We start from the raw sequence: 56,593 nt of genomic DNA, 5'->3' as shown, positions 1-56,593 counted from the left end.
AGCCCGGCGACGGCGAGGTCTACATCCTGGTCCCGGTCACCGTGACCTACCACGGGGACAGCACGCAGGAGCCGATGCTCCTGCTGTGGGTCGACTACCTCTCCGACGCCGGCGGCTCGTACGAGGACGCCATCGCCGTCACGCCCAACACCGTCTTCGAGAAGGGCACGATGCGCGACGGCGACACCGAGGACTGGGAGTACGGGATCATCGTGCCCGAGGACGAGGTGCAGGCCGGGTCGGTCTCGGTGCGCGCCTTCCTCGACTTCTCGAACAACCCGACCTGGGTGCGCGTCTCCTGAATCGGTCCCGCGCCGTCTGACCTGCTTGCCGCGCCGGCATCCGGCGCGGCTCAGCGCCGCGACGCCGCCCAGGCGTCCAGCTGCTCGAGCGCCCGCTCGATCGTGGGGCGGGATTTGCAGAAGGCCAGCCGCAGGAAGGAGCTCGCCTCCCCGGCCTCGCCGTCGCGGTAGAAGGCCGACAGCGGGATCGCCACCACACCGGCCTCCGAAGGCAGGCGCTCCGCCAGGCCGACGGCGTCGGGCTCACCCAGCGGGCCCGCGTCCGCGACCGTGAAGTACCCGGCCTCGGGCACGCTCACGCGGAAACCGATCTCGCGCAACCCGTCGGTGAGCAGGTCACGCCGGGAGCGGAGATCCGCGGCGAGGTCGTGGAAGACCGAGGTCGGCAAACGCAGCCCCGCTGCCACTGCGGGCTGGAACGGCGCCCCGGAGGAGTAGGTGAGCCACTGCTTCACTCCGGTGATCGCGGTGACCAGCTCCGGACGGGCGGTGATCCAGCCGATCTTCCAGCCCGTGACGGCGAAGGTCTTGCCGGCCGAGGAGATCGAGATGGTGCGGTCCTGCGCGCCGGGCAGAGTCGCGATCGGCAGATGCGCGGGACCGAAGGTGAGGTGCTCGTAGACCTCGTCGGTGACGATCAGCGCGTCGTGCCGTGCCGCCTCGTCGACGATCGCCTGCAGAGCGCCCACCCACAGCATCAGCCCGGTGGGATTGTGCGGGGTGTTCACCAGCACCAGCCGGGTGCGGTCCGAGAACGCCGCACGCAGCGCCTCCTCCTCGACATCGAGCACCAGGTCCCCGGTGGTCTCGTCCTCGCGCGGGACGAGCGGCACCGTGCGGTGCACCCCGCCGGCCAGCGCGATCATCGCCGCGTACTGGTCGTAGAACGGCTCGAGCGTGATCACCTCATCGCCCGGCTCGACCAGGGCGAGGATCGTCGCCGCGAGCGCCTCGGTGGCACCGGTGGTCACCAGCACCTCGCTCGCCGGATCCCAGCGCAGCCCGTACCACTGGGCCTGATGCTCCGCGATCGCCTCGCGCAGCACCGCTTCCCCAGCCCCGGGCGGGTACTGGTTCCGGCCCTGACGGATCGCGTCGACCGCGGCCTCGGCCACCGCGGGCGGCGGCGAATCATCCGGGTAGCCCTGCCCGAGGTTCAGCGCACCGTGCGCGCTGGCGCGCGCCGACATCTGCGCGAACACGGTCGGACGGGCCTCGCCATCCTTCAGCAGGCCGGCAGCGGCGGCAGCGCGGGTCCAGGGGCCGGTGATCTCCATGGTCCGAGTCTGTCAGAGACTGCGCGGTGCGGCACCGGCGCAGGCGTCTCGGACCGGCTGATCACGAATCGGCGCTCCGACATCGCCGCTGATCGATCCCGCTGCACGCAGCAGGGCGGTGAACAGGACCCATCGATTGGTGCCCGGGCTCTGGGTGGCCGACACTCTGAAGACCTGGACCGTGGGCGGCATCGTTCCCGGAATCTGACCCTGCTCGACGAAAACCCTGTTCGACGAAAACCCTGCTCGACGATAGAGGATGACGTGCATTACAGATCAATCAGCGAGATCGCCAGCCTCATCAGCACGCGGCGGATATCGGTCGCCGAACTGCTGGAGCACCAGCTGAGTCGGATCGAGATGCTCGATGGTGAGCTGGGCGCCTTCTCCCATGTGGATGGCGAGGGGAGCCGCCGCAGTGCCGCTCGTCTGGACGCGGAACTGGCCGCGGGGCGATGGCGAGGCCCGCTCCACGGAGTGTCGATCGCGGTCAAGGACATCTATGGCATCGAGGGACAGCCCTTCGAGATCGGGATGCCGCTGCGCAGGGGCATACGCAGCGGATCCACCGCGACGGTGGTCCAGCGCCTCGAAGAGGCCGGCGCCATCATGCTCGGAAGGCTGCACCAGACCGAGGGCGTCTACTCCGAGCACATCCCCCGTTCACTGCGCCGAAGAACCCGTGGGACAGCTCGCGCTGGGTCGGCGCCTCGTCCAGCGGGAGCGGGGTGGCCACCGCCGCGGGCCTCGTACCTGCCGCGCTCGGCTCCGACACCGGCGGCTCCATCCGGATCCCCTGCTCAGCCGCCGGGGTCAGCGGGCTGAAGCCCACGTGGGGGCGGGTGAGCCGTCATGGCATCTTCCCCTTCGCGGCGACCCTGGACCACCCCGGACCGATGGCGCGCACGGTGGCCGACACCGGTCTTCTGCTCCAGGTGATGGCAGGCCACGATCCGCAGGATCCGAGCACGTCGCTCGAGCCGGTGCCGAACCTGTCCCCAGCGCCAGCCTCCGCTGTGAGGGGCGCCGGATCGGAGTGGACTTCGACTATGCGTACGAGGGCGTCACCCCGAGGTCGCGAAAGTGCTGGATGATGCGATCGCGGTGTACGAGGAGCTCGGCGCCGTCATCGTCCCGATGAAGTTCCCGGACAGCGAGCAAGCCATCGAGGACTGGTTCAAGGTGTGCGGGGTGCAGGCGTACCAGGTGCATGCGGCGTGGTTCGCGGAGCGCCGCGACGAGTACGGGCCTGCGCTGCGGGACCTGCTGGAGCTGGGCGGTGCGGTGAGCGGCGCGGAGTACCAGGAGCTGATCCTGCGCAGGATGGACTACTCCGGCCGGGTGTACGAGGCTCTCGAGCCGGTGGACGCGATGCTCATCCCCGGCCTGCCGTTCGAGGCCCCTCCGGCGGCGGACATGATGACCATGGACGAGCAGAAGATCGCTGATGTCCACCGCTTCACCGTGCCCTTCACGATGTCTCAGACGCCCACCGTCACCATGCCCGGAGGGTTCGCCGCCGGCAGCGGCATGCCGCTGTCCGTGCAGCTCGTCGCCGGGTGCTTCGAGGAGAAGGCGCTCGTCGAACTCGGATCCGCGTACCAGTCCGTGACGGAATGGCACGGGCGCCACCCGGACCTCTGAGCCCGGCCCGGGGATGCCCGGGAGCGGCGGACCGCGGCCCGACGGCTCAGCGGTTCGCGGGCCGCCGCACGTTCTCGATGAGGATCGGCATCAGGTTCTGCACCGTCCGGTCCGCCTTGCGCAGCGCATGCCCGTAGGCGCGGGCATGCTTGCGCACCAGGCGGCTGGTGACGATCTGGGCCCCGGCCGCCGCGATCGGCTCGTAGTCGTCGTCGGCGCGCACCATCGCGCGCAGGTAGTCCTCGCTGGCTCCCAGGAGCCGCGCCTCCACCCACTCGCGCACCACCGGGGAGGTGCGGTGCACCGCGAACCAGCGCTCGACGGCCTGCTCGAGATCATCGGCGTCGGCCTGCAGGTTCCACAGCCGGCCCCGGTAGTCGCGCAGCGTCTCGGTGAGCTCCGTGGCCAGCTCCTCGTGCCAGTCATCGAGATCCGACTGCTCGATCAGGGACAGCGCCGCGCGGTGCCTGCGGGGAAGCACGGAGATCTCGCTGAAGCCCTGCGTGTAGGTGGGGCGCTGGAGGGCCAGCAGCAGCGGCTGCACGATCCGCAGCGAGACCCGCCGGGCGACCTTCCGCGAATGGCGCTGGTCAGCCCAGATCTGCAGCAGCCACAGCGCGAGGCCGATGAGCAGGCCGGTGATGCAGCCGATCACCATGTCCGGCCAGAAGGTCGACCAGTCCCCGGGCCAGGTGGGGCCTGTGGCCAGCAGCGGGGCGGGAGCGGTGAGCGTCGTGGTCATGGCTCAGCGCTTCGGGAAGACGAAGCGACCGTAGGTGACGTAGCGGAAGGAGGTCGAGACGATCTGGCCGATGAACGTCCCGGAGACGTTGTCGGCCAGCACCGAGTCCAGCCCGAGCACGTACCGCGAGAACCCCAGGCACGACAGCTGCAGCCCCGCGGCGATGAGGTTGATCAGGATGAACATCATGATCGAGCGGGTGGTGTCCGGCCGCGGCCGGTCGCCGAAGGTCCACAGCCGATTGCCGAGATAGGTGAGGCAGGACGCGATCGCGATGGCGATGATCTTCGCCGTCAGCGGGCTAGCGTGCATCAGGCCCTCGCCCCAGCCGTGCGTGGGATGCCAGAACACCAGCAGGTTGTACATCGCGGCGTCGAGCAGGAACACGATCCCGCCCACCACCAGGAACTTCAGGGTGGGGCGGAGATGCTCGGCGAACAGCGACGCCGCGCCTGAGCGCGCAGGGGTGCTGGGGGAGGGGGCAGGCGGAGCGATCTCCTCCGTCGTCGAATCCGGCGTCAGCACGACCGGCACTGTACCCGAGGGGATACCATCGGACCTCGGCCGCTGCGACGGGCCGGAGCGACCTCACAGCCGCTCCAGGCCCTGGGAGCGCGCGGCCCGACCGTTGCGACGGGCAGGCGGGACCCCTCGGGGACCGGGCCCTGGGAGCGCGCGGTCACCGCCGCTGCGACGGCCCCGTCGGCACCGACGAGAGGCCTGGGAGCGCACGGCACCGGAATCGACACCTCCAAGGAAGGCCCCATGACTCACGTCGCCCTCACCATCGCCGGCTCCGAGACCACCGGAGGCGCCGGGGCGCAGACCGACCTCAAGACGTTCCACCAGCTCGGCACCTTCGGCACCGCTGCCCTGACCTGCATCGTCTCCTTCGATCCGAAGAACAACTGGGGCCACCGCTTCGTGCCCGTGGACCCGCAGGTGATCACGGACCAGATCGAGGCGACGACCGCCGTGCACGAGGTCGACACCGTGAAGATCGGCATGCTCGGAACCCCGTCACGATCGACACCGTCGCCGCCTCGCTCGCCGAGCGCTCCTTCACGAACGTGGTGCTGGACCCGGTGCTGATCTGCAAGGGCCAGGAGCCCGGCGCCGCGCTCGACACGGACAACGCGCTCAAGGAGAAGATCCTGCCGCTGGCCACCTTCGTCACCCCGAACCACTTCGAGGCGCTCACCCTCTCCGGGATGGACAGCATCGAGAGCGTCGAGGACCTCACCGAGGCCGCCCGCCGCATCCATGACACCTACGGCGTGATCGTGCTGGCCAAGGGCGGGGTCGTGCTCGAGGGCGACGACGCCGTGGACGTCTTCTACGACGGTGAGCAGACGGTCGAGCTGCGCAGCCCGAAAATCGGCGAGCACCGGGTCTCCGGTGCCGGCTGCACCCTGGCCGCTGCGGTCACAGCCGAGCTCGCCAAGGGCGCCACCCCGCTCGAGGCCGCCCGCGTCGCGAAGGCCGTGGTCACCAGCTCGATCGAGCACCGCCAGGAGGGCGCGACCCCGTTCGACTCCGTCTACCAGGGCGCCTACCGGGCCTGACCGCGACCACCGGGCGGGGCGCATGCGGCGCGCCCCGCCCGGCAATGTGAACGCCGGTCACGAAAGCGTTCCGACATGCGGTCGCCCGTGCCGTGATGTGGACAGATGCTCCGGGGCAGCATTCTCGGACCATGAACGAGAGCAGCACGCCCCGGGAGGCGCCCCGAGGCAAGACGATCGGCGAGCCCCTCATCTCCGCGCGCGGCGTCGACAAGTTCTTCGGCGACTTCCAGGCGCTGAAGAACATCGACCTGGACATCCACCGCGGCGAGGTGGTGGCGCTGATCGGTGCCTCCGGCTCCGGCAAGTCCACCCTGTGCCGCTGCCTGAACCGGCTGGAGACCATCACCTCCGGCGAGATCACGATCGACGGCGAGCGGCTGCCCGAGGAGGGCAGGGACCTCACCCGTCTGCGCGCCGACGTGGGCATGGTGTTCCAGAGCTTCAATCTCTTCCCGCATCTCAAGGCGATCGACAACGTGACCCTCGGCCCGAGGAAGGTGCGCGGCGTCCCCAGGGCCGAGGCGGATCAGCAGGCGAGGGAGCTGCTCGAACGCGTGGGCCTCTCCGACAAGGAGAACTCCCTTCCCACCGCGCTCTCCGGCGGTCAGCAGCAGCGCGTGGCGATCGCTCGGGCACTCGCGATGAAGCCCAAGGCGATGCTCTTCGACGAGCCCACCTCGGCGCTGGACCCCGAGGTGATCAACGAGGTCCTCGACGTCATGACCGAGCTCGCCGAGCAGGGGATGACGATGCTCGTGGTCACCCACGAGATGGGCTTCGCCCGACACGTCTGCGACCGCGTGGTCTACATGGACGAGGGCGAGATCGTCGAGCAGGGCGAGCCCGAGGAGTTCTTCACCGCCCCGCGCAGCGAACGGGCGAAGGCGTTCCTGTCCAAGATCCTCGCGCACTGACAACCCCACCGACCACCCCGCTCCATCCGGAGCGGTCGAGAGACCGGAGAGATTCATGACCACCACCAGCTTCCGCCCAGGTCGCCGCGCCGTCGTCGCCGCCGCTGCCGCCCTGCCTCTGATCGGCTTCACCGCCTGCTCCTCCGACACCGGCGAGGGCCCCGACCTCGGAGGTGGGGACGAGGGCGGCGAGGAGGGCTCCCCTTCGCCGACGTGATCGCCTCTGGCCCGGTGGCCGCCGAGGACGCCATCGCCGCGAGCCCCTGGGCCACTGCCATCAAGGACAAGGGCCAGCTGATCCGCGGCGGCACCGTCGCCAACCAGGTGTTCTCTCTCGCCTCGACCTCGGGCGGCCAGCCCACCGGCTTCGACGCCGGCCTCACCCAGCTGCTGGCGAAGTACATCCTCGGCGACGGCGGCGAGGAGAAGGTTGAATATATCGACACCACCGTCGAGACCCGCGAGACCATGGTCCAGAACGGCACCGTGGACTGCGTGATCGCGACCTACTCGATCACCCCGGAGCGCCTCGAGGTCATCAGCTTCGCCGGCCCCTACTACCTCTCCGGCACCGCGGTCCAGGTGCGCACCGAGGACGCCGAGACCATCGCCGGCCCCGAGGACCTCACCGGCCTGAACCTGGTCACCCAGGCGAACTCGACCGGTATCCAGGCCATCGAGGAGCACGTCACCGATCCGGGCAAGGTCGAGACCCTCCCGAACAACGAGTCCTGCGTCGCCGCGCTCAAGCAGGGCCGGGTCGACGCCTATGTCCTGGACCAGGGCGTGCTGCTGGGCAACTCCGCCGCCGATCCCGAAGTCACTGTGGTGGGGGACCCCTTCGTGGACGACCCCTACGGTGTGGGCCTCTCGCAGGACAGCGAGGACGCCCTCGAGTTCGTGAACACCTTCCTGCAGGAGCTCATCGACTCCGGCGCCTGGGATGCCCTGTGGACCGCGACCATCGGCGAGGTCATCGACGGCGAGGCACCCGAGCCGCCCGTCCCCGGCGAGCTGCCCGCCTGATCCTCCGGAGGCCGTTCGCGGCCTCCGCCCCGGGGCCGACGGGGCCGCCCGTGCTGAGCGGCGCCCGTCGGCCTTCTCCGACCGCACCGAGAGGACCTCATGGAAACGCTCCACGGGATCATCCAGTACCTGCAGGAGAGCATCGCCCTGCTCGGAGACAACCTCCCGCTGCTGCTGCAGGGGATCGGCTACACCGTGGCGCTCACGCTGCTCGGCTATGGGTTCGCCCTGATCCTGGGAACCGTGCTCGCGGTGTGCCGCGTCAGCCCGATCCCGCCGCTGCGCTGGGCCTCCGCGGTGTACGTCGAGATCTTCCGCAACATCCCGCTGCTGAGCCTGCTGATCCTCATCGCCTTCGGTCTGCCGGACGTCGGCCTGCTCCTGCCCTACTTCTGGTGCGGCGTGCTGGGACTGACCCTGTCCTCGGGCGCGTTCGTCTGCGAGAACGTGCGCTCGGGCATCAACACGGTGCCTGTCGGGCATGCGGAGGCCGCCCGCTCGATCGGGCTGGGATTCTTCGGGACGCTGCGCTTCGTGGTGCTGCCGCAGGCCTTCCGGGCCATGGTCCAGCCGCTGGTGAACGTGTTCATCGGCACCGTGATCGGCTCCGCCCTGTGCTCGGCGATCGCCGTCAGCGAGATCACCTGGGTCACCCAGACCCTCAACATCCAGTCCGGGCGCGCCGTGGTGATGTTCCTGGTCGCCGGCGCCGTGTACCTCGGGATGTCGCTGGGCGGGGCGGCCCTCGGCGGCGTGATCGAACGGGCCGTGGCCCCGGGCGGCACGGGGCGTTGCGCACCCGCACCGCGCTCGACGTGACGGCGGGAGCGCAGGCATGAGCAACTCCGCCACCCAGGTCCTCTTCGACGCTCCCGGCCCCAAGGGCCGCCGCCGCATCCTGCTGCTGTCCATTCTCAGCGTGCTCGCGATCGCCGGCCTGCTCGCGGCAGGGCTCTGGCAGTTCCACGCCAACGGGCAGCTGGACCCGAACAAGTGGGTCGTCTACCTGCGGGCGGACTACCTCGCCTTCCTCGGCCAGGGCCTGTGGGGGACCCTCAAGGTCACCGCAGCCGCGGCCGTGGTCGCCTTCCCCTTCGGCCTGCTGCTGGCGCTCGCACGCCTGTCGCGCTCCTCGCTGCTCCGCGCCATCGCGATCACCTGGATCGAGTTCTTCCGCGGCATCCCGATGCTGCTGGTGGTCTACGCCTTCCTGCTGGCCCTGCCCGCTTTCGGTGTCACCTTCCCGCGGTTCTGGATGCTGGTGATCCCGATGATCCTGGTCTCGAGCGCCGCCACCGCCGAGGTGTTCCGCGCCGGCATCAAGGCGGTGGACCGCGGTCAGCACGAGGCCGCGGCCGCGATCGGGCTGAGCCGACGCGACGCGATGGCCTCGGTGGTGCTGCCCCAGGCGGTGCGCCTGGTGCTGCCCAGCCTGATCCTCGCCCTCGTCACGCTGCTGAAGGACTCGACCCTCGGCTACGTGGTCAGCTACAACGAGCTGCAGTTCCAGGGCAAGACGCTGGTCTCGATCACCCGCTACCTGGTGCAGACCTACCTGGTGGTCTCGGTGATCTACATCGTCATCAACCTGCTGCTGACCCGCATCGCGCTCGCGCTCGACGCGCGGATGAAGGCCCGCGCCGTCGCGTCCTGACGCGCGCAGAAGGAGGAGTCCGTGTGCCGTCTGCTGGGTGTCGTCTCGCGCGGTGAGCGCCCGCTGCCCGACATCGTGCCCGAGGAGCTGCCGCTGTTCACGGCCCTGTCCGAGCGGCACAAGGACGGCTGGGGCGTGGCCTGGTATCCCTCCGGCACGGGGGCGGACGGCGGGGACGACCCCGCACCGCTCCTGCCGCATCTGCGCCGGGGCACCGACACCGCCCGAGTCTCGAACGCGTACGGGGACACGATCGCGGAGGCGCGCGGCGAGGTGATCGTGGCGCATCTGCGCCGCGCGAGCGTGGGCTTGGCGCTGACCCCGGAGAACACCCACCCCTTCGTCGAGGGACCTGTGACCTTCAGCCACAACGGTCAGTTCGACCTCTCCGACGAGCTGCGGGAGCGGATCCTCGCCCGCGGCGGGCGAGCCCCGCTCGGCACCACGGACTCCGAGCTGTTCCTCTCGCTGATCACTGCCTGGGCCGACGAGCTGCCGCCGCGCGACGGCCCGCTGGACTGGGCGCTCGCGGTCCAGCACGCCGCCGCCGAGCTCACCGCGCTGTCCCTGGAGCTCTTCGGCCGTCCGCCGGAGTCGCTGAACTGCCTGCTCAGCATGCCCGGCACGCTCGTCGCCTTCGCCCAGTACGATCCGCCCCAGGCCCCGGACGATCAGCCGGCGGAGGTGTACGACCTGCGCTGGCGCGCCGACCACGACCGGGTGCTCGTCTCCTCGACCGGCTACCCGCAGGCGGGCTTCGCGACCCTCGACCAGGGCGCGGCGCTGACCGTGCACCGCGGCACGCTGCGCGTGCAGGAGCATCCTCCGCTGCCCGCGGCGATCTGAGGGTCAGGACACCGCGGAGAACGGACGACATCGGTGGAGCATGCCGACAGGAGCGAGCGGAGTCGCGACGGACCAGACTGCTGACCGCGATATTTGGGACGAGTGTCCAGCGCCGCTACTCTGGAGCGATGACCGCGCTGCGCCGCCGCACTCTGCTCGCCGTCCTCCTCGCCGGAGGCACAATGACCGCCTGCACGGAGCAGGACGACTCCGCGACGGACGGCACCGGTGGGGCGAGCGACGGCGGCGGCGAGGCGGCCGACCCGGGCGCCGTCGTCGCCGAGAGTTCGTTCTTCCTGCGGCACACCGAGGTCGCCGTCCGTCTCCACCCCATCGTGCGCAGCGGTGAGCACCTGGTGCTCACCGTCGACCTGACAGCCGAGGGCGACGCCGCCGAGTTCGAGGATCAGTACGTCGTCGGTGGGACCCTCACGGGGGAGGCGACCTCTGCCTGGTCCGACGGCTGGGGTTCTGCGAGCGGAGGGGACACGAGGGACTTCCTCGGCGTGCGCCTGGTGGATCTCGCCGGGGATCAGGTCGCCTCTACGGCCGTGGACGCCGAGGGGGAGACGGTCGGTGTCCGGGCCGACAACGGAGAGACCGCCGACTCCGGCACGCAGGCCCTCGCCGGCACCGTACAGATCGCCTTCGCGGATCCCGGCACGGACGCCCTCGCCGTCTACCTCCCGAAGCTCCCTCTGGTCATCGACGTGCCCGTCATCGAGGCCGACGTGCCCGCCGTCGAGGGCGCCGAGGAGCAGCTGGACCTCTCCGCGATCGAGGAGGCGCCGCTCGAGCCGATGCTCCTGATGTCCCAGGACCTCGCCGAGCCGCTCCGGGAGACGCGGGAGCTGGGGGCCACGACCGTCGCGATCAGCTCCGACGTCCTCTTCGACTCGAGCTCGGCCGATCTCGACCGGAAGGCGAAGAGCGCCCTGGACGAGGCCGCGCAGCGGATCGAGTCCCATGAGCCCGGCCCCGTGACGGTCATCGGCCACACCGACTCCGTAGACTCCGACGCCTCGAACCTCACCCTCTCGAAGGAGCGGGCCGCCGCCGTCGCGACGGCGCTCGAGAAGCGGCTGGACACCTCCGACTACGAGCTGTCCACCGACGGGAAGGGCGAGGCCGAGCCCATCGCCTCCAATGACACCGAGGGCGGCAAGGCGCTGAACCGGCGCGTCGAGATCGTGCTCGAGACCCCTGCTGCGCGGAGGAGGGTGACCCGCGAGATGCCCGAGTTCGAGGGGAGGGCCGGCACCGCTGCCGAGGGCGTGCGGTTCGACGGCAGCGAGCAGTGGGTGCTGCGCCCCTTCGACCTCCAGCTTGGCGCCGCCCGGATGCTCGAGGACCACCTCGTCGTCACTCTCGAGGTCACGCCGAGGGATGAGGACCGCAGCGGCGTGACGGGGATCGGGCAGTTCGACGACGGCATCGGAATGCCCACCGAGCCCGACGGCGTCAGCACGTACACCCTGCTCGCCAGCAGCGGCGCGGTCGGGGTGCTCGTGGGCAGTGTGCTCACCTACCCTGCCTTCCATCGGGCCGGCGGGCCCTCGGAGACCACCCGCCCGCTCACCGATCTCTCCCTGAACACGGCGGCCGACGGCGGGGTGCCGCGGATCCTCGAGCTCGTCTTCCCCCGCGACATCGCGGGCGTCGAGGCCGGTGCGGAGGTCGCGCTGCAGTACGGGACAACCGGGCCGCTGGCCTTCGCCAACGAGTCGAACTGGCGGATGACCGAGGTGCCGATCGGGGCGTGAGGCCGCCGCGCCCGGGACGGAGGGGCGCGCCGCTCTTCGCCCGCCGTCACCCAGGGGCGATACTGGGGAAACCCCGGCGCTCTGCGGCACGGACAGGTTGGGTCCCCGACGGACTCCCTGATCGCGGTCGACCCCGCCCCTCACCCCACGACGCCCCGTCAGGAGGCCACGTGATCGGTTTCGAGAACGTCCGCAAGGAGTACCCCGGTGGCACCGTCGCCGTGGAGGACTTCAGCCTCGAGATCGCCTCGCACGAGTCCGTGGTGCTGGTCGGCTCCTCCGGCTCCGGCAAGACCACGCTGATGCGGATGATCAACCGGATGGTCGAGCCCACCTCGGGTCGCATCCACATCGACGGCGACGACATCGCCGAGCTGAACCCGGTGCAGCTGCGCCGCAGCATCGGCTACGTCATGCAGGCCTCCGGCCTCCTGCCGCACCGCACGGTGCTGGACAACATCACCACCGTGCCCGTGCTGCGCGGCACCGGCAGGCGTGAGGCCCGCACCCGCGCCCAGGAGCTGATGGAGACCGTCGGCCTGGACCCCGCGCTCGCCGCCCGCTACCCCTCCCAGCTCTCCGGCGGCCAGCAGCAGCGCGTCGGCGTGGCCCGCGGGCTCGCCGCCGACCCGAACATCCTGCTGATGGACGAGCCCTTCGGAGCGGTGGACCCGATCGTGCGCAGCGAGCTCCAGCGGGAGCTGCAGCGCCTCCAGCACGAGCTGCGCAAGACGATCGTGTTCGTCACCCATGATATCGACGAGGCCTTCCTGCTCGGCGACCGCGTGGTGATCCTCAAGCCCGGCGGGATCATCGCGCAGGTCGGCACCCCGCAAGAGATCCTCGCCGATCCGGCCGACGACTTCGTCGCGAGCTTCGTCGGCGCCGACCGCGGGGCCCGCACCCTGCACGTCGAACGGGTCGACGGCCGTGACGTGGTGGTCGATGCCGACGGCCGCGCCGCGGGGGTCCTCGCGGCCGACGGGCCGGCGCAGGAGCGGCCCTCGTGAAATGGGTGCTCGACAATCTCGACGTGATCGCCGCCTACACCGGAGCGCATCTGGTGCAGGCGCTGCCTCCGATCCTCGTGGCCTTCGCGCTGTCCTTGCCGCTGGCGAAGCTCGCCAATTCCCGCGGCTGGCTGCGCGCCTCGGTCACCACCACCTCCGGGCTGATGTACGCGATCCCCTCGCTGCCGCTGTTCGTGCTGCTGCCGGGCCTGATCGGCACCAGCGTGCGCAGCCCCCTGAACATCTCGATCGCGCTGTCGCTCTACGGGCTCGCGCTGATGGTCCCTACCGCCTCCGATGCCTTCCGCTCGGTGAGCGGTGACGTGCTCGGCTCCGCCACTGCGCAGGGCTACGCCCCCGCCGCCCGCTTCCTGCAGGTCGAGCTCCCGCTCGCCGGGCCGGTGCTGCTGGCTGGGGTGCGGGTGGTCGCGGTCAGCACCATCTCGCTGGTCACCGTCGGCGGCGTGCTCGGGGTGCCGAGCCTGGGCATGCTCTTCACCGACGGGGTGCGACGCGGCATCGTCGCGGAGATCGCCGCCGGCATCGTGGTCACCGCCGCGCTCGCGCTGCTCACCGACGCCCTGCTGGTGCTGCTGGGCCGCGTGATCATGCCGTGGACCCGCCGGCAGGAGGGGCGGCGACCATGAACCAGAACCCCTTCCTGCAGTCCCTGCACTGGCTCGCCGAGTCCTCCCGCTGGTCCGGCCCGGACGGCATCCCGATCCGCACCCTCGAGCACCTCGGATACACCGCACTCGGGGTGGTGGTGGCCGCGCTGCTCGCGATCCCGCTGGGCCTCGCCGTCGGGCACACCGGGCGTTTCAAAGGGCTGGCGGTGGCCACGGCAGGTGCCGCCCGCGCTCTGCCCACCCTGGGCCTGGTGACCCTGTTCGCGCTGCTGATGGGCATCGGGCTCACCGCACCGCTGCTCTCCTTCGTGATCCTCGCGATCCCGTCCCTGCTGGCAGGCGCGTACTCCGCTATCGAATCGGCAGACCCCGCCACCGTCGACGCGGCCCGCGCCCAGGGCATGACCGAGCTGCAGATTCTCACCCGGGTCGAGCTCCCGCTGGGGATGCCGCTGCTGATCGGCGGCGTCCGCGGCGCGACCGTGCAGGTCGTGGCCACGGCGATGCTTGCCGCGTACGTGGGCAACGGCGGCCTGGGCCGGTACATCTTCCAGGGCCTCGGCTCCCAGAACTATCCGCAGATGATCGCCGGCTCGCTGCTGGTGATCGCGCTCGCCCTGCTGCTCGATCTCGCCCTGCTGCTCCTCCAGCGGCTCACCGGCCCGCGCAGCGCACGCACTCCATGACCCCGCCCGACCATCACCCCAGGAGAACTTCCATGACCATCCACAGCACCCGCCGCCACCTGCTCGGCGCGCTCGGCCTCGGCGGCGTCGCCCTCGGCGCCGCCGCCTGCGGCAGCTCCGACCCCTTCGAAGAGGGCGACGGCACCGACAGCGGCGGCAACGGCGGTGGCGGCGGGTCCGACGGCGGGGGCGCCGGCACCATCGCGATCGGCTCCCAGGCCTACTACTCCAACGAGATCATCGCCGAGCTGTTCGCCCAGGTCCTCGAGGCGGAGGGGTTCACCGTGGATCGGCAGTTCCAGATCGGCCAGCGCGAGGTGTACATGCCGGAGCTCGAGGCGGGCTCCCTGGACGTGCTGCCCGAGTACCTCGGCAACCTGCTCCAGCACTATGACGCCGAAGCCGAGTCCGCGAGCCCGGAGGAGACCCATATCGCGCTCGGCGAGGCCCTTCCCGAGGGGCTGCGCGTGCTCTCCTTCGCAGAGGCCTCCGACCAGGACTCCTACACCACCACCGCGGACTTCGCGGGCACCCACTCCCTCACCGCCATCGGCGACCTCGCGGATGTCGACGAGGACCTGAAGATCGCGGCGAACAGCGAGTTCGATGTGCGGCCCTACGGTCCCGACGGGGTCAAGACGGTCTACGGCGTCGAGGTCACCGTGGTCCCCGTGGAGGACTCCGGCGGCCCGCTGACCGTGCAGGCCCTGCTCGACGGCGATGTGCAGCTCGCGGACATCTACACCGCCGACCCCGCCATCGCCGAGAACGATCTCGTGGTGCTCGAGGATCCGGAGTCGATGATCCTCCCGCAGAACGTGGTGCCGGTGGTCTCCGAGAAGATCGACGAGGCGGCTGCGGCCGCGATCGACGGCGTCCTCGCCGAGCTCAGCGCCGATGATCTCGTCGAGCTGAACCGCCAGAGCGTCGTGGACCAGGCCTCCTCCGCGGACATCGCCTCCGGCTGGCTGACGGAGAAGGGCCTGGTCTGATCCGGATCGTCACCACCGGAGCCGGCGAGGGGATGCCTGTGCGCCGGCGCTGCGCGGCACCGCCCCGGCCGAGCAGGTCGACCGTGCGGTCGGCGCGCAGGTGACATCTGGTGGCTGAGACGGCAGGGTGGCGGCATGAACAGCAACCAGACACATCTGACCGTCACCCGCACCGTCGACGTCTCCGCGAAGGAGCTGTTCGACCTGCTCACCCTGCCCGCCCGCCACCCTGAGTTCGACGGATCCGGCACGGTGCGCAGCGCCGACGACACCGAGCGCATCGACAAGTCCGGCGAGAAGTTCGTGATGAACATGCATCGCGATGCCATGGGCGGGGACTACCGCACCCATAACTTCGTCACCGCCTACGACGAGAACAAGATGATCGGCTGGCAGCCCGCCCCCGAGGCGGAGGACGGCACCGCGCCGAACGAGCCGCTGGGCTGGGAGTGGCTCTACGAGCTCAAGTCCCTGGGCGCCGACTCCACCGAGGTGTCCCTGACCTACGACTGGTCCCGCGTCACGGATCAGAAGCTGCTGGAGAAGGTCGGTTTCCCCGCCATCCCGCAGGAGGATCTCGAGGAGTCGCTGAACCTGCTCGCGGCGGCGGTCACGAAGCCCTGACGGCGATCGGGGGCCCGGGGTCGCCGGGCCCCGGAATTCTGTCAGGCTGGCCGCAGGCGGCGATGAGGCCGCAATCCTGACCACGAGGAGCACAGTCATGGCCGACGAGTCCGTTCTTCCCGCAGACGCCCCCGTCCCTGATGCGATCGTGCGCAGCGTGCTGATCAAGGCCAGCGCCGAGACGGTGTACGCCGTGGTCCGCGAGCCCGGCTGGTTCATCAACGACGGCGAGTACCGCGAGCACAAGATCGTCCGGCACGGCACCGTCACCGAGGTGATCGATCCGGTGCACGGACGGTTCCAGCTCGGCATCGAGGCGCAGGAGGCGCCGTACCGGATCTTCTTCCGCTGGCTGGGCGGCGGGCTCGGCGAGATCTCCGACGCACCGAACAACACCGTCGAGTTCATCATCGACCCGGCGGGCACGGCGAAGAAGAACCTGGTGCGGCTGACGGTGTGCGAGCGAGGGTTCGCCAAGCTCGGCCTCGATGAGCCGGTGCGCCGTCGCAACTACGAGGAGAACTTCCGCGGCTGGGAGGAACAGCTCGAGGTGGCGCGCGCCCTCGCCGAGGGCGGCCGCCGCACGGACGACGAGGACGACGAGGAGTGACCCGGCCCGCCGTGCCTGGGCGGCCGCGCCGCAGGTGAGTGGACTATCCTCGCCCGATGGGCAGGGTCACTGATCGCGCGCGGATCCGCACCGTCCGGGTGCGTGAAGGCAGGCTGTATGCAGGCCGAAAGGGCGACCACGTCGCTGTCGAAGAGCCGCTGGACATCCGCCTGAATGGGCAGCAGCTCTCACTGACCATGCGCACCCCGGGCCATGACGTCGAGCTGATCCACGGCTTCCTCCACGGCGAGGGGCTGATCGCGCATCGCGAGGACATCACCGAAGCCCGCTACTGCGACGGCGCGGTGGTCGACGACGGCACCGGCTTCGCACAGAACACCTATAACGTCATGGACTTCACCACGGCCCGCCCGCAGCTGCTGCCGTTCATGAGCAGGAGCTTCACCACCACCTCCGCCTGCGGGGTGTGCGGCGCCGAGAGCATCGACGCGGTGCGGAAGAAGAGCAGGTACACCCTGGCCGAGGAGTGGCAGCTGGACCCCCGGGTCATCCTCGGCGCAGCGAGCGCCCTCGGCGAGCAGCAGCCGGTCTTCACCCGCACGGGCGGCGTGCACGCCGCAGCGCTCGTGGACCTCGAGGGGAACCTGCTGGTGGTGCGAGAGGACGTGGGCCGGCACAACGCGGTCGACAAGGTGATCGGCTGGGCCCTGCTCGAGAACCGCCTCCCGCTGCGGGACTGCTTCCTGCTCGTCTCCTCCCGCGCCAGCTTCGAGATCGCCCAGAAGGCCTGCATGGCGGGCATCCCCCTGGTGGCCTGCGTCTCCGCGGCGAGCTCCCTGGCCGTCGACACCGCCCGAGAGTTCGGCCAGACACTCGTCGGCTTCACCCGCGCCGGCGAGGACGGTGACGGCCGCATGAACGTGTACACCCACCCCGAGCGCCTGGACCTGGCAGCCGCGGAGGGCTGAGCTCCTGCTGGGGCCCGGCTCCGCCCCGCCGCTCGCCGCCGCGCAGTCGCGCCCTCACCGCGACACCCCGCGCTGCGGCGCTCCGGCAACAGTCCACTGGCGAACCATGATCGGCCAGTTTCTGGTTCGTGAGCGGGCTGTTGAGCCGGCGGTTGCCCGCAGGCAGCCGGATATCCTCTCGCGGTGACCGCTTCCGAGATCGACCCCTTCTGGGACCACGCCCGTACCCTCCACCCCGACCTGCCCGCCCAGCCGCCAGAGGCCTGGGCCTTCGGGGCGACGACCGAGCATGCCGACGGCCTGCTCGCAATGGTGCTGGCCGGCACGAAGACCGCCACCGCTTCCGCGCTGCGTGACTACGAGTCCGTCGGCGAGCCGGTTCCCGCCGTCGGTGATCTCTCGATCATCCTCGACGGGTCCGGTGCCCCGTGCGCCGTCCTCGAGGTGACTGACATCCAGATCGTGCCGTTCAACCAGGTCACTGCGGAGCACGCCCAGGCCGAGGGTGAGGACGACCGCACCCTCGCCTCGTGGCGACGCATCCATGAACCCTTCTGGAGGGAGCACTCCGCCACCGGCTTCACCGCGGACATGCCGGTGGTGTGCGAGCGGTTCCGGGTGGTGCACGCGAGGGAGGGCTGAGCTCGACGTCGGTGGCCCGCCTGGCCCGCCTCGCCCGCCACCTCCGCCACCTCCGCCACGTCGCCTCAACCGTCACGTCCGCCACGTCGCCTCAACCGTCACCTCCGCCACGTCGCCTCAACCGTCACCTCCGCCACGTCGCCTCAACCGCCACCTCCGCCACGTCGCCTCAACAGCCCGCTGACGAACCAGATCTGGGCGGAGAGTGGTTCGTGAGCGGGCTGTTCGTCGGCACCGTAAGGGATGCCACGACACGACGCGTCAGACACGGCGACGCATGGCACGGCACAACGTGGGCCGCAGAGCGCGCACCGGTCCTCCACAGCCACCTGCCGTCCACAGTGACCGTGCGGGGCGCACCGGTCGGCGCCCGGCTCCGTACGGTCAGCGCATGGCGAAGAGCTGGGACCGTCGCGCCGGTGCCCTGATGACACGGAAGCAGTGGCTGGATGCCGGCGCGCACAGCCGCGACCTCGCCGGGCCCGCACTCACGAAGGTCTTCCCCGGTTTCCACATGCTCAGCGACCACCCGGCGAGCGTCGAGGCCATGGCGTGGACGCTCCAGAACAAGGTGCTCCCGGGCAGCGTCATCAGCCATACGACGGCCGCGCTGCTGTGGGACGTGCCGCTGCCGTTGCAGCTCGAGGACAAGGTGGCACTGCTCAGGGTCGACGAGTACGGCCGACGGCGTTCGTCACCACTGTCTCCTGTCTCCGCCGGTGCCTCCCTGCGGACGGGCGCCGTGCTCCCCGTCATCCATGCACGTGTCCCTCAGGGGCGTGTTCATCGGCGGTGCGCGGTGCGGCGATCCATCGGTGGGAGCCGGGGCCCAGCACGAAGCGGGGCAAACTCGTGCTCTCCTCGCCAGCCGAGGTGCTGCGCGAGCTCGCGACGCTCCTGCCGCCATGGGATCTCGTCGCTGTGGCCGACGCCGTGGTTGCGGGAACGACTGAATGCCCGCTGACGAACGTCGCGGACCTGGCTGACCATGTCGCGAGGATGCGCGGGCGACGGGGATCGCCCGCCTGGCCGCAGTGCTGCCGGCAGTCCGGGACCGGTCATGGTCTCCCGGGGAGAGCATCATGCGGCTCCTCCTGGCCGGTGCCGAGTTCCCAGAGCCCGAGCTGAACCTCCCCGTCCAGGAACGGCGCAGCGGGCGCACGCGCTACCTCGACTTCGCCTGGCCTCAGGCGGGCTGCGTGCTCGAATACGACGGGGACGGCCATCGCCTGACGAAGAAGCAGTGGCGCGAGGACGAGCGGCGCCGGGACGAGATCACCGCCCTTGGCTGGACCATCGTCCGTGCCAACGGCGACGATCTGTGGCGGCCGAGCCGGATCCTGCTGCGGCTGGCCGACGAGCTCGGTGGCCGTGGACTGGAGGTCCCCGATGAGGCGCGCATCGGTCGTTCCATCGCCGAGCTGGCTCGGAATCGTCCCAGCTGGCGCATCGCTGCCCAGCAGCCGACGAGCTGATGTCGCTCCCGGCGCAGGCCCTGCCGCCACCGCGACGCGTCGCGATGATTCTGCGGCCGCCCAACGAAGCTTCGCCGTCACGATTCAGCGGTCGACCGCCGAGGCTCCGTCGCCACGATTCCGCAGTCGGTCGCCGAGGCGTCGCCGTCAACTGTCCGCTGACGAACCAGAAACGGGCCGATCGTGGTTCGTCAGTGGGCTGTTGGCGGGGTGAAGGGGTGGGGCGGCGTGTGGCGCGGCGGGGGCGGGGAGCAACAGGGCGGGGCGCAGGGCAGCGGCGGCGTGACGGCATCGCCGACGAACCGGGATCAGCGCAGGGCGAGGAGGCTCGCGGCGGTGATCTCATCGACGACCACGTCGGTCGCGACGCCGGCACGCAGGGCGGCACGCAGGGGGAGCGCCTTGCGGGAGCCCGAGGCCACCAGCAGCCGTCGCGGATGCGCGCCAGCCGGTCCGGTCCGGTCCCGGATCCGCGCTGATTCATCGCGATGTCGCGGAAGGTGCCGTCCGCGCGCAGGAACACCGTGCAGACGTCCCCGACCGCGCCGTCGGACCGCAGCGAGCGCAGGTCCTCTCCCGTGAGGTAGTTGTGGGTGTAGACGTGGCTGGGCACCTCGGCATCGAAGGCGCCCACGCTGAACACGGCCACGGTGGCCTCGCGCTGCGTCGCGAGCACCCGCTGCACCGAACGCTCGCGCCACATCGCCTCGCGCGTCCCGGCGTAGTCGAAGAAGGCTGGCACCGGGAACTGGTGCACAGTCGCATCCCAGCGCGTGGCCGCGCGGGCGAGCACCGTGGCGATGTAGGTGAGCCCGGAGCCCTCGACGTTGATCGCGCCGTTGAGCTGCACGATCCGCAGGCCGGGGACCGGCCGGGAGCGCACGGTGCCGAGCAGCTCCGCCAGCGTGGTGCCCCAGGCGATGCCGAGCGTGGTGCCCGGTTCGAGCATCTCGTCGAGCAGTTCCCCGCCCACCCGGGCGACCTCGTGCAGTCGCTCGCGCTCGTCGTCGCCGGGCGTCGCGGGCACGACGTGCACCTGCACCCCGTACTGCCGTGAGATGCGGCGGGCCAGCTCCTCGACCCTCTGGGCGTCCGGCGGCCGCAGCGTGATCTGCACCAGCTCGGCCTCGCGCGCGTCGCGCAACATCCGGGAGACGGTCGAGCGGGAGACGGCGAAGCGGCCCGCGATCGCCTCCATCGTCTGCCCCTCCTCGTAGTACATCCGTGCAGCAGTGAAGAGGGCTTCGACGCGAGATTCACGGGTCATGGACATCAGTCTTGCACGTCCGTGCACTCCGCTTGCGCCCGCCTGCACGAAGATCCCAGGATGGGGGACCCGTCCGGCCGTGGCGAGTCCGGCCGGAGCGACCTCCCCGGCCCCCCGGCCGGGAGCCCCAGGCGTCGATGCGAAGGAGCAGCCCGTGTCCGACCAGCAACGGTCCGCACTCACCCCCTCAGGCCGTCGAGAGCACCTTCTGCGTCTCCGCGCCGCGACCGTTCAGGACCCGCTCGACGTGCTCGTCATCGGCGGCGGGGTCAATGGTGCTGGCGCCGCCTTCGACGCGGCGACCCGCGGGCTGTCCGTCGGCCTGGTGGAATCCCACGACTGGGCCAGCGGCACCTCCTCGCGCTCCTCCAAGCTGATGCACGGCGGCCTGCGCTACCTGCAGATGCTCGACTTCAAGCTCGTGGCCGAAGCCCTGCGCGAGCGTGACCTGCTGATCGAGCACACCGCCCCGCACCTGGTGAAGCCCATCAAGTTCGTCTTCCCCTTCTTCAAGAAGGTCGTGGACCGCGCCTTCATCGGCTCCGGCGTGATGCTCTACGACGCGATGCAGTCCGTGGGCCGCAAGCGCACCGTCCCCATGCACCGCCACCTGCTGCACGGCAAGATGCTCGACGTCTTCCCCGGCCTGGACGGCGAGAAGGCCGGCCGTCGGAGCGCTCGAGTACTACGACGCGCAGATGGACGACGCCCGCTTCGTGATGATGCTGGTGCGCTCCGCCGCGCAGCACGACGCCGCGGTCGCCAACTACCTCACCGTGGTCGACTACCTGCACGAGGGCACCCGCGTCATCGGTGCCCGGGTGCGCGACGAGGAGACCGGCGAGGAGTTCGACGTCCACGCCCGGGAGACCATCCTCGCCGGCGGCGTCTGGACCCAGGACCAGCAGGAGCTCGCCGGGGCCGAGGCTGGCCTCGAGGTGCTCGCCTCCAAGGGCATCCACATCACCATCGAGCGGGAGCGGATCCCCGCGGTCCCGGACACCGGCATCATCACCCAGACCGAGAAGTCCGTGCTGTTCATCATCCCGTGGGACGAGTACTGGGTCATCGGCACCACCGACACCCCTGGACCCAGGACCCCCGCGACGTGGGTGCGACCAGCGACGACATCGAGTACGTGCTCGAGCACGCCAACGCCGTGCTGGCCGACGACCTCACCCGCGAGGACGTCGTCGGCGTCTACTCCGGCCTGCGCCCGCTGCTGCAACCGGTGAAGAAGGGCGCGGGCGACTCCTCCTCATCGACGAAGGTCTCCCGCGAGCACACCGTGATGGAGGTCGAGCCGGGACTCTCCGCGATCGCCGGCGGGAAGTACACCACCTACCGGGTGATGGCCGAGGACGTCGTCGACTTCGCGATCAAGGACTCCCAGCCGGGCCGCCCGAGCCTGACCCGCTCAGTCCCCGTGATCGGCGCCCAGGGCTACGCGGCCCTCGTGCGAGACAAGCACGAGCTCGGCCGACGTTACGGCTTCGACGAGGTCCGCGTGGACCGCCTGCTGTTCCGCTACGGCGCCCTGCTGACCGACGTGCTCGCACTGATCGACGAGGACCCCTCGCTGGGCACGCCCCTCGAGCACGCCCCGCGCTACCTGCGGGCCGAGGCGCTCTACGCGGTCCGCGCCGAGGGTGCCCGCCACCTGGCCGACATCCTCCAGCGCCGCACCCGCTTGGACTACGAGACCCGCGACCGCGGCGTCGCCGCAGCCGACGAGATCGCCGCGCTCGTCGGCCCCGAGCTGGGCTGGGACGAGACCGCCCGCCGACGCGAGGTCGAGACCTACCGCGAGTTCATCGCCGCCCGTCTGGACGGCGAACGCACCACCAGCGATGAGCAGGCAGCAGCCCGCCTCGCCGACGCCCCGGAGGTGCCCACCCGACGATGACCGATGCTGTGCCCGGAGACGAGATCCGGGCACTGCGTGGGGCGCGCACCGCGTGCGTCTCGGCAGAGCTCTCCACGAGCTCTGCGACCGGCCGATCCGAGCTCCGCCCGACGCGCCCCCGCTCCAGGACGAGCGGCCGGGCCGGCGTCACCCGTCCGACATGCCGTGCCCACCGATGCCGTGGCATGGACGCCGCGGAGCCCGATCTCAGCCGGAGCCCGATCCGCACCGACGCGGATCGCTAAGGAGAACCCCTCATGGAAACACGGAACGATCCTGATGTCGGAGATCGCGGGCACCGCGATGCTGACACTTATGGGCGGTGGCGTCGTCGCCAACGTCATCCTCGGGAAGACCAAGGGCAACGGCGGCGGCTGGCTGCTGATCAACTTCGGCTGGGGCCTGGCGGTCTTCGCCGGCGTGTGGGTCGCCTACAAGACCGGCGCGCACCTGAACCCCGCCGTGACCATCGGCCTGGCCACGAGCGAGGCCACCGAGTACGGCCCGGGCATCCCGATCACGTTCGGGACCACGATCATCTACTTCGTGGCCGAGATTATCGGTGCCTTCCTCGGTGCGATCCTCGCCTGGATGGCATACAAGAACCACTATGACCAGGAGACGGACGCCGGCACCATCCTGGCCACCTTCTCCACCGGCGCCGAGATCCGCTCCCGCGGCTGGAACGTGGTCACCGAGATCATCGCGACCTTCGTGCTGGTGTTCGTGATCATCATGTTCGGCAACACCCCGCATGAGCTCGGCGGCCCCTCGCGGTCGCGCTGCTGGTGCTCGCGATCGGCGCCTCCCTCGGCGGGCCGACGGGCTACGCCATCAACCCCGCCCGAGACCTCGGGCCGCGCCTGGCGCACGCGATCCTCCCGATCAAGCACAAGGGCGGCTCCGACTGGGGATACTCGTGGGTGCCGATCGTCGGCCCCATGATCGGTGGTGCCCTCGCGGGCCTCGCCTCGATCATCTACTTCTGATCAACCTCACCACCTCTCATCCACGACGAAGGAGTTCCGATGAACGACCAGACCATGTACATCATGTCGATCGACCAGGGCACCACCTCGACCCGCGCGATCATCTTCGACCACGCCGGCCAGATCGTCTCCAGCGGGCAGAAGGAGCACGAGCAGATCTTCCCGAAGTCCGGCTGGGTCGAGCACGACCCGAAGGAGATCTGGAGGAACACCCGCGACGTCGTCGGCAAGGCGCTCATCGGCGCCGACATCAACCGCCACCAGCTGGCGGCCGTGGGCATCACCAACCAGCGCGAGACTGCCGTGGTGTGGGACAAGGCGACCGGCGAGCCGGTCTACAACGCGATCGTCTGGCAGGACACCCGCACGCAGAAGATCTGCAACGAGCTCGGGGGCGACGAGGGTGCCGACAAGTACAAGGAGCGCGTGGGCCTGCCGTTGGCGACCTACTTCTCCGGTCCCAAGGTGAAGTGGATCCTCGACAACGTCGAGGGCGCCCGTGAGAAGGCCGAGGCCGGCGAGCTGCTGTTCGGCAACACCGACTCCTGGCTGCTGTGGAACCTCACCGGCGGCGCCAAGGGCGGCGTGCACGTCACCGACGTCACCAATGCCTCGCGCACGATGCTCATGAACATCGACACCCTCGACTGGAACGAGGACATCGCGAAGGACATGGGCATCCCGCTGTCCATGCTCCCGGAGATCCGCTCCTCCTCCGAGGTGTACGGCAAGGGCCGCAAGAACGACCTGCTGATCAACACCCCGATCGCCGGCATCCTCGGCGACCAGCAGGCGGCGACCTTCGGTCAGGCCTGCTTCGAGGTGGGCCAGGCCAAGAACACGTACGGCACCGGCAACTTCATGCTGATCAACACCGGCGAGGACCTGGTGCGCTCCGAGAACGGGCTGCTGACCACCGTCGCCTACAAGATCGGCGACAACAAGCCGGTCTACGCCCTCGAGGGCTCGATCGCGGTCACCGGCTCGCTCGTGCAGTGGGTGCGCGACAACCTGGGCCTGATCAAGGACGCCCCCGAGATCGAGGACCTCGCCAAGGAGGTGGACGACAACGGCGGCCTGTTCATCGTCCCGGCGTTCTCGGGCCTGTTCGCCCCGCACTGGCGCTCCGATGCGCGCGGCGCGATGGTCGGCATGACCCGCTTCCACAACAAGAACCACATCGCGCGGGCCACCCTGGAGGCCACCGCCTTCCAGTCCCGCGAGGTGCTGGATGCGATGGTCGCCGACGCCGAGAGCGAGGGCGTGGAGCTCTCCGAGCTCAGGTCGACGGCGGCATGGTCATGAACGAGACCCTCATGCAGTTCCAGGCCGACATCCTCGGCGTGCCCGTGGTGCGCCCGAAGGTCATCGAGACCACCGCGCTCGGCGCAGCCTATGCGGCCGGCATCGCCGTGGGCTTCTGGGACGGCGAGCAGGACGTCATCGACAACTGGGCCGAGGACAAGCGCTGGGAGCCCGCGATGGACGACGAGACCCGCGACCGCTACATGCGCCTGTGGAAGAAGGCCGTCGAGCGCACCCTGGACTGGGTGGACGACGACACCGAGGCGCTGTACAGCTGAGCCCCGCCGATCGACGAACTGCGAACGCGCAGCGGTCGGTGAGGAACGAGCCGCCCGCGAAGCGCCCGCGGGAGGAGATCGGCGAAAAGTACAGCTGATCCCGGCTCCTGACAGCCCTGTGCACGTGTTGCCCGACGAGGGCCACGTGCGCAGGGCTGTCCTGCCGTCGAGAGGGTGACCCTTCGGTAGCAGCCTGCCGATGTGAGAGCCTGGCCGGTGAGGTGGATCACGCTCCGCCGCACGTGGTGGCAGAGCCCGGTTCACGGTGCTGTGACCAGCAGGGTTGTCGATGTCGAGGCGTCGATGCATGACTGCGATCCCCACCTCGGCAGTTCGCGGCGAGTAACGTCGGACGCTCCACATCCGACCCAGCCGCCGCGCGGCGTCCCGTCGCCGCGCCGCGAGGTGCAGGGCGGGCGCGCCGAGCAGTCGCTCGAACCCGTCCCCTTCCCCACCTCTGAGATCGGAGTCCTCCCATGGATCTCGCCTTCTACATCGTCGCGCTGGTCCTGTATTTCGGCGCGATGATCGGCATCGGGCTGTACGCCTTCAAGAAGACGACGGGAGGTGAGGACTACATGCTCGGCGGGCGCCAGCTGCACCCGTTCGTGGCAGCACTCTCCGCCGGCGCCTCCGACATGTCCGGCTGGCTCCTGATGGGCCTGCCCGGTGCGCTCTACATGGGCGGCCTGGTCGAGGCGTGGATGGCCATCGGCCTCATCGTCGGTGCCGGACTGAACTGGATCTTCGTCGCCCCGCGGCTGCGGCAGTACACGCAGATCGCCGGCAACGCGATCACCGTGCCGAGCTTCTTCGGCAACCGCCTCCACGACAGCACGAACATCCTGCGGATCGCCGCAGGCGTGATCATCCTGGTGTTCTTCACCTTCTACGTCTCCTCCGGCATGGTTGCCGGCGGCGTGTTCTTCCAGTCGATGTTCGGCGGCCCCTACCTCACCGGCATGCTGCTGGTCGGCGGCGTGACCATCCTGTACACCCTCTTCGGCGGGTTCCTCGGCGCGAGCTACACCGATGTCGTCCAGGGCATGATCATGCTGGTCTCCCTGCTGGTCGTCCCGATCACGGCGATGTTCGTGGTCGGCGGCCCGGCCGCGATGTTCGAGTCCGTGCGCGAGGTCAATGCTGACTTCGGCTCGATGACCTCCGGCGGAACGTTCATCGGCATCGTCTCGGCAGCGGCCTGGGGCCTGGGCTACTTCGGTCAGCCCCACATCATCGTGCGCTTCATGGCGCTGCGCTCCTCGCGCGATGCGAAGTACGGCACCGTCGTGGGGATGACCTGGATGATCCTGTGCGTCGCCGGTGCGGTCTTCACCGCCCTGGCGGGCCTGGCCTACTTCCAGCAGAACCAGGATGCGGTGCTCACCGATGCGACCAACGGCGAATCGGTCTTCCTGGACCTCTCCCAGCTGCTGTTCCACCCGCTGATCGCCGGTGTGCTGCTGGCCGCGGTGCTCGCAGCGATCATGTCCACCATCTCCTCGCAGCTGATCGTCACCAGCTCCGCGCTGGTCGAGGACCTGATCGGCGGCATCTTCAAGCCCCTCGCCGCGGATCTCGGCCGCAGGGGCAGGCTCTCCGGCGGGCACGCGGGACGGCTCGTGGTCGGCGTGGTGAACCCGGATGGGGAGCCGTCCTCCGGAGAGGCCATGAAGCTCTGGGGCGGTCGGATTGGAGTGCTCGCGGTCTCGCTGATCGCGGTGCTGCTGGCGCTGAACCCCGAGAGCTCGGTGCTGGGTCTGGTCGCCTTCGCCTGGGCCGGCTTCGGCGCCGCCTTCGGGCCGATCGTGCTGCTGTCGCTGTTCTGGCGTCGCCTCACGATGGCCGGGGCCGCCGTCGGCATGGTCTCCGGCGCCGTTGTCTCCTTCGTGTGGGGCCAGTTCGAGCCCGACGTGGCATGGGGCCTGTTCGGTGACCAGCACCTCTACGAGATCATCCCCGGCTTCCTGATCTGCCTCGTGCTCGCCGTGGTGGTCAGCCTGGTCACCACGCTGCCGCCCGCGAAGGCGATGCGGGAGTTCGACGACATGCTCGAGTCCCTCGAGTCCGGGGAGGCTCGCGACCGCAGTGCGGAGAAGGCCGTCGTGGGCGGCGCGAGCGCCGCCGACTGACCCCACCGGGCCCGCCTGAGCCGACAGCCGTACGGGGCGCGGCATCGCTCGTGAGGCGATGCCGCGCCCCGTGACGTGCGCTGACCGGGTGGGCGCGAAGGTCGCGGGCGGCCCGGTGCCCGAGCCTCACTTGTAACGGACGTAGATCTCCGGTGTGCCCTCGATCGGGGCATATACATATCCGTACTCAGTGCTTACGGTTATTCCCTGGGCTTTCCTGTCGAATCGCGTGTAGATCTTGTGGTAATCCGCCTTGAGTGCCAGTTTCGATGACGTGTCGGAGTTCGCCGGAATCTCTGTCTGCACCGAGAAGGCGCGCGAGGTGGATCCCGTGACTCCCAGCTGTCCGGCTGCGCCGCTCGCGGTGACGCCGACATCAGCGGAGATCGTCGCGGAGACGGTCTCGGTCTCGCCCCAGGTGTAATTGGATGCCGGGGCCCAGTTCGTGGAGAGGTCTCTGACGTGCTCGCCATTCACTCGCGTCCTGCTGACTTCGGTGGCTGTCACCCCGTAGCCGCAGCCCGAGCACGCGGGCTCGATGTCGCCGTTCTGTCGTGTCGTCTGCTCGGCCGGGGCGCCGGGGCCGGCCCGGCGGCCAGTGCGCCGCTGAGCGGCATGAGAGTGACTGCGAGGAGTGTGCCGGCCAGACCTGCGACAGCACGCGTTGACATAGTGGTCCTCACGACGTTCCTTCCGTCGGGCTATTTCACTTATGAGTTCACTTCGATGTGTGGATGCGGCATTGCCTCCCTCGGTCAGTGTTATAAAAACGTAATAGGGAGGTGAGGTTCGTGTCAAATGTCCTGGCCACGCTTGCAGAATGCGATTGCGACGGATAGCCCCTTCGCTCCCGCTGTCTGGTGCTCACGCGATCAGGGCTCTTGGCGCGCGCAGCAGCTGTGGTGCGCGAGCGCTCGGGGTGCGGGAGCGCGGCCGGGAGCACTGCCCGGGCCCGTCGCCGGGCTGCGGTGTCGTGGTGAGGGCCGCGTCGCAGCTCATCCTCTACGTCAGGGGCGCGAGGGCCGCCGTCGGGCCCGGCGCGCTCAGCCGCCGAAGAGCAGCTCCGCTTCCGGTCCGCGCACTCCGGGGCGCACGGCGAACAGGGAGCCCGCTGCCGGGTCCTCGCCGTCGGCCAGGTTCTCGCGGCTGGTGGTGATGAACAGTGTGGAGCGGTCCTCCCCGCCGAAGGTGCAGGCGGTGACCTGCCGCGCATCGACTGCGATGCGCTCGGCGACCGCGCCCTGCTCGTCGAGGCCGAGCACCTGGTGGCCCGAGTGCATCGCCACCCACACCCTGCCCTCGGCATCGAGGCAGAGCCCGTCAGGGCTGCCGTCCTCGCCGCTGAGATCGGTGAAGGGGCGGCGGCCGACGAGGCCGTCCTCGTCGGACCAGTCGAATATGTCCACCCGCCCGGTGGGGGTGTCGACGTAGTAGGCACGGGTGCCGTCGGCGGTGAACGCGAGGCCGTTGGAGATCGTCAGGTCCCCGAACTCGCGCGTGGTGGTGCCGTCAGGACGCAGCCGCCACATCGAGGCCGCGCCGCGGGGTGCTCCGTAGCCCATCGTGCCGCACAGGAACGAGCCATCCGGGGCGATCGCCCCCTCGTTCATCCGTACGTCCTCGTCCCACAGCGGCGGCAGCAGGTCGATCGTGCCGTCGGCGTCCTCGAGGGCGAACCCCTTCTCGAGCGCGAGCACGGCGCCCCCGCTCGAGGACGGGCGCACGCACGCCACCACCGAGCTCGGGGTGGGGATGCGCGTGACGGAGCCGCCGGGGCCGTCGATGGCGAGCTTCCCTGACATGGCGGTGACCGCGCCGGCGGCGTCGAGCTGCATGACGTCACCGGCGAGCATGTCCACCCAGCGCAGCCCGCCCCAGGTGTCGGACCAGTGCGGTCCTTCGGCGTGACCGCAGATCGAGTCGGTGATGCGTTCGGCGTGCATGGGAGCCTCCGGTTCCATCGGATGAAGACGGCCGACGAGCGCCTCGTCGGTCCTGGGCCCACCGTACGCGGGACCCCGGCGGGCCGCAGACAGCACGAGCCCGGGCAAAACGCGGCCCGGGAGCTCAACGCATGCCCATAATGGGCGTAGCCGTCGGCACCGAGGCCGTCGGGTCTCATCCAGCCCCTGACCGAATGAGCTATCCATGACCGAATCCCCGAGTCGGGTCCCGGGCACAGATGCCCCGCAGGCACCGATTCCGGATGCCCCCGGCCGTGCCGGGGCCTCGCCGGACCGTCCGCCGGTGCGACGCCGCCGGATGACCCGACGCGCCCGACGTGACGCCCTGGTGTTCCTCGCCTTCGCCGCACCGAACCTGGTGCTGATCGCGATGTTCACCTACCGGCCGCTGTTCCTGAACATCCAGTACTCGATGCTCGACTGGACCCTCGGCTCGCGCACCGCGACCTTCATCGGCCTGGACAACTACATCGAGTTCTTCACCTCCGATGCGGGCCTGACGAGCCTGCGCATCACCGCCATCTTCACCCTGCTCACCGTGGGCGGAGCGATGGTGCTGGGGCTGCTGATCGCGCTCGCATTGAACATCGACATCCCCGGCCGCACCCTCGCCCGTTCCGCCGTCTTCGCGCCCTATGTGCTCTCCGGCGTGGGCGTGGGCCTGGTATGGCTGTTCATCTTCGACCCGAACTTCGGGGCGCTGGGATGGATCCTGCGCCAGTTCGGCCTGGGCAGCCCGCAGTGGTTCCTCGATCCGAACATGTCGCTGGTCATGGTGATCATCGTGTACGTCTGGAAGAACCTGGGCTACTGCGCGATCGTGTACCTCGGCGGGCTGCAGTCGCTCTCGCAGGACGTCATGCAGGCCGCCCAGCTCGACGGCGCGGGCGCGGTGCGCCGCTTCTTCAGCATCTCGATCCCGCTGCTGTCGCCCACCACGTTCTTCCTGCTGATCACCACCACCCTGAACAGCCTGCAGGCCTTCGACCTGCTGCGGATCATGACCCCGACAGGGCGCGGCACCAACACCATGATCTTCGAGTCCTACCTGCAGGCCTTCGGCGGATACTCCCGGGCCGGGTATTCGGCCACGATCTCGGTGCTGCTGTTCGTGATCCTGATCGTGATGACCGTCGCCCAGATCCTGTTCGTCGAGCGGAAGGTGCACTACTCATGAGCACCCCCACCCGTCCTCGCCCCCGCAGGGCGCCGAGGCCCGGCCGGGCCCCAAGGCCCGCAAGAACGGCCCGTTCACCCGAGCGAACCTGGTCTCCACCCTCACCGGCGGCTACCTGCCGCTGATCCTGGCGACCCTGGTGATGGTGCTGCCGCTGCTGTGGATGATGATCAGCTCCTTCAAGGCGCCGAACGAGATCCTCTCCACCGACCTCGTGATCCTGCCCGAGAGCCCCTCGCTGGCGAACTACGAGGCCGCCTGGAACTCGGTGCCGATCCCGCGATTCTTCCTGAACTCGGTCATCGTCACCAGCATCGGCGCGAGCATCAAGGTGCTGCTGGCGATCTTCACCGCCTATGCGCTGGTGTTCGTGCGCTTCCCCTTCAAGCGGGTCATCTTCGTGCTGATCCTGGTGGCGCTGATGGTGCCGCCGCAGGTCTCGATCCTGCCCAACTACGTGCTGATCGCCGGGCTCGGCGGCGTGAACACCTACTGGGGCATCATCCTGCCCGGGCTCGGCACCGCCTTCGGTACGTTCCTGCTGCGCCAGTACTTCCTCACCGTGCCCACCGCGATGCTCGAGGCGGCCGAGCTGGACGGCGCCGGCCACCTGCGGACCCTGTGGTCCGTCGTGGTGCCGATCTCGGTCCCGACGGTCGCGACGGTCGCCCTGGTCACCATCGTCACCGAGTGGAACGACTACATCTGGCCCCTGATCATCACCTCGGAGGCCAGCCGGATGACCCTCCCCGTGGGCCTGACCGCCCTGCAGAACTCCGAGGGCAACACCGGCTCCGGCTGGGGCATCCTCATGGCCGGCACGGTCCTGGTGATCGCCCCGGTCCTGATCGTCTTCGCGATGCTGCAGCGGCACATCGTCTCCGGCCTCACCCAAGGCAGCGTGACCGGCTGACGCGCCCGCGTCCGCCCCACCACCACGAAAGGATCATGTCCCATGACCAGTTCACTTCACCTTCCCCGTGGATTCAGTCGACGCTCCCTGCTGGGCCTCGGCGTCGCCGGTGCCGGCGCTCTGGGGCTCGCCGCCTGCGGCGGCCCTGAGGTCGGCGGCGAGGGCGGCGGCGGAGGCGACGAGGACCTCGACCTCGACTTCGCGGACGTCGAGCCCGCGACCGAGATCGACTTCTGGACCAGCCATCCCGGTGGCTCCCAGGAGGTCGAGGCCGAGCTGCTGGCCGCCTTCACCGAGGAGACCGGCATCAAGGTCAACCACGTGACCGCCGGCTCGAACTACGAGGAGATCGCTCAGCGGTTCCAGACCGCGCAGGCCGCCAACTCCGGGCTCCCCGCCGTGGTGGTGCTCTCGGACGTGTGGTGGTTCCGCTACTTCCTCAACGGCAACATCATCCCGATCGACACCCTCGTCGAGCAGCTAGGGATCGACCTGGCCGACTACCGCGACTCGCTCGTCCAGGACTACCAGTACGAGGATCAGCAGTGGGCGTTGCCCTACGGCCGCTCCACGCCGCTGTTCTACTACAACAAGGACCACTTCGCCGAGGCCGGGCTGCCCGACCGCGCACCCGAGACCTGGGAGGAGTTCGAGGAGTGGGCCCCGAAGCTCACCCAGGGCGAGACTGCGTACATGTACCCCGATCTGGCCGGGTACGCGGGCTGGACCCTGCAGAACGTGCTGTGGGGCCACGGTGCCGCCTGGTCCGACGAATGGTCCATCACCTGCGCCGAGCCGGCAGCCGTCGAGGCGATGCAGTGGGTCCAGGACTCGGTGTTCTCCAAGGGCTGGGCCCAGGTCGCCTCGAGCGACTCGGCCGACACCTTCGCCGCCGGCGTGTGCTCCTCGACCATCGCCTCGACCGGCTCCCTGGTGGGCGTGCTCGAGTCCTCGACCTTCGACGTCGGCGTGGGCTTCCTGCCCGGCGGCAGCGTCGACGGTCCCGTCTGCCCCACCGGTGGTGCGGGCCTCGGCATCCCCGCCGCCGCCAGCAAGGAGGAGCAGCTCGCCGGAGCCATGCTCCTGGAGTTCATGGGCCGCCCCGAGAGCACCGTGGCGTTCTCGGCCGCGACCGGCTACATGCCGGTCCGCAAGAGCGCGGACCTCACCGAGCTCACCGCGGAGACCCCGCAGATCCAGATCGCCGTCGACCAGCTGGACGCGACCAAGCCCCAGGACTTCGCCCGTGTCTTCCTGCCCGGCGCGGACCAGGAGATGGCCGAGGCGATCGCCTCCATCGTCACCACCGAGGGCGATGTCCAGGAGGCGATGGACGGCCTCAAGGAGACCCTCGAGGGGATCTACACCAAGGAGATCCAGCCCAAGCTCGAGCAGTGACCCCACGTCGCGGCGGGCATCGGAGAGCCGGTGCCCGCCGCATCGCGATTCAGCCCTGCGGTTCAGCCCTGCTGCAGGCGGGCGAGGGCGTGGGTGATGTCGCTCGTGGCCGGGTAGAGCTCACGGTAGAGGGCGTAGAGCTCGTCGTACCGCTCGCGCCGCGCCGGGTCGGGGGCGCAGCGGTGGTCGGCACGGTTCCAGTCGGAGGTGTCGACGCCGTGCGCGAGCTGCGCGGCCAGCATCGCCCCGCCGTAGGAGGCGCCACGGTGCGCACCGGGATCTCCTGGGTCAGGCCCGTGACGTCGGAGACGATCTGCGGCCAGAGGTCGTGCTGGGCTCCGCCGCCCACGGCGACCACCCGGTCCAGGGACAGGCCCGCGGCCTCGAGCGTCTCCAGATGGTGGCGCACCCCGTACGCAGCCGCCTCGAGCGCCGCGCGGTAGAGATCTCCGCGGGTGTGGGAGAGGGTGAGCCCGGCGATCACCCCGCGGGCCGAGGGGTCGGCGATGGGGAGCGCTCGCCGGCGAAGTAGGGGAGCATCACCAGGCCTCCCGCGCCCGGTGCGCTCTGCACCGCCTCCTCGAGCAGCGCCGTGAAATCCGGTTCGCCGGTGAGGTCCCGCAGCCACCCGGTGATGGCTCCGGAGGCGGCCATGCCGCCCGCCAGGGTGTACGAGCCGGGGTGACGCCCGAGGTGGGCCACATCGTGCGGCTGACGATCGGCTCCGACGTGGTGGCCACCAGGAACGTGGTGGTGCCGTACATCAGCATCAGGTCGCCCGGCCGGGTGGCATCGGCGCTGACCGCCTCCGCCCAGGCGTCGATCGTCCCGCTGATCACCGGGATCCCGGCGGGCATGCCCGGCACCTGCGCGGCGACGCGGGGGCCGACGGTCCCTGCGGCCTCTCCCGCCCAGCGCAGCTGCGGGAGCTCGATGCCGGGGGCGATGTGCTGGGACCACTCGATGCCGGGGGCGCCGTGCGGAGCTCCGGGGAGTGCCACTCCTGGTCGCGCAGGCAGTACAGCGGAGCTGTCTGGCTCGCGCTGACGTGGTCCATCACGTACTGCCCGGTGAGGCGGAACGCCAGGTAGGACGCGGGCATGAACAGGCGGCGGGCGCGGGAGTAGGTCTCCGGCTCGTGCTCGGCGACCCAGGAGATCTTCGGCCCCGCGGACTGCGAGGTCAGCACCGCCCCGCAGTGGGCGACGATCGCCTCCTGCCCCAGCACGTGGGTCAGGCGCCGGATCTGCTCCTCGGCCCGGGAGTCCACGCCGTACAGGATCGCCGGCCGCACAGGTGTCCCCTCCTCGTCGGTGAGGACCACGCAGGGGCCCATCCCCGAGACTCCGACGGCGGTGACCTCGGCGTCCTGCACGGCGGTGAGCTCTTGGGCGATCGAGACGAACTCGTCCCACCACACCTCGGCGTCCATCTCCACCTGGCCGGGGGCGGGGCGGGCCACCGAATGCTCGCGCACGGCGGTGCGCAGGATCGTCCCGTCGAGGGCGACCAGCACGCCCTTGGTGCTCGAGGTGCCGACGTCGACCCCGAGGACCGCACTCGCTCGAGCAGTCATCCCTCGCCTCGTCTCCCGTTCCGGTACGCTTCGCGTCCCGGCGCCTGGGGAGGCCGATGGGAACGCACCGAGCCATCCTGCCATCGGAAGGCTGGGGGCGCCGCTGGGGGCCGCCGGGGTGCGGCAGCGGACCGTACCCGGTTGCTTTCGAGACAAACGTGCGGAACTATTGTTCCAGCGTGGCGACGATGGCACTGCGCAGCCCCCTGGACGGCGGCGGTGCCTGTTCCGTGCCGCGACCGAGCCATGGCCCATGGTTCGGCCATCAGCACAGGAGGGACGCAATGCTCGAGACGTCGATGGATATGCATCTGCTGCATCGCGCCGCGTCCGCCTACTACGTCGACGGTCAGCGGCAGGCGGAGATCGCGGACCGCCTCGGGGTCTCGCGCCCCTCCGTCAGCAAGCTTCTCGCCGAAGCGCGACGGATCGGCATGGTGCGCTTCGAGGTGCTCGACGTTCCCACGGTCGACCTCGGGGAGCTCTCCTCGCAGCTGCGCGACCTGCTGGGCATCGAGTCGGTGCGGATCGCACCCGGGGACCAGGTCCAGCGCGAGCACCGAGGCCTCGGCAGCCTGCTGAGCGAGGAGCTGCGAGGTCTCGCGATCCGGGCGGGAGAGGTCGTGCTGCTCGCCTCGGGCGAGACGGTCCACTCGGTGGCGAGCATGGGCGGCATGCCGCGGATGCCCGGAGCGCTCATCGTCCCCACCGGCGGCGGCCAGCAGGAGCCGGATCCCGCCTTCCAGACCAACGAGATCGTCCGGCAGTTCGCCGACCGCACCGGCGCAGAGCCCCGCTTCATCTTCGCGCCCGCGCAGACCAGCCCCACCCTCTGGGCCTCGCTGCAGGCGGACCCCGGCTTCCGCTCCGTCGTGGACCTGTGGGACGGTGCCCGCGCCGCCGTGCTCGGCATCGGCGGCCCCTACAACGGTCGCACCACCCTGACCTCCGTCGTCCCCCGCCACGAGCCCGCCCTGGAAGGCGCCGCCGGGGACATCTGCCTGCACTTCTTCGATGACGAGGGCGCCACCCGCACCTTCCCAGGCTCGGAGTTCCTGGTGCGGCTGCCGCTCGAGATGCTGCGCGCGATCCCCACCACGATCGCCCTCGCGGCGGGGCGCGAGAAGGCGCCGTCCATCCGTGCCGGGGCGAAGGCGGGACTGTTCACCTCGCTGATCACCGATGTGCCCACGGCCGAGGCCGTGCTCGCCGAGGCCGGGATCGATCTGCCGGCCTGAACCCGTTGAGACGGAGTTCACGGCCGTCGCCCGTCTGGCGCTCCCACCAGCGTCGATGCCCTGACGTCGGCGCTCGAGCTTCGTCACGCTCCACCACGGAACATTTGTGCTTGACGAATGTTCGCGCCGATGCTTAGAGTCGATAGGGTGAGAGGACGGCCCTGAGGGCGCCCCGCGGGGGTGTCGATGACGCGCCCCCTGGCGCCGGCGTCGTGCGATCCGCCCAGCCGGGCCCGCCCCGGAACGTATCGAAGGAGATGTGTCGAGATGACCGCGATCCCGCAGACCATGCAGGCAGTCGTCATGCATGCCCCCGAGGACTACCGCCTCGAGGAGCGCCCCGTGCCCGCCCCCGCCGCTGATGAGCTGCTGATCAAGGTGGAGGCCGTCGGCGTCTGCGCGAGCGACCTGAAGGCCTACGCCGGCGCCGCCAAGTTCTGGGGCGACGAGAACCGCGATCGCTGGGTCGAGCCCGGCATCATCCCCGGCCACGAGATCACCGGCGAGGTCGTCTCCGGCTCCGAGGAGGCCCTGGCCCACCATGGCGTCTCCGTGGGCGACCGCATCGTCGTCGAGCAGATCGTCCCGTGCGGCGAGTGCATGTACTGCCAGCGTGGCTGGTACTGGATGTGCGATCCGCACGACATGTTCGGGTTCAAGCAGTACAACGGCGGCATGGCCGACTACATGATCGTGCCCTCGCTGGCCCGCGCCCACCGCATCTCCAAGGACATCGCCCCGCAGCACGCCGCCTATGCCGAGCCGCTGTCCTGCTCGCTGCACGCCGTCGAGCGCGCCGAGCTGAAGTTCGACGACGTCGTCGTCGTCGCCGGCGCCGGCCCGATCGGCCTCGGTGCGATCATCGGCGCCGCCCACAAGAACCCCAAGCTGGTCATCGCGCTCGACTTCGACGACGACAAGCTCGAGCTCGCCAAGAAGTGCGGCGCCGACCTCACCATGAACCCCTCGAAGGTCGACATCTACGAGGAGATCCGCGCACTGACCGGCGGATACGGCGCGGACGTCTACATCGAGTGCACCGGCCACCCGAGCGCTGTCCCGCAGGGCCTGAACCTGCTGCGCAAGCTCGGAACCTTCGTCGAGTACTCCGTGTTCAAGGAGAACGTCTCGGTGGACTGGTCGATCATCTCCGACGACAAGGAGCTCGACGTGCGCGGCGCGCACCTCGGCCCCCACACCTGGCCCGCCGCCATCAAGATCATCGAGAAGGGCGACCTCCCGCTCGACGAGATCTGCACCCACCAGTTCGCCCTCGCGGACTTCCAGAAGGCCCTCGACTCGGTCGCCGACTCCGCCGGCGCCTCCGTCAAGGTCTCCATCCTCCCCGGACTCTGATCCCACCCGAGACGGCCGACGCCGCCCCGCGCCGTCGGCCGTCTCGTGCCGTCCTCCCCTCCGCACACAGGAGTGCCCGCATGAGCTCCGCATCGCCCGCGACCGCCGGCAGCCCCGCCGTCCCCGCCCCCGGCTCCGCCCAGGAGACCTTCCTGGACCGCCTCGGCATCCCCCACATCCTGCGCTGGGGCTTCCTCGGCGTTCTCGTCTTCATGACCGGCAACGGCGTGGAGACCAACTTCATCTCCCCGCACATGGCCGAAGTGTTCGGCGGCGGCGACGAGATGATCAACCTCGCCGCCACCGTCATCACCTTCTACTCCCTGGCCACGCTCATCGGCTCCTACCTCGCAGGCGCCCTGTCCGACCTGTGGGGCCCGCGCAGGGTGATGCTGCTGGGCGTCATCGTGTGGGTGGTGTTCCAGGCGGCGTTCGTCGGCGCCCTGGCCACGGAGTCTGTGGCGCTGATCTTCCTGACCTACATGTTCCGCGGCTTCGGCTTCCCGCTGTTCGCCTTCGCCTTCCTGGTGTGGGTCAACGCGGTCTCCCCGAAGGAGCGCGCGGGGGCAGCGGTCGGCTGGTTCTACGTCATGTTCACCGGTGGCATGCCCACCATCGGCTCGCTGGTCGCGATCGGGATGATCCCCGCCTTCGGCGGCGGGCTCTTCGGTGAGCGCTGGGCCATGGTCGCCTCCACCGCGATCGTGGTGGCCGGCTTCCTGATCGCGTACCTCTGCGTGCGCGAGGAGCACGGCGACCGCCGGCTCGCTCCCGAGGGTGAGACCAGCTCGCAGGTCATCTTCTCCGGCGTGGTGCTGTCGCTGAAGAACAAGAAGGTGATGATGGGCTTCCTGACCCGCCTGATCAACACCGCCCCGCAGTTCGGCATGTTCATCATCCTGCCCACCGTGATCGCCGAGACCCTCGGCTGGGGCCAGTCCCGGTGGCTGCTGATGACCTCGATCGTCTTCGCCGGCAACATCCTGTTCAACGCCGCCTTCGGCGCCCTCGGCGACCGGATCGGCTGGACCACGACGGTGCGCTGGTTCGGCATCGTCGGCTCCGCCGTCGGCCTGCTGCTGTGGTGGTACGTGCCGCACTGGGTCCCCGCCGGATCCGACTGGGGCTTCGTCGTCTCCGTCATCGCCGGCACCGTCTTCGGCATCCTGCTGGCCGGCTTCGTGCCGCTGGGCGCGATCATGCCCGCGCTGGCACCGAACCACAAGGGCGCCGCGATGGCCATGTACACCACCGCCGCCGGCGGCGCGACCTTCCTCGGCTCCGCCGTGGTCGCCGTGGTCCGCCCCTGGGGTGGGAACGTGGGCGTGGTCTGGGCCTTCGTCGCCCTCTACGCCCTCGCCTTCCTGATGACCTTCGCGCTGAAGGTCGAGCAGCCCCGCCTCGGCAAGAAGAAGATCGTCGTCGAGGCCTGAGCGCCCGCCCCGGAGCCGGCCGCACCGCCGGCTCCGGGGCCCCTGTCCGTCCCCACCGACCCACCGAAGGAACCCTCCATGGCACAGAGCATCTCGCCCCTCTTCGACCTCACCGGCCGCACCGCACTGGTCACCGGCGGCGCCAAGGGCCTGGGCCTCGCGATGGCCCGGGCGCTGGCCGAGCACGGCGCCCCCATCGTGCTGGCCGACATCGACGACGAGAACGGCCAGCAGGCCGCCGAGCAGCTCGCGGCCGACACCGGCGTGCGCACCGCCTACCGCCACCTCGACGTCACCGACCAGGAGATGGTGGAGCGGGTCGTCGCCGAGGTCGACGAGGAGTTCGGCGGGATCGAGATCTTGCTGAACAACGCCGGCCGCACCATCCACCACCCCCTCGAGGACGGCGACGCCGAGAAGTGGCGCGCGGTGATGAACCTGAACCTCGACGGCGTCTACCACGTGCTCTCCGCCGTGGGCCGCCGTATGCTCGAGCGGGGCCGGGGCAGCATCATCAACACCGGCTCCATGAGCGGCATCATCGCCAACATCCCCCAGACCCAGGCCTCCTACAACGCCTCCAAGGCCGCCGTCCACAACCTCACCCGCAGCGCCGCGCTCGAGTGGGCGGACCGCGGCGTGCGCGTCAACGCGATCGCCCCCGGCTACATGCGCACCGAGCTGACCCGTGGCTTCTACGAAGAGGGCGGCGCCCAGATCGACCAGTGGAACCTCATGACCCCGATGGGTCGCCCGGGGAGCCGGAGGAGCTCGCCGGCGCCGCGGTGTACCTCGCCGCGGATGCCAGCAGCTTCGTGACCGGATCGATCCTGTCCATCGACGGCGGCTACACCGCCGCCTGACCGTCCTCATCCCGACCGCCAGAGAAGAGAGAGCCGTGACCTACCTGTTCGACGACCCGAAGACCTTCCCCGCCGATGCCGTGGAAGGACTGGTGGCGGCCCACCCCGAGGAGCTGCTGCGCGTGCACGGCGGAGTGGTGCGCAAGCAGGCCACCCCCGCCGGTCAGCCGGCCCTCGTGGTCGGCGGCGGCTCCGGCCACTACCCGGCCTTCGCCGGCTGGGTGGGCCCCGGCTTCGCCCACGGTGCGCCCTGCGGCAACATCTTCTCCTCCCCGTCGGCCGACCAGGTCTACTCGGTGGCCCGCAACGCCGAGAACGGCGGCGGCGTGATCCTCGGCTTCGGCCACTACGCCGGCGACGTGCTCCACTTCGGCGTCGCCGCCGAGAAGCTCCGCGCCGAAGGGATCGACGTGCGCATCGTCGCCGTCAGCGACGACATCGCCTCCGGGCAGACGGGCGAGCACCGCGACCGCCGCGGCATCGCCGGTGACCTGCCGGTGTTCAAGATCGCCGGCGCCGCGATCCAGGCCGGCGCCGACCTCGACGAGGCCGAGCGCCTGGCCTGGAAGGCGAACGACGCCACCCGTACCCTCGGCGTCGCCTTCGACGGCTGCACCCTCCCCGGAGCCGAGGACGCCCTCTTCCACGTCCCCGAGGGGAAGATGGCCATCGGCCTGGGCATCCACGGCGAGCCCGGCATCGACGAGCAGCCGATGCCCTCGGCGAAGGAGCTCGCGAAGGTCCTGGTGGACGGCGTCCTGAAGGAGATCCCGGAGCTGGCCTCCGACCGGGTCGCGGTGGTGCTCAACGGCCTGGGCACCGTGAAGTACGAGGAGATGTTCGTGGTGTGGAAGCACGCCTCGCAGCTCCTGACCGAAGCGGGCCTGACGATCGTGCGCCCCGAGGTCGGCGAGCACGTGACCAGCCTGGACATGGCCGGACTCTCGCTGACGGTGGTGCGCCTGGACGAGGAGCTCGAGCAGCTCTGGCTGGCACCCGCCGACTCCCCGGCGTTCCGCCGCGGCGGCACCGTGCCCGGCGACCTGGGCGAGGAGCGCGGCGAGATCTACACCCCGGGCGAGGACCCGATCCCCGCCGCCGGCACGGAGTCGCAGGCCTCCGCCCAGCGGATCGCCGGCGTCCTCGGCGACATCGAGGCGCTGCTGCTCGAGCTCGAGACCGAGCTCGGCCAGCTGGACGCGATCGCGGGCGACGGCGACCACGGCCAGGGCATGGTCCTCGGCTCCACCGCCGCGCACGCCGCGGCCCGTCGGACCGTCGAGGGCGGCTGCGGCGCCCGCACCGTGCTGGTCCAGGCCGGCGCCGCCTGGTCCGCCGAGGCCGGAGGCACCTCCGGCGCTCTCTGGGGCGCGGCCCTGACCAGCCTCGGCAGTGCCTTCAACGATGACGAGGGCGTGACCGCCGAGCAGCTCCTCACCGGGCTGGTGCAGGCGGTCGAGGCTGTCGAGCGGCTGGGCGGCGCAGTGCCGGGCGACAAGACCATGATCGACGCCGCGGTGCCCTTCCGCGAGGCGATCGCACTGGCCCGCTCCGACTCCGAGGAGGCCCGGGCGCAGGTCATCGCCGCCGCGGCGGAGCGCGCGACCGAGGCCGCTGCGGCCACCGCCGATATCTCCGCCAGCAAGGGCCGCGCCCGGAACCACGGCGACAAGTCCGTGGGCACCCCGGACCCCGGCGCGATCTCCTTCTCGCGGATCGTCACCCTGCTGGGCGAGAAGCTCTCCGACTGAGAACCTGACCACCGCCGGGCCCGCCCCGGAACACTGCCCCACCCCGGGGCGTTGTGATGGGGGCGGGACCGGCACCCTCCCACGAGACGCGGGTCCACCAGGGCCCGCTCCGAGACCACCGAACGAAACCACCGAACGAAGGAGCATCCCCATGGGCTGGAAGATCGTCACCGGATCCGACAATGCCGGCTACGGCCACAAGAGCGCGCTGAAGGAGCTGCTGGAGAACGACCCCCGTGTCGACGAGGTCATCGACGTCGGCGTGACCGGCCGTGAGGACGGCACCTTCTACCCGAACATCGCGGTCGAGGCGGCGGAGAAGGTCGCTGCCGGCGAGGCGGATCGTGCGCTGCTGATCTGCGGCACCGGCCTGGGCGTCGCGATCGCGGCGAACAAGGTCTCCGGCGTCCGCGCCGTCACCGCCCACGACCTGTACTCCGTGCAGCGCTCCGTGCTCTCGAACAACGCGCAGGTGCTGACCATGGGTGAGCGGGTCATCGGGCTCGAGCTCGCCAAGGAGCTGGTCAAGGTGTGGCTGGACCTCGAGTTCGATCCCACCTCGGCCTCCGCCGAGAAGGTCGACGCGATCTGCGCCTACGACGGGTCCCTCGAGCAGGCCTGAGGGTCGTCCGTCCCGCCGGCCGTCGCCCCGTCGGCCCGTCGGCCGTCGCCCCGTCGGCCACCCCGTTGACCGCTGCGCAGTTGGCGCTCTGAACTCTCAGAACGCCAACTGCGCAACGGTCGAGGCGCATAGCGGGGCTCATTCCCCCGCCGTACGCCGAAAGGTTCCAGCGCAACGGTACTTTTCGGCACGTGACGGAGCTTTTCCGCACATGAACCGGAGCCCGGGGCCCGGCTACTCCGCGAGTGCCTTGCCGCGCTGCTCGGGGCAGGGTGAAGGCGGCCGCGGCGGCCAGGCCGAAGGCGATCGCGAACACCGCGAAGGCCAGCACCTGCCCACCGGTCACCACCAGCAGCGGCACCAGGAAGGGCGCGAGCATCGAGGCGATCCGTCCGAAGGCGGCGGCCGCTCCCGTGCCTGTGCCGCGCACCGCGGTGGGGTACAGCTCGGGGCCGATCGCGTACAGCGCGCCCCAGGCTCCGAGGTTGAAGAAGCTCAACGCGCAGCCGGCGGCGATGATCGTCGCCTCCGAATCGGCGAGGCCGTAGCCGGTCGCCGCGAGCGCGGAGCCGGCGAGGAAGAGGGTCAGCGTCCAGCGCCGCCCGAGTACCTCGATCAACCAGGCCGCCACGGCGTAACCGGGGATCTGCGCGAGGGTGATGATCAACGTGAAGGCGAAGGACTGGGTGAGGGTGAAGCCGCGGTCCACCAGCAGGGTCGGGATCCAGATGAACGCCCCGTAGTAGGACAGGTTGATGCAGAACCACACGGCCCACAGGCCCGCGGTGCGTCGGCGCAGCGCCTTCGACCAGATCCCCGCATCGCTGCGTACCTGGTCAGCGATGGGGATCGCCCCGATCTCATCGGCTGCGACCCGGTCCGCTCCGGGCTGCGCCTCCTCGACCGGCGTCTCCTCGACCAGTGCCTCTTCGTCCGGTGCGGCCTCGGCTTGGGGGCGTCGATGCCGGCGGCCGATTCGAGCTCCCGCACCACCTTCTCCGCCTCCTCGTGGCGGCCCTTCTGCTCCAGGAAGCGCACGGACTCGGGCACCCCCAGCCGGATCACGAGCGAGTAGACGGCGGGGACCAGGCCGATCGCGAGGGCCCAGCGCCATCCCGTCGGCCCCGAGGCGGCCACGAAGGTGCCGATCACGGCGGCGAGTATCCAGCCCAGCGCCCAGAACGCCTCGAGCCACACGATCACTCGGCCGCGGATGCGGGCGGGGGCGAACTCGCTCATCAGCGTGGAGGCGACGGGGAGCTCTGCGCCGAGGCCCAGGCCCACGATGAAGCGCAGCACGATCAATGCGCCGACGCCCATTGCGAGCGCCGAGGCGCCGGTGGCGAGGCCGTAGACGAGCAGGGTGAGGGCGAAGACGGAGCGGCGGCCGATGCGGTCGGCGAGCAGGCCGCCCACGCTCGCGCCGATCGCCATGCCCGCGAAACCGGCGGAGGCGATGAGGGAGCCGTCGGCCTTGCTCAGCTCCCAATGGACGCTCAGCGCGGCGATCACGAAGGAGATCAGGCCGACGTCCATCGCGTCCAGCGCCCAGCCGATGCCGGAGGCGCCGAGTATCTTGCCGTGCTTGCGGGTGAAGGGCAGGCGGTCCAGGCGCTGTGACCTGGTCAGCGGCCGGTCGACCGGGGTGGGCGACAGCGGCGAGGAGGTGGTCTGGTGACTCATTCTCAGCTCCGACGACGGGGATGGGGTGGGCACAGCATGCCGCACAAGCCGCGCCCTGCCTGAGGCCTGGATCACACCGCACCTGCTCTGAAGGGGTGGGTCGACCCTCCGCTCGCCCCCTCCTGGTCACTGTGAGAAAAAGTCGAAGGTCTCAGATGTGTTGCGTTTCGCGGAGGCCTTGTTCAGGTGAGGGGCCAGGACACCAGATCCACCTCGACGTCGCCGCGCAGCACGGCCAGGGCCCGGCGGGCGCGCGCTGCACCCCAGGGGCCCAGCAGATCGATCTCGGACTCCTCGATCAGCGCCCAGTCATCGAGCTCGGAGGCCTGCGGTACGACCTCCGCCTCGAGCCGCGCGCGGGGACGACCCCGGCATCGAACAGGAAGTGCACTCCCATCGGGCTGCTTCGCACCGCGCTGGAGGGCAGCCAGTCGGCGGTCAGCATCCGCCCCACCTCGACCTCGATGCCGAGCTCCTCCCACACCTCGCGGCGGGCGCACTCGCGTGCGTTCTCACCGGCATCGACCCCGCCTCCGGGCAGGAGCCAGTGATCGCGGTAGTTGGGCTTCTCGATCACGATCCGACCGTGCTCGTCGCGCAGGATCACCGCGCCCGAGCTGATGACCTTGGGCAGGGAGGCGAAGTAGGCGGGATCGGGGAGAAGTCGCGGCATGGAGCCATCGTGTCATCGCCGCGGACGCGGTCGCCAGCGCGTCCGGCCATGCTTATGGCGAGGACGTCGGCCAGAACCGCTGCCGGAGATCGTTGATCGCGCGGCCGATCGCACTATCGCTCCGCCAGGGGATCAGGCCGAACCGCTGGAACGCCGTCAGCAGTCCCAGCAGCAGGAGGACACAGCCGATCAGGGCCGGGATGAGCAGGTCGGAGTAGTCGCTGCCACCCAGCTCCCTCGCCGCGAAGACGGCGAGCATCGCCGGTACCGCGACGGCGAGGAGCACGGCGCAGGCCACCCCGAGGCGATAGGGCGCGCGTCGGTTCCGGGCCGACTCTTCGAGGCTGTCGATCTGTTCGACGAGACGCTTGTTCCGAGCGGCGAGGGATTCCCCGGCCCCGCTCTCGGCGGCGATCTCGCGCTCGATGGGGAGCTGACCAGCTCCAGCGCCTGGATCCCGTGAGCCCCCGACGGGCTGACATCCTCGGCGCGAGCCAGCGCATGGAGCACCCGCATCCTGGCACTGACGTGCAGCGTCTCGCGCTGCTCACCCAGCCAGAGCTCCAGCTCCGGCACGAGCTGATGGATGAGGTCGGCGGCCTCCTGGCACCCGAGTCCGCGGAGCGAGCACAGCCCGAGCACCAGGTTGGCCCGGGCCTCATGGGAGAAGTGCTCGATCGCCGACCGCTCCTCGAGCAGTGCGGTGAACTGCGCGAGGACCAGCGCTGCGATCTCTCGGGCGTCCTCGGCCTCGGCGGCCGGGAGCAGTCGCTCGCGCGCATCGAGATAGGCGATCCAGTCGGCGACCCGGGACAGCGTCGCGATGGAGGAGATCGGCTGCCGGCTGACCCGGCGCAGCCAGGTGATCGCCTCCAGACCGCCGGTCAGGACCTCGGTCGCATCGGCATACAGGCCCCCGTTGGACCCTCCCTCATAGTGCTGGATCTTCCGCACCAGATTGCCGATCGCAGGATCCGTGGGGCGCAGCAAGTAGTGGGTCTGCAGGGAGACGAGCGCCGACGTCGTCGTCATCTTCTCGAACTGGATGGACCGTGCTGTCGCGGTGATGAGCTTCTGGTCCTGGCTGGGCCGGCGGCGCACCTGCGGGGGCCAGTGGTGCCGCGCGAAGTACTCGGAGGCGACGGTGATGTTGCGCAGCAGGTACGGATCATGCGCCGCGGTGAGCTCCCCGTCCGAGGTGGCGAGGGTGGACAGGGCAGCCTGGGCATACCGATAGCTCGCGGAGCCGACGGTGACGGCGTACCCCACCGTGCCGCCGGCCGTATGCTGCGCGCGCGCAGTGGGGCTGAGCACGGTCGCGCCCCGACGCAGCGCGGTGCGCCGCACCCCGCGCGGCATCTGCTGCGCGCCGTCGCTGTCGATGTGAAGCACCGGCGCCGGCGACAGTCTCTCCAGCTGCGTGGGTGGGTGCTGGCGGGCACGCACCGCGGTGCCGGAGGCGAGGGCCCGCTCGATCGTCGGCTCGTACTGATCGGTCCCGCCCCACACGATGACCTGCGGGTCGCCGAGGGCGACGTACCGCACGGCATTGGCCAGCAGATCGCGCCACCGGTGCCAGTCCAGCGGCAGCGCCGAGACCGCGAGTCGCCCGGAGACCTCGGCCGAGGAGACGCTGAGCAGCGGCGAGCCCTGGGCGGAACGCAGCACCACCTCGCTCCCGGCGAGCTGCTCCGCATCGAGGGCGAGCCAGGAGACCAGCTCACCCAGCTGCGAGCTGCTCCCGGCCGGGGGCTTCGAGCGTTCATCCACCCGATGCGGCACCTCCAGCACGCTGCGAGGTGTGTCCACGGCGAGGGGGAGCACCTGCCCGTGATGCTCGGTGAAGGTCACCGTGTCGGTGGACAGCTCGAGCACCGGACGGTCCCGCACGAACTGGTGCAGCACCAGGATGCCGCCGCCATCCTGCAGGTACTGGGACAGCTGTTCGGTGCAGTCGTCAACGGCCCGTGCCACGATGCTGTCGGGATGGCGCAGGGAATTGGTCTCGAAGATGACCGCGGCGGTCTCTTGGGAGCTGAGGTCGCGAAGTTCATCCGCCACCTCGTCCTCAGCCGGTGTCGACAACGTGACCGGGCCCAGAACGGAGTGCTCGGTGATCACCGCCCGAAGGAAGGACCCGCCGTCAGAGTGGATCTGGCGTCCCGATTCCAGCGGGTCGGAGATGACGAGGATTCGCATGCGATCACGATAGCGGTGGGCTGCACAGCCTCGAGCCGGCGAGCCCGTCCGCTCGCCGGGGACGGGTGTTGGGGCCAGGACGGTGCGGTGCCTGTGTCCGGTGTGCGGAGGCGCTGCCCGATAGTGTCGCGGGATGAGCTCCCCCCCAGCCAACCAGCCCGTCCCGGCCGTACGAGGGTCAGCGCAGGGTCCGCAAGCGCAGCCACCGGCGGCGCCCGAACCCGCGAATTCCGCGCTGGCTCCCGGCGAGGTGCTGGACCTTCCGGCCGGAATCGGTGGCAGCGATCCGGAGGTGCCGCTTCAGTACACTCCCGCGGACCTCACCGCCGCGGCAGAGCTGCTCGACCACGCCGGGGCAGGGGAGGCGCAGCTGGTGGTCGCGCTGACCGATGAGCAGATCTCGGCGCTGGACGGCTACGCGCGGCGCCAGTTCATCGCCGAGCCGTGGCTCGAGGAGCATCCTGAACAGCGACGCCTCGTCGCCGGTGTGGCGCTGCGCGGCCTGATCGCGGCCGAGCAGGTGCAGCTGCACACCGAGGAGGACACCGGTGCGCAGCGCTGGCGGGCGGTGCCCGAGATCGCTGGCTGCCTGGTGCTGCGCCGCACCGCGGAGCGGTTCACCACCGCGGAGCGCACCGTCCAGACCGCACAGGGCCCGCAGGTGCACCGCCTGCACTACTACGCCCACTCCACCGGGGTGCTCGAGGAGGAGGTCACCGCCGCGGGCATTCACCGCTTCACCGCCCTCGCACCGGGGCAGGCGAGCGCACGACTGGCAGGCTTCATCGACCCGCTGGGGACCGAGTCCACCGGCGGGGAGCCGGTGCACGTGCAGGCTTCCGCCCTGGCCTCCCACCCGCTGGCGCAGCGCCTCGCACAGACGCGCGCTCTCAGCGTGCTCACGGTGGTGCGCACGGCCGACGGCGACGTCCAGCAGGTCAGCGCCTACGCGACCGCCCAGGGTGTGCTCACCATGGAGGCCCTCGACCCCAGCGCGCAGGACCCGGAGCTGGAGTTCCGCGCGGTCGACGCGAAGGACCTCCACGCCCTCGCCACGGTCGTGGTGGTCGGCCGGGGTGAGCCCGGGTGAGCAGCCTCAGGGCCGCTCGATCCTCGGTGCTGCTCAGCCCCCAGTCCTGCTCGGTCCGCGGCGGCGCGCGGCAGCTCCGGGCCCACCGGGGCGCGGTACGGGTGGAGCGGCCCACCAGCACCCCGGAGCCGACCAGCGCGCGGGCGTCGGCCGAGGCGGCCGACGAAAGTGCGGTGTCCATGGCAGCAGCGTCCCACGGCGGCCGCTGGTTCCTGCCACGCGGCCACGCACGCCGTAGACTCGCGGTGTTCCGTGGGAGCCCGATGTGACGGGCTGAGAGGGCGTACAGCGCCGACCACCAGCACTGGATGCGGATCATGCCGCCGTCAGGAGGAGTCGCTCATGCAGCGTGTCGTCGTCATCGGGGCAGGCATCGTCGGCCTGCTGACCGCTCTTGAGCTGCGCCGTCGCGGGCATCGCGTTGTGCTGCGCTCGGAGGGGATCGCTGAGGGTACGACCTTCGCCGCCGCGGGAATGCTCGCGCCCGCCGCCGAGATCCAATATGGCCAGGGACCGCTGTGGGACATCATGCGCGAGGCCGGCGATCTGCACCGGGAGCTCGCCGCGCGGCTTCCTGGAGCCGGTTACCGCGACGCCTCCACGCTTGTCGTCGGCCGCGATACCGCGGACCTCGCCGCCCTCCACGACCTCGCGGCCGTCCAGCGCTCCACCGGCGCCGAGGTGCGCGAGCTGACGGGCGCGGCACTGCGCCGCGAGGAGGGCGCCCTGCTGCGCGGTCTCCCCGGCGGCGTGCTCCTGACGCGGGACCACCAGGTCGACCCGCGGCTGCTCGCGGCCGCCGCCCACGCTGCGCTCGAGAGCGACGGGGTCGACGGAATGGCCGGCCCGCCCGCCGAGATCCACCTCGGGCCGATCACCAGCTGCGAGGACTCCGGCGCTGATCGCATCGTGCTCGCCGCCGGCCTCGGGGTCCCCGAGATCGACGGCCCCCACCGGCGCCTCGAGCTCGCCCTGCGGCCCGTGCGCGGAGACGTCCTGCGACTGCGCGTACCGCCCTCGCTGCTGCTGCCGGGGAGGACAACCTCGTGACCCGCACGGTGCGCGCGATCGTCCGGGGCCGTCCCGTCTACCTCGTCCCGCGCGACGACCGCACCCTCGTCCTCGGCGCGCGACCAGCCGCGAGGACGATCTGGCAGGCACCTCCGCGGGCGGTGTGCTGCAGCTCCTCCAGGACGCCGCGGAGATCCTGCCCGCCGTGCGCGAGACCGAGCTGATCGAGGTCACCACGCGCGACCGCCCCGGCACGCCCGACGACCTCCCGCTGCTCGGCCCCGTCCCCGGCGCCGAGCATGTGGTCGTCTCCACCGGGTACCACCGCCACGGAATCCTGCTGTCGGCCTGGGCGGCCCAGCGCACCGCCGACCTGATCGACGGCGTCCCTCCGAGCCGCGCGACCGTCGCACACCTGCACGCCGTGCGCCCCGAACGCTTCACCCCGGGCCGCACCGGCGGCGGCCCCCCCGCCCGCACTGCTCTGTCCGCCGTCCCTGCTCTGGAAGAGGCCCGATGACCAGCACCATCCCGCTCACCGTGAACGCCGAGGACCTCGCGGTCCCCGCCGACTGGACCGTGCGCGACCTCGTCGCCGACCGGATCGGCCAGGAGATCGGCGACGACGGCCGCGCGGTCGACGGCGAAGCGCTCGGAGTCGCCGTCGCGATCGACGATGCCGTCGTTCCCCGCAGTCGCTGGGCAGCGACGGCGCTCGCCGGCGGGGCGCGCTGCGAGATCGTCACCGCCGTCCAGGGAGGCTGACCATGACCACCACCGCAGACCCCACGATTGCCACGAACGCCGCCAGGGATCCGCTGGTCATCGCAGGGGAGACTCTGGACTCGCGCCTGATCATGGGCACCGGCGGCGCGACCGACCTCGCCGCCCTCGAGCGCGCCTTAGTCGCCTCGTCCACGGCGCTGACCACCGTCGCCATGCGCCGCTTCTCGACGCAGACCCGCGGCTCCGTGTTCGCGATGGTGCGCCGCCTCGGCATCCGCGTGCTGCCGAACACCGCCGGCTGCTACAGCGCCCGAGATGCGCTGCTGACCGCCGAGCTCGCCCGCGAGGCCCTCGAGACGAACTGGATCAAGCTCGAGGTCATCGCGGATGAGGAGACGCTCCTGCCCGACGGAGTGGAGCTGTTGGAGGCCACCGAGGAGCTCGTGCGCCGCGGCTTCACCGTGCTGCCCTACACGAGCGATGACCCGGCCCTCGCCCGCCGACTCGAGGACGCGGGCGCCGCCGCGGTGATGCCGCTGGGCTCCCCGATCGGCACCGGCCTGGGTATCTTGAACCCGCACAACATCGAGCTGATCTGCGAGCGCGCGACCGTGCCCGTGGTGCTCGACGCCGGCATCGGCACCGCCTCCGACGCCGCACTCGCGATGGAGCTGGGCTGCTCCGCAGTGCTCGTGGCCAGCGCCGTCACCCGCGCCCGCGACCCCGAAGCGATGGCGCGGGCGATGGACCTCGCCGTGCGCGCCGGTCGCGCCGCCGCGGGCGCCGGTCGGATCCCGCGGCGCCGCCTCGCGCGCGCCTCCTCCGCCTTCGACGGGCTCATCGAACCGGTCGATCAGAGCGACAGCAGCGGACGGGAGGCCGAGTCGTGGTGACCCTCCCGCCGCTGGTCGAGCCCGGCCCCGAGCTGACCCCCGCGCAGATCCACCGGTACCGCCGCCAGATCACCCTCGCCGCGATCGGCACGCTAGGCCAGCGCCGCCTGGGCGCCGCCCGCGTCCTGGTGGTCGGCGCCGGCGGCCTGGGCACCCCCGCCCTGCAGTACCTCGCGGGCGCCGGGATCGGCACCCTCGGCGTGGTCGACGACGACGTCGTGGACCTCTCCAACCTCCACCGCCAGGTCATCCACGGCACCGACGGGCTCGGGACAGCGAAGGTCGACTCGGCCGCCGCCGCCGTCGGCCGCCTGAACCCCGACGTGACCGTCGAGAACCACCGCCTGCGCCTGACCGCCGAGAACGTCGTGGATCTCGTGGCCTCCTACGACCTGGTCCTGGACGGGGCCGACAACTTCGCGACCCGCTATCTGGTGGCTGACGCCAGCGAGATCACGGGCGTGCCCGTCGTGTGGGGAGCGATCCTGCGCCACCACGGCCAGGTCAGCGTGTTCTGGCCCGGCCGCGGCGCACACTACCGGGACGTGTTCCCCGAGCCCCCGGCGCCCGGTGAGGCCCCCTCCTGCGCCGAGGCCGGCGTGCTGGGAACCTTGCCCGGGATGATCGGCACGATCATGGCGTCCCAGGTGATTCAGCTGGTCACCGGCACGGGCGAGCCGCTCGTCGGACGCCTCGCGCTGTGGGACGAGGCCACCAGCTCGACCCGTTCCCTGCGAATCGAGCGTGACCCTGAGCGGGCACCGGCGACGCGGGTCGAGGTGCCGGCCGCCGCGGACCCCTCCTGCCGCGTGGGCGGGCCGACCGCCGACGAGACCCTGGATGCGCCCGCCCTGCGCCACCTGCTGCCCACCGGCCTCACGGTGATCGACGTGCGTGAGCCGTGGGAGACCGCGGTCGGCACCATAGACGGCGCCCTCACCATGCCGCTCGGAGAGCTGATGGAGCGCGGCGCCGAGGCGCTGCCCGGCGGCGTCGGCGGCGGGGAGAGGTGGTCCTGTACTGCCAAGGCGGGGTGCGCTCCGCAAAGGCGCTCGAGCGTCTGCGCTCCGCCTGGAGCGGACGCGAAGGGCATCTGCGTCATCTCGAGGGCGGGTACGAGGCCTGGGTCGCGTCCGCGCCGGAGGCCTGACAGCTGAAGTCCTGACGGACGCGGGACTGGCGGCCGAAGGTCCGTCGGGCGAGGATCTCACTGCCGAGCGCCTGACCGGCGGGCGTCAGCGGGCCGCAGCGAGCCATTGGTCGAGCACGTTCTCGAGCCGGCCGTGCAGCCGCACGGTGGCGTCCGGGTCGGCCCGGGTGGGGCCGTCGTTGAGGATCACCACGGGTTTGCCCTGCCGCCCGGCGGCGCGCACGAACCGCAGCCCGGACTGCACCGTCAGGCTCGAGCCGAGCACCAGCAGGGCGCCGGCCTCCTCGAGCGCCGTAAACGCCGCGGCCACCACCTCGCGGCGCGCCGATTCCCCGAAGAACACCACATCCGGTTTGAGGATCCCGCCGCACAGCGCGCACGGCGGATAGCGGAATCTGCTGGTGCGATCCACCTCCGCGTCCCCGTCGGGCGCCTGGGCCGCGTCGGCCGCGAGCTGGGGCAGGCGCGCCGCGAGCTCAGGGTTCATCGAGAGCATCCGCCCGTGCAGGGCGGTGCGGGAGGAGAGCGCATCGCACTGCTGGCAGCGCACCCGGTCCAGCCGCCCGTGAAGATCGATCACCGGTGAGGAGCCGGCCGCGGCGTGCAGACCGTCGACGTTCTGGGTGATCACCGCGGTGACCGAGAACGCCGCCGGATCGAGGGCGGCCAGCTGCCGGTGCGCGAGCCCGGGACGGGCTTCGCGGAACTGCTCCCAGCCCACGGTGGAGCGCGCCCAGTAGCGTCGCCGGGCCAGATCATGCCCCATGAACTCCTGATACGTCATGGGGGAGCGGGGCACGGCGTCCCGGCCGCGATAGTCCGGCAGGCCGGAGCCGGTGGACATCCCCGCCCCGGTGAGCACCGCGACCGGCCTCCCGCGCAGCAGCTCGAGGGCCGCATCGACCTCCTCATCGGGGCTGCTGGGCGCCCGTACTGTGCGCCCTCCATCGGCCCCCAGGCCGGCAGACGCGGCCCGCCGCGGGTGGGGCCGGGCCCGTCCAGCGGAGCGCGGGTCGCGGTGGAGAACCAGCGGCCGACGTCCGCCGCGGGACCGGCGCGCCCGGTGCCGGGCACGGAGGAGGGCTCGCTCGTCATTCCTCGAGCGTAGGCGGTGCGGGGCGCCCCCGCCCGGTACGCATCCGACGCACGACGATGACGAGCACCGCGAGCACCCCGATCGCCGCGACGACCCCGGAGTACAGGCGCACGAATCCCTCGAGCAGCTCGCCCCCGGCCTGCCCGAACACATAGCCGGTGACCACGAACAGCGCATTCCACACCCCGGAGCCCAACCCCGTGGCCAGCGCGAACAGCCACACCGGCATGCTCTTGACGCCGGCCGGGATCGAGATGACGGTGCGCACCATCGGCACGAAGCGGGCGATCGCCACCGCCGGGAAGCCCCAACGGTCGAAGAAGCGCATCGCCGCGTCGACGTCGCGCTCCTCGAGCAGCGGCAGGCGCCGCACCACCGCCTTGGTGCGGCACAGCCCCAGGGCGCGGCCGACGGCGTAGACCCCGAGCCCTCCCACCACCGAGCCGAGCGTGGTCCAGGCCAGCGGCACCAGCACAGGCTGGCCGTCGTCGGCCGCGGCGACCCCCGCGAAGGGCAGCAGGATCTCGCCGGGGATCGGGGGAACAGCGCCTCGGCGGCGATCACCAGTGCGGTGCCCGGGCCGCCGAGCAGGTCCATCAGGGCGATGGCCCATGCAGTGAGGTCCACGGCCTTCTCCCCTGTGTGCGCCGTCCGATGCGGCGGACGCTAGCCGCCGCGGATGGCGAGCAGGTGAACAGGGACGTGCGGAAGGGCTTGGGCGTACGCGGTCACTGCTCGGGCTGCATGCCCTCGAGGATGCTGAGGATCTCGTCGGCCACTTCGGCCGGCGGCCGGTCGCCGAACAGCGACTCCTCGCCGAGGCGGGAGAGCTCGTCGCCGAAGCCGACGCCGGCGGCGGGGGTGACCAGCGGCGGGCGCACCACCTCGGACTGCATCTCCCGCGCGAAGTCGAGCATCACCATCTCGTTCTCGTCGAGCACGGTCTCGATCTCGTCCTGCAGCTCGGGGAACGCGGTCACGCCCCGCTCGAGCTTGAGCACCTTCGCCGCCTCGGGATCTCGCAGCAGGAAGTCCACCAGCGTCGCGGCGGACTGGGGATCGGCCGCGGTGCTCGCGATCGACCAGTACATCGAGGCCTTGTTGACCATCTGCGGATCACCGCTGGCGCGGGCCGGCAGCCGCAGCAGCTGCAGCGGTGAGCCGGAAGCCGCCTGGAAGGTCTGCACCTGGGTGTGGAACTGGAGGTGGAACGCTGAGCGGTTGTTCCCGAACCGCCCCTGCTCCACCCCGGCGGCGAAGTCCTCGATCTGCTCCGAGGGGCCCACCACCGCGCCGGCGTCCACCAGCGCGAGGGAATACTCGAGGAAGGCGAGGATCGTGTCCTTGCTGATCAGCGTCTCGTCCTCGCGTGGGAACAGCTGCTCGCCGCTCTGTCGCGCCCAGGCGCCGAGCTCCGCGGCTCCGGTGCCGAAGAAGTCGACGCCCACCACGTCCTCGCCGGCGCTCGAGGCCCAGTCGCTGACCGCGGTGCAGAGCTCGGCGAAGTCCTCCCAGGTCCACGTGGTGTCGTCCGGCATCTCGAGCCCGGCCTGCTCGAGGATCGTCGGGTTCACGCCGACGGAGAAGATCCCGACGCCCAGCGGTGCGCCCACGAGGGTGCCGTCGGCCAGGCGGCCGGTGTCCAGCACGGCGTCATCCATCCCGCTGAGGTCCAGCACGTCGGAGAGCGTCTCGAGGTCCAGCAAGGAGGAGCGCGTGCCGTAGGAGTCGATGTACGACTCGTCCATCTGGAGCACGTCGGGGGCATCACCGCCGGCGAACTGGGTGGCGAGCTTGTCCCAGTAACCGGTCCACTCGCTGTACTCGGGAGAGACGACGATGTCCTCGTGCTCGGCAGTGAACAGATCGAGCGCCTCACGGGTCATGCCGTTGCGCAGGTCCCCGCCCCACCAGTAGACGCGGAGCGCACCGCCGCCATCGCCGGACCCTCCGCGGGAGGCGTTGGGGCCGCAGCCGGCCAGGGCGGACAGGGCCGGCACGGAGCCGGCGGCGGCGAGCAGGGACAGGGTGCGGCGGCGCGAGATCATCGTCGATCCTTCGGGTGGTGGGCTGTGGTCCCAGCGGGACGGTCAGCGGTGCGGCGTCGGGAGAACGTCGGGGAAACGAGTGTGCAGGGGCGACGCCCGGAAGGGCTCCGCGAAACGGAGCGGACCGGGGGATAGCCCTTGCTGAGTCGTTTCAGAGTTAGTTGTGCTGGCACACTAACCGTGGGGCGCGGTCGGGCGCAAGGGCGGTGACGTTGCTGGTCCGCGGCCTCGAGGTGTCCCCGGGCGCAAAACCGGCAGGTCGCCGGGCGGGGCGTCGGCATCGTGACCCGAGCGTGACGGGCACGGGTTGACAAACCCTCCCGTGAAGCGCTTTCCTAAGGCAACCCATCCGGAGCAGCATCCCCGGTCGGTCCGCAGGGATACAGACACCTTTCACCCTGATGCGGCGCAGGAACGGACGAGAGTCCGACTCGCAGCGAACCGGGCAGGACGACGAAGTTCCCGCCCGGGCACGACCCTCTCGGAAGACCACGGTGGTCATCCGGGCCCGCCGGTCGCCGCAGAAGGCGACGATGACAGGAGAACCGATGTTCACCCGACGCACAGCCCTTGCCCTTGGTCTCGCCGTCCCCGGCCTGGCAGGCCTCGCCGCCTGCGGCCCCAACGCCTCCAGCGGTGGTGGCGGCGGCGGTGGGGAGGACGGCAGCGCCTCCCTCCGCGTCGCCTGGTGGGGCAACCCCACCCGCGACCAGAACACCCAGGACGTCGCGGCCGCGTATGAGGAGGTCGCCCCGGATGTCACCCTCAGCCTCGAGCCCGGCGAGTGGAGCGGCTACTGGGACAAGCTCGCCACCCAGACCGCCGGTGGCGACTTCCCCGACGTTGTCCAGATGGACGAGAAGTACCTCGCCGAGTACGGCCAGCGCGGCGCACTGCTCGACCTCGCCGAAGCCGGCCTGGACACCGCTGACTTCGCCCCGGGCTCGGTCGAGGTGGGCGAGCTGCCCGAGGTGGGCCTCGCCGCGATCAACGCCGGCCTGAACGCCTTCGCCTTCCTGATCAACCCCGTCGTGTTCGAGGAGGCCGGGGTCGAGATCCCCGACGACTCCACCTGGACCTGGGACGACCTGGTCGACACCGCAGTGCAGATCTCCGAGAACACCCCGGACGGCACCTACGGCATGACCCAGATGGGCACGATCCAGGGCCTGTTCCAGGTCTACGTGCGCCAGGCCGGCCAGGACCAGTACAAGGACGGCGGCGCCGGCTTCGACCTCGACACCGCCACCGCCTGGTTCGACTGGACCAAGAAGCTCCAGGACTCGGGCGCCAGCCCCGATGCCAGCCTCTCCGTCGAGGATGCTTCGAAGTCCATGGACCAGTCGTTCTTCGCGACCGGGAACGTCGCCATGACGGTGGCCTGGTCCAACCAGGTCGTCGCCCACGACGGCCTCGTGCCCGAGGGCGTGCTCGTGCTGCGCCCGCCGTCGATGACCGGCTCCTCCGCCGATGCGCAGCTCTGGTACAAGGCGTCCATGTACTGGGCGGTCTCCGCGAACGCCTCGGACCCGGAGGCGGCCGTCGCCTTCGTCGACTTCCTGGTCAACTCGCCCGACGCGGGGAAGATCCTCTCGGTCGAGCGCGGCGTGCCCGGCAACCTCACGGTGCGCGAGGCGATCGTCGCGGACCTCGACGAGGCCAACACCAAGGCCGTCGACTTCCTCGAGGCGATCGAGAGCGAACTGGGCGAGGCGCCCGAGATCACCCCGCAGGGCGGCGGCCAGTTCGAGGACATCCTGACCCGTGCCGGCGAGGACATGCTCTTCGGCACCATCACCCCGGCGGAGGCCGGTCAGCGCGTGCTCGACGAGCTCGACGCGGCATTGGCCTGATCATCGACATCGCACTGCCGCGGCCGGCGGGGACCACTCCGCCGGCCGCCGCGGCACCCCGACCATGAAGGGAAGACGCCTATGAGCGCCGTGGGAGAACTCGCCTCCATCGTCTCGTCACGCAAGAAGGGCGGGACGAAGGAGAAGCACCCCGACAACAAGCAGGCACTGGTGTTCATGCTGCCGTGGCTGCTGGGCCTGCTCGGGATCACCCTGATCCCGATGATCGCGTCGTTCGCGCTCGCGTTCACCGACTACAGCCTGCTGGCCCCGCCCGAGTTCGTGGGCCTGGACAACATCAAGGCGATGATCGCGGACACCCGCCTGCACAACTCGCTGGTGGTCACCTTCATCTACGTGTTCGTGGGCACGCCGCTGCAGCTGATCGCAGCGCTGCTGCTGGCGGTGGCGCTGAACACGGGCATCAAGGGCCTGTCCTTCTACCGCTCGGTGTTCTACCTGCCGTCGCTGCTGGGCGGATCGGTCGCGATCGCGATCCTGTGGCGCCAGATGTTCGGCGCCAACGGCCTGATCAACCAGGTCGGTGCGATGCTCGGCTTCGAGAACCTGCCCGGCTGGGTCTCGAACCCGGACACGGCGCTGGGCACGATCATCCTGCTGAACGTGTGGACCTTCGGGTCCCCGATGATCATCTTCCTGGCGGGCCTGC

At 70.6% G+C, this 56,593-nt stretch carries 51 protein-coding genes, 9 pseudogenes and 1 riboswitch (2 of these 61 only partly in view); of the genes and pseudogenes, 43 read left to right on the top strand and 17 right to left on the bottom strand.

Annotation, left to right across the window (positions count from 1 at the left end; translation table 11 throughout):
* Positions 1-302, top strand: the 3' portion of a protein-coding gene (locus H3H54_RS17590; RefSeq protein WP_262424872.1) for a hypothetical protein. Its footprint begins 418 nt before the window's first position; the window shows 302 of its 720 coding nt (coding positions 419-720); its start codon lies beyond the left edge, outside the window; it ends in the stop codon at positions 300-302.
* 50 nt (positions 303-352) lie between these two features.
* Here the strand turns inward: H3H54_RS17590 and H3H54_RS17585 are convergent, their stop codons facing one another.
* Positions 353-1,579 (bottom strand): aminotransferase class I/II-fold pyridoxal phosphate-dependent enzyme, encoded by a 1,227-nt coding sequence (locus H3H54_RS17585; protein WP_262424871.1) that lies wholly within the window; start codon positions 1,577-1,579, stop codon positions 353-355.
* 360 nt (positions 1,580-1,939) lie between these two features.
* Between H3H54_RS17585 and H3H54_RS19830 the strand changes: the two are divergent.
* Both H3H54_RS19830 and H3H54_RS17575 read left to right on the top strand, forming a co-directional pair.
* Positions 1,940-2,673 (top strand): annotated as a pseudogene (locus H3H54_RS19830) (amidase).
* A pseudogene (locus H3H54_RS17575) lies at positions 2,654-3,223 on the top strand (amidase family protein); the annotation flags it as partial. The pseudogenes H3H54_RS19830 and H3H54_RS17575, both read left to right, overlap by 20 nt.
* A gap of 46 nt (positions 3,224-3,269) precedes the next feature.
* Here H3H54_RS17575 and H3H54_RS17570 read toward each other — a convergent pair.
* The gene (locus tag H3H54_RS17570; RefSeq protein WP_262424869.1) at positions 3,270-3,965 is read right to left on the bottom strand and encodes a hypothetical protein; all 696 of its coding nucleotides are present in this window, start codon (positions 3,963-3,965) and stop codon (positions 3,270-3,272) included.
* A gap of 3 nt (positions 3,966-3,968) precedes the next feature.
* A complete protein-coding gene (locus H3H54_RS17565; protein WP_262424868.1) occupies positions 3,969-4,490 on the bottom strand; it encodes a GtrA family protein in 522 nt (173 codons plus the stop codon).
* Between the two features lie 240 nt (positions 4,491-4,730).
* Between H3H54_RS17565 and H3H54_RS17560 the strand changes: the two are divergent.
* The 17 genes and pseudogenes from H3H54_RS17560 to H3H54_RS17480 all read left to right on the top strand — a co-directional run bounded on the left by H3H54_RS17560 (position 4,731) and on the right by H3H54_RS17480 (position 18,822).
* A pseudogene (locus tag H3H54_RS17560) lies at positions 4,731-5,530 on the top strand (hydroxymethylpyrimidine/phosphomethylpyrimidine kinase).
* A gap of 131 nt (positions 5,531-5,661) precedes the next feature.
* Positions 5,662-6,447 carry an amino acid ABC transporter ATP-binding protein gene (locus tag H3H54_RS17555; RefSeq protein ID WP_262424867.1) on the top strand — a complete coding sequence of 262 codons (786 nt, stop codon included), beginning with the start codon at positions 5,662-5,664 and terminating at the stop codon, positions 6,445-6,447.
* 55 nt (positions 6,448-6,502) lie between these two features.
* Positions 6,503-6,664 (top strand): hypothetical protein, encoded by a 162-nt coding sequence (locus H3H54_RS17550; protein ID WP_262424866.1) that lies wholly within the window; start codon positions 6,503-6,505, stop codon positions 6,662-6,664.
* A complete protein-coding gene (locus H3H54_RS17545) occupies positions 6,661-7,473 on the top strand; it encodes a glutamate ABC transporter substrate-binding protein (RefSeq protein ID WP_262424865.1) in 813 nt (270 codons plus the stop codon). The genes H3H54_RS17550 and H3H54_RS17545 overlap by 4 nt, the downstream gene beginning before the upstream one ends.
* Positions 7,474-7,572: 99 nt before the next feature.
* Entirely contained in the window at positions 7,573-8,292 is a 720-nt protein-coding gene (locus H3H54_RS17540) for an amino acid ABC transporter permease (protein ID WP_262424864.1), read from the top strand.
* Positions 8,293-8,308: 16 nt separating this feature from the next.
* Positions 8,309-9,127 carry an amino acid ABC transporter permease gene (locus tag H3H54_RS17535; RefSeq protein ID WP_262424863.1) on the top strand — a complete coding sequence of 273 codons (819 nt, stop codon included), beginning with the start codon at positions 8,309-8,311 and terminating at the stop codon, positions 9,125-9,127.
* Positions 9,128-9,148: 21 nt separating this feature from the next.
* Complete coding sequence (locus tag H3H54_RS17530) at positions 9,149-9,973, top strand: class II glutamine amidotransferase (protein WP_262424862.1); 825 nt, start codon at positions 9,149-9,151, stop codon at positions 9,971-9,973.
* Between the two features lie 128 nt (positions 9,974-10,101).
* Positions 10,102-11,736: an OmpA family protein gene (locus H3H54_RS17525; protein ID WP_262424861.1), complete on the top strand. Its 1,635-nt coding sequence runs from the start codon at positions 10,102-10,104 to the stop codon at positions 11,734-11,736.
* A gap of 170 nt (positions 11,737-11,906) precedes the next feature.
* On the top strand, positions 11,907-12,746 hold the full coding sequence (locus tag H3H54_RS17520) for an ABC transporter ATP-binding protein (protein ID WP_262424860.1): 840 nt from the start codon (positions 11,907-11,909) through the stop codon (positions 12,744-12,746).
* Positions 12,743-13,393, top strand: coding sequence for an ABC transporter permease (locus H3H54_RS17515; protein ID WP_262424859.1), 651 nt, complete (start codon positions 12,743-12,745; stop codon positions 13,391-13,393). The genes H3H54_RS17520 and H3H54_RS17515 overlap by 4 nt, the downstream gene beginning before the upstream one ends.
* Positions 13,390-14,061: an ABC transporter permease gene (locus H3H54_RS17510; protein ID WP_262424858.1), complete on the top strand. Its 672-nt coding sequence runs from the start codon at positions 13,390-13,392 to the stop codon at positions 14,059-14,061. The genes H3H54_RS17515 and H3H54_RS17510 overlap by 4 nt, the downstream gene beginning before the upstream one ends.
* 32 nt (positions 14,062-14,093) lie before the next feature.
* Positions 14,094-15,053 carry an ABC transporter substrate-binding protein gene (locus H3H54_RS17505; RefSeq protein WP_262424857.1) on the top strand — a complete coding sequence of 320 codons (960 nt, stop codon included), beginning with the start codon at positions 14,094-14,096 and terminating at the stop codon, positions 15,051-15,053.
* 135 nt (positions 15,054-15,188) lie between these two features.
* Positions 15,189-15,677, top strand: a complete 489-nt coding sequence (locus H3H54_RS17500; RefSeq protein ID WP_262424856.1) for a polyketide cyclase — start codon at positions 15,189-15,191, stop codon at positions 15,675-15,677.
* Positions 15,678-15,774: 97 nt separating this feature from the next.
* A complete protein-coding gene (locus H3H54_RS17495) occupies positions 15,775-16,287 on the top strand; it encodes a polyketide cyclase (protein ID WP_262424855.1) in 513 nt (170 codons plus the stop codon).
* Between the two features lie 56 nt (positions 16,288-16,343).
* A complete protein-coding gene (gene fdhD, locus H3H54_RS17490) occupies positions 16,344-17,216 on the top strand; it encodes a formate dehydrogenase accessory sulfurtransferase FdhD (RefSeq protein WP_262424854.1) in 873 nt (290 codons plus the stop codon).
* A gap of 183 nt (positions 17,217-17,399) precedes the next feature.
* Entirely contained in the window at positions 17,400-17,858 is a 459-nt protein-coding gene (locus H3H54_RS17485; protein ID WP_262424853.1) for an ASCH domain-containing protein, read from the top strand.
* Positions 17,859-18,249: 391 nt separating this feature from the next.
* Complete coding sequence (locus tag H3H54_RS17480) at positions 18,250-18,822, top strand: hypothetical protein (RefSeq protein ID WP_262424852.1); 573 nt, start codon at positions 18,250-18,252, stop codon at positions 18,820-18,822.
* 311 nt (positions 18,823-19,133) lie between these two features.
* Here H3H54_RS17480 and H3H54_RS17470 read toward each other — a convergent pair whose 3' ends face one another.
* Positions 19,134-20,600 (bottom strand): sugar-binding domain-containing protein, encoded by a 1,467-nt coding sequence (locus tag H3H54_RS17470; protein WP_316249079.1) that lies wholly within the window; start codon positions 20,598-20,600, stop codon positions 19,134-19,136.
* Between H3H54_RS17470 and H3H54_RS19825 the strand changes: the two are divergent.
* From H3H54_RS19825 to H3H54_RS17450, 5 genes and pseudogenes are all read left to right on the top strand, one after another.
* Positions 20,599-21,640 (top strand): annotated as a pseudogene (locus tag H3H54_RS19825) (FAD-dependent oxidoreductase); the annotation flags it as partial. The gene H3H54_RS17470 and the pseudogene H3H54_RS19825 overlap by 2 nt on opposite strands.
* 68 nt (positions 21,641-21,708) lie before the next feature.
* Entirely contained in the window at positions 21,709-22,506 is a 798-nt protein-coding gene (locus H3H54_RS19820) for a glycerol-3-phosphate dehydrogenase C-terminal domain-containing protein (protein WP_395963038.1), read from the top strand.
* A 279-nt stretch (positions 22,507-22,785) separates the two neighbouring features.
* Positions 22,786-23,495: pseudogene (locus tag H3H54_RS17460) on the top strand (MIP/aquaporin family protein).
* A 39-nt stretch (positions 23,496-23,534) separates the two neighbouring features.
* Positions 23,535-25,078: pseudogene (glpK, locus tag H3H54_RS17455) on the top strand (glycerol kinase GlpK).
* A 476-nt stretch (positions 25,079-25,554) separates the two neighbouring features.
* Positions 25,555-27,210, top strand: coding sequence for a sodium:solute symporter family transporter (locus tag H3H54_RS17450; protein WP_262424850.1), 1,656 nt, complete (start codon positions 25,555-25,557; stop codon positions 27,208-27,210).
* A gap of 126 nt (positions 27,211-27,336) precedes the next feature.
* Here H3H54_RS17450 and H3H54_RS17445 read toward each other — a convergent pair whose 3' ends face one another.
* Together H3H54_RS17445 and H3H54_RS17440 are read right to left on the bottom strand one after the other, a co-directional pair.
* Positions 27,337-27,717: a hypothetical protein gene (locus tag H3H54_RS17445; RefSeq protein WP_262424849.1), complete on the bottom strand. Its 381-nt coding sequence runs from the start codon at positions 27,715-27,717 to the stop codon at positions 27,337-27,339.
* A gap of 536 nt (positions 27,718-28,253) precedes the next feature.
* Positions 28,254-29,153, bottom strand: a complete 900-nt coding sequence (locus H3H54_RS17440) for an SMP-30/gluconolactonase/LRE family protein (protein WP_262424848.1) — start codon at positions 29,151-29,153, stop codon at positions 28,254-28,256.
* A gap of 205 nt (positions 29,154-29,358) precedes the next feature.
* Between H3H54_RS17440 and H3H54_RS17435 the strand changes: the two genes are divergently transcribed.
* The 3 genes from H3H54_RS17435 to H3H54_RS17425 all read left to right on the top strand — a co-directional run bounded on the left by H3H54_RS17435 (position 29,359) and on the right by H3H54_RS17425 (position 32,662).
* The gene (locus H3H54_RS17435) at positions 29,359-30,351 is read left to right on the top strand and encodes a carbohydrate ABC transporter permease (RefSeq protein WP_262424847.1); all 993 of its coding nucleotides are present in this window, start codon (positions 29,359-29,361) and stop codon (positions 30,349-30,351) included.
* Between the two features lie 88 nt (positions 30,352-30,439).
* Complete coding sequence (locus tag H3H54_RS17430; RefSeq protein ID WP_262426527.1) at positions 30,440-31,264, top strand: carbohydrate ABC transporter permease; 825 nt, start codon at positions 30,440-30,442, stop codon at positions 31,262-31,264.
* 42 nt (positions 31,265-31,306) lie between these two features.
* Complete coding sequence (locus H3H54_RS17425) at positions 31,307-32,662, top strand: ABC transporter substrate-binding protein (RefSeq protein ID WP_262424846.1); 1,356 nt, start codon at positions 31,307-31,309, stop codon at positions 32,660-32,662.
* Positions 32,663-32,724: 62 nt separating this feature from the next.
* Here H3H54_RS17425 and H3H54_RS17420 read toward each other — a convergent pair whose 3' ends face one another.
* The 4 genes and pseudogenes from H3H54_RS17420 to H3H54_RS17410 all read right to left on the bottom strand — a co-directional run bounded on the left by H3H54_RS17420 (position 32,725) and on the right by H3H54_RS17410 (position 34,238).
* Entirely contained in the window at positions 32,725-32,904 is a 180-nt protein-coding gene (locus H3H54_RS17420) for a hypothetical protein (RefSeq protein ID WP_262426551.1), read from the bottom strand.
* 74 nt (positions 32,905-32,978) lie between these two features.
* A pseudogene (locus tag H3H54_RS19275) lies at positions 32,979-33,146 on the bottom strand (FGGY-family carbohydrate kinase); the annotation flags it as partial.
* A complete protein-coding gene (locus H3H54_RS19270) occupies positions 33,143-33,316 on the bottom strand; it encodes a hypothetical protein (protein WP_316249078.1) in 174 nt (57 codons plus the stop codon). The gene H3H54_RS19270 and the pseudogene H3H54_RS19275, both read right to left, overlap by 4 nt.
* A 181-nt stretch (positions 33,317-33,497) precedes the next feature.
* Positions 33,498-34,238 (bottom strand): FGGY family carbohydrate kinase, encoded by a 741-nt coding sequence (locus tag H3H54_RS17410; protein WP_262424845.1) that lies wholly within the window; start codon positions 34,236-34,238, stop codon positions 33,498-33,500.
* Between the two features lie 284 nt (positions 34,239-34,522).
* Here H3H54_RS17410 and H3H54_RS17405 point away from each other — a divergent pair, with 284 nt between their 5' ends.
* From H3H54_RS17405 to H3H54_RS17380, 6 genes and pseudogenes are all read left to right on the top strand, one after another.
* Positions 34,523-35,476, top strand: coding sequence for a sugar-binding transcriptional regulator (locus H3H54_RS17405; RefSeq protein ID WP_262424844.1), 954 nt, complete (start codon positions 34,523-34,525; stop codon positions 35,474-35,476).
* A 267-nt stretch (positions 35,477-35,743) separates the two neighbouring features.
* Complete coding sequence (locus H3H54_RS17400) at positions 35,744-36,832, top strand: zinc-binding dehydrogenase (protein WP_262424843.1); 1,089 nt, start codon at positions 35,744-35,746, stop codon at positions 36,830-36,832.
* An 80-nt stretch (positions 36,833-36,912) separates the two neighbouring features.
* Complete coding sequence (locus tag H3H54_RS17395; RefSeq protein WP_262424842.1) at positions 36,913-38,265, top strand: RbtT/DalT/CsbX family MFS transporter; 1,353 nt, start codon at positions 36,913-36,915, stop codon at positions 38,263-38,265.
* A 78-nt stretch (positions 38,266-38,343) separates the two neighbouring features.
* Positions 38,344-39,128 (top strand): annotated as a pseudogene (locus H3H54_RS17390) (SDR family oxidoreductase).
* Positions 39,129-39,163: 35 nt separating this feature from the next.
* Positions 39,164-40,879: a dihydroxyacetone kinase family protein gene (locus H3H54_RS17385; RefSeq protein ID WP_262424841.1), complete on the top strand. Its 1,716-nt coding sequence runs from the start codon at positions 39,164-39,166 to the stop codon at positions 40,877-40,879.
* 151 nt (positions 40,880-41,030) lie between these two features.
* A complete protein-coding gene (locus tag H3H54_RS17380; protein WP_262424840.1) occupies positions 41,031-41,501 on the top strand; it encodes a ribose-5-phosphate isomerase in 471 nt (156 codons plus the stop codon).
* Here H3H54_RS17380 and H3H54_RS19815 read toward each other — a convergent pair.
* From H3H54_RS19815 to H3H54_RS17365, 4 genes are all read right to left on the bottom strand, one after another.
* Positions 41,404-42,270 (bottom strand): MFS transporter, encoded by an 867-nt coding sequence (locus tag H3H54_RS19815; RefSeq protein ID WP_395963032.1) that lies wholly within the window; start codon positions 42,268-42,270, stop codon positions 41,404-41,406. The genes H3H54_RS17380 and H3H54_RS19815 overlap by 98 nt on opposite strands.
* Positions 42,165-43,184, bottom strand: coding sequence for an MFS transporter (locus H3H54_RS17375; protein WP_395963030.1), 1,020 nt, complete (start codon positions 43,182-43,184; stop codon positions 42,165-42,167). The genes H3H54_RS19815 and H3H54_RS17375 overlap by 106 nt, the downstream gene beginning before the upstream one ends.
* 298 nt (positions 43,185-43,482) lie before the next feature.
* The gene (locus tag H3H54_RS17370) at positions 43,483-43,857 is read right to left on the bottom strand and encodes an NUDIX domain-containing protein (RefSeq protein WP_262424839.1); all 375 of its coding nucleotides are present in this window, start codon (positions 43,855-43,857) and stop codon (positions 43,483-43,485) included.
* Between the two features lie 189 nt (positions 43,858-44,046).
* The gene (locus H3H54_RS17365) at positions 44,047-46,056 is read right to left on the bottom strand and encodes a hypothetical protein (protein WP_262424838.1); all 2,010 of its coding nucleotides are present in this window, start codon (positions 46,054-46,056) and stop codon (positions 44,047-44,049) included.
* Positions 46,057-46,348: 292 nt separating this feature from the next.
* Here H3H54_RS17365 and H3H54_RS17360 point away from each other — a divergent pair, with 292 nt between their 5' ends.
* The 7 genes and pseudogenes from H3H54_RS17360 (at position 46,349) to H3H54_RS19255 (ending at position 50,926) form a co-directional block, all read left to right on the top strand.
* Positions 46,349-47,146, top strand: coding sequence for a hypothetical protein (locus H3H54_RS17360; protein ID WP_262424837.1), 798 nt, complete (start codon positions 46,349-46,351; stop codon positions 47,144-47,146).
* 242 nt (positions 47,147-47,388) lie between these two features.
* A riboswitch (TPP riboswitch) is annotated at positions 47,389-47,495 on the top strand.
* Positions 47,489-48,196, top strand: coding sequence for an FAD-binding oxidoreductase (locus H3H54_RS17355; protein ID WP_262424836.1), 708 nt, complete (start codon positions 47,489-47,491; stop codon positions 48,194-48,196). Its footprint overlaps the riboswitch before it by 7 nt.
* A gap of 100 nt (positions 48,197-48,296) precedes the next feature.
* A complete protein-coding gene (locus tag H3H54_RS17350) occupies positions 48,297-48,677 on the top strand; it encodes an FAD-dependent oxidoreductase (protein WP_395963803.1) in 381 nt (126 codons plus the stop codon).
* Positions 48,674-48,922: a sulfur carrier protein ThiS gene (gene thiS / locus H3H54_RS17345; protein WP_262424834.1), complete on the top strand. Its 249-nt coding sequence runs from the start codon at positions 48,674-48,676 to the stop codon at positions 48,920-48,922. The genes H3H54_RS17350 and thiS overlap by 4 nt, the downstream gene beginning before the upstream one ends.
* A gap of 2 nt (positions 48,923-48,924) precedes the next feature.
* A complete protein-coding gene (locus H3H54_RS17340) occupies positions 48,925-49,776 on the top strand; it encodes a thiazole synthase (RefSeq protein ID WP_262424833.1) in 852 nt (283 codons plus the stop codon).
* Positions 49,770-50,474 (top strand): annotated as a pseudogene (locus H3H54_RS19260) (HesA/MoeB/ThiF family protein); the annotation flags it as partial. The gene H3H54_RS17340 and the pseudogene H3H54_RS19260, both read left to right, overlap by 7 nt.
* Positions 50,475-50,677: 203 nt before the next feature.
* Positions 50,678-50,926: a rhodanese-like domain-containing protein gene (locus H3H54_RS19255; protein ID WP_316249237.1), complete on the top strand. Its 249-nt coding sequence runs from the start codon at positions 50,678-50,680 to the stop codon at positions 50,924-50,926.
* Between the two features lie 85 nt (positions 50,927-51,011).
* Here the strand turns inward: H3H54_RS19255 and H3H54_RS17330 are convergent, their stop codons facing one another.
* The 3 genes from H3H54_RS17330 to H3H54_RS17320 all read right to left on the bottom strand — a co-directional run bounded on the left by H3H54_RS17330 (position 51,012) and on the right by H3H54_RS17320 (position 54,070).
* Positions 51,012-51,788 (bottom strand): Sir2 family NAD-dependent protein deacetylase, encoded by a 777-nt coding sequence (locus tag H3H54_RS17330; RefSeq protein WP_262424832.1) that lies wholly within the window; start codon positions 51,786-51,788, stop codon positions 51,012-51,014.
* A 229-nt stretch (positions 51,789-52,017) separates the two neighbouring features.
* Entirely contained in the window at positions 52,018-52,635 is a 618-nt protein-coding gene (locus tag H3H54_RS17325) for a DedA family protein (protein ID WP_262424831.1), read from the bottom strand.
* A 115-nt stretch (positions 52,636-52,750) separates the two neighbouring features.
* Positions 52,751-54,070: an ABC transporter substrate-binding protein gene (locus tag H3H54_RS17320; protein ID WP_262424830.1), complete on the bottom strand. Its 1,320-nt coding sequence runs from the start codon at positions 54,068-54,070 to the stop codon at positions 52,751-52,753.
* Between the two features lie 548 nt (positions 54,071-54,618).
* Here H3H54_RS17320 and H3H54_RS17315 point away from each other — a divergent pair.
* Positions 54,619-55,923, top strand: a complete 1,305-nt coding sequence (locus H3H54_RS17315) for an ABC transporter substrate-binding protein (protein WP_262424829.1) — start codon at positions 54,619-54,621, stop codon at positions 55,921-55,923.
* Positions 55,924-56,004: 81 nt separating this feature from the next.
* Positions 56,005-56,593 carry the 5' portion of a carbohydrate ABC transporter permease gene (locus H3H54_RS17310; protein WP_262424828.1) on the top strand. 350 nt of this gene lie beyond the right edge of the window, so 589 of the gene's 939 nt are visible here — the first part of the coding sequence; its start codon is at positions 56,005-56,007; its stop codon lies beyond the right edge, outside the window.

The organism is Brachybacterium sp. Z12 (genome assembly GCF_014400405.1).
Lineage (GTDB): Bacteria > Actinomycetota > Actinomycetes > Actinomycetales > Dermabacteraceae > Brachybacterium.
The sequence above is the reverse complement of the archived record's forward strand: the minus strand, read 5'-3'. Positions and strand labels throughout refer to the sequence as shown.

Bases quoted from the DNA above. Each gene is read 5' to 3' on its own strand.
- H3H54_RS17585 (WP_262424871.1), bottom strand. From the start codon at position 1,579: ATGGAGATCACCGGCCCCTGGACCCGCGCTGCCGCCGCTGCCGGCCTG.
- H3H54_RS17570 (WP_262424869.1), bottom strand. From the start codon at position 3,965: ATGACCACGACGCTCACCGCTCCCGCCCCGCTGCTGGCCACAGGCCCC.
- H3H54_RS17555 (WP_262424867.1), top strand. From the start codon at position 5,662: ATGAACGAGAGCAGCACGCCCCGGGAGGCGCCCCGAGGCAAGACGATC.
- H3H54_RS17550 (WP_262424866.1), top strand. From the start codon at position 6,503: ATGACCACCACCAGCTTCCGCCCAGGTCGCCGCGCCGTCGTCGCCGCC.
- H3H54_RS17540 (WP_262424864.1), top strand. From the start codon at position 7,573: ATGGAAACGCTCCACGGGATCATCCAGTACCTGCAGGAGAGCATCGCC.
- H3H54_RS17535 (WP_262424863.1), top strand. From the start codon at position 8,309: ATGAGCAACTCCGCCACCCAGGTCCTCTTCGACGCTCCCGGCCCCAAG.
- H3H54_RS17525 (WP_262424861.1), top strand. From the start codon at position 10,102: ATGACCGCGCTGCGCCGCCGCACTCTGCTCGCCGTCCTCCTCGCCGGA.
- H3H54_RS17510 (WP_262424858.1), top strand. From the start codon at position 13,390: ATGAACCAGAACCCCTTCCTGCAGTCCCTGCACTGGCTCGCCGAGTCC.
- H3H54_RS17505 (WP_262424857.1), top strand. From the start codon at position 14,094: ATGACCATCCACAGCACCCGCCGCCACCTGCTCGGCGCGCTCGGCCTC.
- H3H54_RS17500 (WP_262424856.1), top strand. From the start codon at position 15,189: ATGAACAGCAACCAGACACATCTGACCGTCACCCGCACCGTCGACGTC.
- H3H54_RS17495 (WP_262424855.1), top strand. From the start codon at position 15,775: ATGGCCGACGAGTCCGTTCTTCCCGCAGACGCCCCCGTCCCTGATGCG.
- fdhD (WP_262424854.1), top strand. From the start codon at position 16,344: ATGGGCAGGGTCACTGATCGCGCGCGGATCCGCACCGTCCGGGTGCGT.
- H3H54_RS17480 (WP_262424852.1), top strand. From the start codon at position 18,250: ATGGCGAAGAGCTGGGACCGTCGCGCCGGTGCCCTGATGACACGGAAG.
- H3H54_RS17470 (WP_316249079.1), bottom strand. From the start codon at position 20,600: ATGACCCGTGAATCTCGCGTCGAAGCCCTCTTCACTGCTGCACGGATG.
- H3H54_RS17450 (WP_262424850.1), top strand. From the start codon at position 25,555: ATGGATCTCGCCTTCTACATCGTCGCGCTGGTCCTGTATTTCGGCGCG.
- H3H54_RS17440 (WP_262424848.1), bottom strand. From the start codon at position 29,153: ATGCACGCCGAACGCATCACCGACTCGATCTGCGGTCACGCCGAAGGA.
- H3H54_RS17435 (WP_262424847.1), top strand. From the start codon at position 29,359: ATGACCGAATCCCCGAGTCGGGTCCCGGGCACAGATGCCCCGCAGGCA.
- H3H54_RS17425 (WP_262424846.1), top strand. From the start codon at position 31,307: ATGACCAGTTCACTTCACCTTCCCCGTGGATTCAGTCGACGCTCCCTG.
- H3H54_RS17420 (WP_262426551.1), bottom strand. From the start codon at position 32,904: ATGCTGGCCGCGCAGCTCGCGCACGGCGTCGACACCTCCGACTGGAAC.
- H3H54_RS19270 (WP_316249078.1), bottom strand. From the start codon at position 33,316: ATGGCCGCCTCCGGAGCCATCACCGGGTGGCTGCGGGACCTCACCGGC.
- H3H54_RS17410 (WP_262424845.1), bottom strand. From the start codon at position 34,238: ATGACTGCTCGAGCGAGTGCGGTCCTCGGGGTCGACGTCGGCACCTCG.
- H3H54_RS17405 (WP_262424844.1), top strand. From the start codon at position 34,523: ATGCTCGAGACGTCGATGGATATGCATCTGCTGCATCGCGCCGCGTCC.
- H3H54_RS17400 (WP_262424843.1), top strand. From the start codon at position 35,744: ATGACCGCGATCCCGCAGACCATGCAGGCAGTCGTCATGCATGCCCCC.
- H3H54_RS17395 (WP_262424842.1), top strand. From the start codon at position 36,913: ATGAGCTCCGCATCGCCCGCGACCGCCGGCAGCCCCGCCGTCCCCGCC.
- H3H54_RS17380 (WP_262424840.1), top strand. From the start codon at position 41,031: ATGGGCTGGAAGATCGTCACCGGATCCGACAATGCCGGCTACGGCCAC.
- H3H54_RS17375 (WP_395963030.1), bottom strand. From the start codon at position 43,184: ATGAGTCACCAGACCACCTCCTCGCCGCTGTCGCCCACCCCGGTCGAC.
- H3H54_RS17370 (WP_262424839.1), bottom strand. From the start codon at position 43,857: ATGCCGCGACTTCTCCCCGATCCCGCCTACTTCGCCTCCCTGCCCAAG.
- H3H54_RS17365 (WP_262424838.1), bottom strand. From the start codon at position 46,056: ATGCGAATCCTCGTCATCTCCGACCCGCTGGAATCGGGACGCCAGATC.
- H3H54_RS17355 (WP_262424836.1), top strand. From the start codon at position 47,489: ATGCAGCGTGTCGTCGTCATCGGGGCAGGCATCGTCGGCCTGCTGACC.
- thiS (WP_262424834.1), top strand. From the start codon at position 48,674: ATGACCAGCACCATCCCGCTCACCGTGAACGCCGAGGACCTCGCGGTC.
- H3H54_RS17340 (WP_262424833.1), top strand. From the start codon at position 48,925: ATGACCACCACCGCAGACCCCACGATTGCCACGAACGCCGCCAGGGAT.
- H3H54_RS17325 (WP_262424831.1), bottom strand. From the start codon at position 52,635: ATGGGCCATCGCCCTGATGGACCTGCTCGGCGGCCCGGGCACCGCACT.
- H3H54_RS17320 (WP_262424830.1), bottom strand. From the start codon at position 54,070: ATGATCTCGCGCCGCCGCACCCTGTCCCTGCTCGCCGCCGCCGGCTCC.
- H3H54_RS17315 (WP_262424829.1), top strand. From the start codon at position 54,619: ATGTTCACCCGACGCACAGCCCTTGCCCTTGGTCTCGCCGTCCCCGGC.